Raw genomic sequence first — 55995 nt, forward strand, 5'->3', positions numbered from 1 at the left:
ACGGATATCACCCGCATCGTCCTTGGCCCAGACCACGAATACATCGGCGATCGGGCTGTTGGTGATCCACATCTTGCTGCCAGTCAGGCGGTAGCCGCCGTCGACCTTCCGGGCACGGGTGATCATCGAACCCGGGTCGGAACCATGGTTGGGCTCGGTCAAGCCGAAGCAACCGATCCACTCGCCGCTGGCCAGCTTGGGCAGGTACTTCTGCTTTTGTGCCTCGGTACCGAACTCGTTGATTGGCACCATCACCAGCGACGACTGCACACTCATCATCGAACGATAACCCGAGTCGATGCGCTCCACCTCGCGAGCAATCAGGCCATAGCACACGTAGTTCAAGCCACTGCCACCGTATTGCTCGGGAATGGTGGCGCCCAGCAACCCGACCTCACCCATTTCACGGAAGATCGCCGGGTCGGTCTGTTCATGACGGAAGGCCTCGAGCACACGCGGGGCCAGCTTGTCCTGGGCGAACTGATAAGCGCTGTCACGCACCATGCGCTCTTCTTCAGTGAGCTGCTGATCGAGCAGCAGTGGGTCGATCCAGTTGAAGCTTGCTTTACCGGCCATGAGCGAAATCCTCGAAATAGGGGGCAGTTTCTTGTGCCTTTGAGCCTAGGCCTGATCGGCCGCCGGGACAAACGAGGATTGCGCACCAATTAGTGATAATTTGTCACTTCGTAAATCGGCAAAACGCCATATTGACAGCCTTACGAGTGAGGTTGACGTACATGCGCCGCAAGATCCCCAGTACCGCCGCTCTGGTTTGCTTCGAGGCGGCGGCGCGCAACGAGAGCTTTACCAAGGCCGCCCAGGAACTCGCCCTGACCCAGGGTGCCGTCTGTCGGCAGATAGGCGGCCTGGAAGCCTTCCTCAATGTGGAACTGTTCCGCCGCTCGCGCCGCGGCGTGAAGCTGACCGAAGCCGGCCTTTCCTACAGCCGCCAGGTGGCTGCCCAACTGGACGCGGTAGAGCGCGACACCTTGTCGGTAATGCGCCAGCAGGGCGCCAACGTGATCGAGCTGGCCGTGGTACCCACCTTCGGCACCCAATGGCTGCTACCGCGGCTCAAGGACTTCCAGCAGCGCCACCCGGAGGTCACGGTAAACCTCACCAACCGCACCCGGCCATTCCTGTTTGCCGACACCACCTTCGATGCCGCTATCTACTTCGGCGATGCCGACTGGTCCGGCACCCAGTCGCACCGGCTGATGGGGGAAAACCCGGTACCGGTGTGCAGCCCGTCGCTGCTGGACGGGCAGGGCTCACTCGACGCTCAGCGTATTGCCCAACTGCCGTTGCTGCAGCAGAGCACGCGCCCCTATGCCTGGCGGCAATGGTTCGGCAGCGTCGGCATGAATGTGGAACGCGACATGACAGGCCCGCGCTATGAACTATTCTCGATGCTCGCCCAGGCGGCCATGCATGAGATGGGCATCGCCCTGATTCCACCGTTCCTGATCCAGCGCGAGTTGGAGGAGGGTAGGTTGGTGGTCGCTAACAGGCATGCCCTGAGTAGTGACAAGGCCTACTATCTGATGATTCCGGAGCGCAAAGTGGAGTCGGCTTCGCTACGCGCCTTCCGTGACTGGCTGGTAAGCCAGGCCCAGGCGTACACGGCCAAGACGTGAGCAGTCATGATAAATTGACTTCGTAGTCAATTATTTTTAACACCTACAGATATATGTATTTGTCGCATATACATAAACTGTTATGCAGTAGCAAAAATCCGCTTTAACCCTGCTTACGGCGCGGCTTCGCGGGTTATTTTGCGACATTCACCAAGCCGTAAGCGAATCAACCGCAAATTTTTTGTTTTTTTCTCCTAATCTGCCAATAGCCTATGTTTGACAGGCTGCAGCCTGGCCGTTGCGACATACGGTCACAGGGTGACTTGTAGTTTTAACTTCGTTTCGCTCCAGAACCGGTTGAAGGCCTCTGGCTTCGTCTGCAAAATGCTTCGCCCGCCCGGGATTCGGCGGGTCGGCGCTCCACAGCCGCCCCAGCGCACCATCCGAAGTGCGCTGGCTTTTAAAAAGACAAAAGGTCACCGCAGGAGAAATAGTCGTGCACATTGGTGTTCCTCTCGAGACGCAGACCGGTGAGACAAGGGTCGCTGCGACCCCGGAAACCATCAAGAAACTGATTGGCCAGGGCCATCAGGTCACCGTCCAACGGGGGGCAGGGCTCAATGCCAGCATTCCGGACAGTGCCTATGAGGCCGTGGGTGCTTCCCTGGGGAGTGCAGCCGATGCCTACGGCGCCCAATTGGTGCTCAAAGTGGTCGCCCCCAACGACCAGGAACTGGCCCTGATCAACAGTGGCAGCCTCCTGGTGGGCATGCTCAACCCCTTCAACAGCGAGCTGATCGGCAAGATGGCCGAGCGCGGCATTACCGCGTTCGCCCTGGAAGCCGCGCCGCGCACCTCGCGGGCGCAGAGCCTGGACGTGCTGTCGTCGCAGGCCAACATCGCCGGTTACAAGGCGGTGTTGCTGGCTGCCCATCACTACCCACGCTTCATGCCCATGCTCATGACCGCCGCCGGTACCGTCAAGGCCGCGCGCGTGCTGATCCTGGGCGCGGGCGTTGCCGGCCTGCAGGCCATTGCCACGGCCAAGCGCCTGGGCGCGGTGATCGAGGCATCCGACGTACGCCCGGCCGTGAAGGAGCAGATCGAGTCGCTGGGCGCCAAGTTCATCGACGTACCCTACGAAACCGATGAAGAGCGCGAATGCGCCGAAGGTGTCGGCGGTTATGCCCGGCCGATGCCGGCAAGCTGGATGCAACGCCAGGCCCAGGCCGTGCACGAGCGCGCCAAGCAGGCGGATATCGTCATTACCACTGCGCTGATCCCGGGGCGCAAGGCGCCGACCCTGCTCAGCGCCGAAACCGTCGCGCAGATGAAGCCCGGCTCGGTGGTCATCGACCTCGCAGCAGCCCAAGGCGGCAACTGCCCACTGACTGTCGCCGACCAGGTGGTACAGGAGAACGGCGTGATCATCGTTGGCCCGACCAACCTGCCGGCCCAAGTGGGCGCCGATGCCTCGGCACTGTATGCACGCAACCTGCTGGACTTCATGAAGCTGCTGTTCGACAAGGACGGCGCGCTGGTCATCAACCTCGAAGACGACATCGTCGCGGCCTGCTTGATGTGCCGTGATGGTCAGGTCGTCCGCAAGAACGGCTAAGGAGCACGACAATGGAAGACATGCTGATTTCCCATGGCATCTACAACCTGATCATCTTCGTGCTGGCCATCTATGTGGGCTACCACGTGGTGTGGAACGTCACCCCGGCACTGCACACTCCGCTGATGGCCGTGACCAACGCCATCTCTGCAATCGTCATCGTCGGCGCCATGCTGGCCGCCGCCCTGACGGTGACCCCGGCCGGCAAGCTGATGGGCACCCTGGCAGTGGCCCTGGCCGCAGTCAACGTGTTCGGTGGCTTCCTGGTCACCCGTCGCATGCTTGAGATGTTCAAGAAGAAAACCAAGAACGAGGCGCAGAAGTAAGCATGAGCATGAATCTGGTAACGCTCCTCTACCTCGTCGCCTCGGTGTGCTTCATCCAGGCGCTCAAGGGCCTGTCGCACCCGACTACCTCGCGGCGCGGCAACCTGTTCGGCATGATCGGCATGTGTATCGCCATCGTCACTACGGTCGGCCTCATTTATAAGCTCGGGGCCGAGCTTGCCACCGCCGGCATCGGCTACGTCCTCGTTGGCTTGCTGGTCGGCGGCACCGCCGGTTCGATCATGGCCAAGCGCGTCGAGATGACCAAAATGCCGGAACTGGTCGCCTTCATGCACAGCATGATCGGCCTGGCAGCGGTGTTCATCGCCATCGCCGCGGTGCTGGAACCGCAATCGATGGGCATCGTTGCCGCCATGAGCGACCCGATCCCCACCGGCAACCGTCTGGAGCTGTTCCTCGGCGCAGCCATTGGTGCCATTACCTTCTCCGGCTCGGTGATCGCCTTCGGCAAGCTGTCGGGCAAGTACAAGTTCCGCCTGTTCCAGGGCGCACCGGTACAGTTCACCGGCCAGCACAAGCTGAACCTGATCCTCGGCCTGACCACCATCGCCCTGGGCCTGCTGTTCACCTTCACTGGCCACTACAGTGCCTTCACCCTGATGCTGGTATTGGCCTTCATCATGGGCGTGCTGATCATTATTCCGATCGGGGGCGCCGACATGCCGGTGGTGGTGTCGATGCTTAACAGCTATTCGGGCTGGGCAGCGGCCGGTATCGGCTTCTCGCTGAACAACTCGATGCTGATCATCGCAGGCTCTCTGGTCGGCTCGTCCGGTGCCATCCTTTCGTACATCATGTGCAAGGCGATGAACCGTTCGTTCTTCAACGTCATCCTCGGTGGCTTCGGTGGTGATACCGATGCTGGCGCGGCGCAAGGCTCCAAAGAGCAGCGCCCGGTGAAGTCTGGCTCGGCCGACGATGCCACCTTCCTGCTCAGCAACGCCGACAGCGTGATCATCGTCCCTGGCTACGGCCTGGCGGTGGCTCGCGCCCAGCACGCGCTCAAGGAACTGACCGAGAAGCTGAGCCACAACGGTGTGACCGTGAAGTACGCGATCCACCCGGTGGCCGGCCGTATGCCAGGGCACATGAACGTGCTGCTGGCGGAGGCCGAAGTGCCGTACGACCAAGTGTTCGAGATGGAAGACATCAACGCCGAGTTCGGCCAGGCCGATGTGGTGCTGGTGCTGGGCGCCAACGACGTGGTCAACCCTGCGGCGAAGAACGACCCCAAGTCGCCGATCGCCGGCATGCCGATCCTCGAAGCGTTCAAGGCCAAGACCATCATCGTCAACAAGCGCTCCATGGCCAGCGGCTATGCCGGCCTGGACAACGAACTGTTCTACCTCGACAAGACCATGATGGTGTTCGGCGACGCCAAGAAAGTCATCGAAGACATGGTCAAGGCGGTGGAGTGACAACGCCCGCTGCAAACCAGTTGATATAAAGGAAGCCCCGGTCAGAATCTGCCGGGGCTTTTCTTTTATTGATCCGGATCAACGGCTCTATTCCAAGGCTTCTCATACGACCATGGTCGTGGGACGGCAAGGGGCGAAGTCTCTAGACTGCGCTGCAGTAGTTTCAGTAGCCCGAGATAACAATCCATGTACCGTGATCGTATCCGCTTGTCCTCCCTGCACAGCAAGGTAATGAGTGCGGCTGATGCCGCTGGTCTGATCGAGGACGGCATGACCGTCGGCATGAGCGGTTTCACCCGCGCCGGCGAAGCCAAGGCCGTACCACATGCACTGGCCGAACGTGCCAAGCAGTCGCCACTGAAAATCAGCCTGATGACCGGCGCCAGCCTGGGCAACGACCTGGACAAGCAACTGACCGAGGCCGGCGTGCTGGCTCGCCGCATGCCGTTCCAGGTCGACAGCACCCTGCGCAAGGCCATCAACGACGGCCAAGTGATGTTCATCGACCAGCACCTGTCGGAAACCGTCGAGCAACTGCGCAACCAGCAGTTGAAGCTGCCGGACATCGCGGTCATCGAAGCCGTGGCCATCACCGAGCAGGGCCACATCGTGCCAACCACCTCGGTGGGCAACTCCGCCAGCTTCGCGATCTTCGCCAAGCAGGTGATTGTCGAGATCAACCTCTCGCACAACACCAACCTCGAAGGCCTGCACGACATCTATATCCCGACCTACCGCCCGACCCGCACGCCAATCCCGCTGGTCAAGGTCGACGACCGTATCGGCAGCACCGCCATCCCGATCGACCCGGCCAAGATCGTCGGCATCGTCATCAGCGACCAGCCGGACTCGCCGTCCACCGTACTGCCTCCGGATGACGAAACCCAGGGCATCGCCGACCACCTGATCAACTTCTTCAAGAAAGAAGTCGAGGCCGGCCGCATGACCAACAAGCTCGGCCCGCTGCAGGCCGGTATCGGCAGCATTGCCAACGCAGTGATGTGCGGCCTGATCGAGTCGCCGTTCGAAGACCTGACCATGTACTCCGAAGTACTGCAGGACTCCACCTTCGACCTGATCGACGCCGGCAAGCTGAGCTTCGCCTCGGGCAGCTCGATCACCTTGTCGACCCGCCGCAACGCCGACGTGTTCGGCAACCTGGAGCGTTACAAGGACAAGCTGGTACTGCGCCCGCAAGAAATCTCCAACCACCCGGAGGTGGTCCGTCGCCTGGGCATCATCGGTATCAACACCGCGCTTGAGTTCGATATCTACGGCAACGTCAATTCCACACACGTGTGCGGTACCAAGATGATGAACGGCATCGGCGGCTCGGGTGACTTCGCCCGTAACGCCCATCTGGCCGTGTTCGTCACCAAGTCGATTGCCAAGGGTGGGGCGATTTCCAGCGTGGTGCCGATGGTCAGCCATGTCGACCATACCGAGCACGATGTGGACATCCTGGTCACCGAGCAAGGCTTGGCCGACCTGCGCGGCCTGGCGCCACGCGAGCGCGCCAGGGCGATCATCGACAACTGTGTGCACCCGGACTACCGCGCAGCACTGAACGACTACTTCGATCGCGCCTGCCAGCGTGGCGGCCATACCCCGCACATCCTGCGTGAAGCCCTGAGTTGGCACGAGAACCTGGAAGAAACCGGGCGCATGCTGGCTAGCTGATACAGATGTGGTACGGAACGGCGGCCCTGCTCCCGCTGTTCCGGCTTCTTCACATGCTCGCTAGCGAATGGGCCATAACAGTCCAACCCGTCTATCAAGATACCTGGTCGCCGTTACTCAGTTAATCTGTACTACTGTACTGGTAATTTCACGCCTTCCTGGCAGACAAATACCTTTATTTTAATGAAAATGCACCAAATAAGGGCAGACCAGTACAGTTACGCCAGTTTCGAGTGCAACAGTAGGGTTACACAGTTAACTGGACCATCGTCTTTCAACTGAACTGTATCTACTGTTATGGACGACAGAGGAGGATCATTGGCATCAGTTAAATCACTACCTAATCCCGCCATAAGCGGAAGGATGAAACATCATGGAACGTACCCTCAGTTCCGGTCTGGTTTTTGAAAGCAACGCCCAACAATCCAACGCTTCGCTGCCGCTGCGCGCTCTGTCCACCTTGCTGCTGTGGCAGCGCCGCATGGCCAGCCGCCGTCAACTGGCTCGCCTGGACGCCCGCCTGCTGGCCGACGCCGGTATCAGCGAGTCGCAGCGTTACGAAGAGCTGAGCAAGCCATTCTGGCGCTAAGCTCCGGCTTGCCGGCTTCGGTCGGCACCGCGAATTCCCGAAACCCGTTGCAGGTGACTGCGACGGGTTTTTTGTTTGCAGGCGGCATGCCAGAGCCTTTTACAAGCGAACCTGTACAGTTTTAAAAATCATAAAACAGACCAGAACAGTTTATTGGTGCGCTGTTCATTAACATCCAGAAACACCGGCGCATGATACGCTTGGCGTAACAGTCTGGTAGAACGCACTGTTGAAAAGTACCGCGACGAGCTGTGCGAGCGTCCGATAAAGCAGAACCACCCGACCCTAGTCCAGGAGTCCACGATCATGTCCCGTAAATACCTGATTGGCGCCGCCCTGATGCTGAGCCTGGCCGGCACCGCAAACGCCACCAGCTTCGTTGTCACCACCGACGCCGTCGTTGGCGCAGTGGCCGCGTCCACCGATGCCACTTCCGATATTTCCTCCTCGTTCCGTGACGACAAGATCGTCCAGGCCGCCCGTGACGACGCCGCCAGCTTCGTTGGCAGCCAGGGCGACATCCGCGGTGCCAAGCTGGAAAGCGCTTTCCTGCACATCCGCTCGCAGATGCCAACCCTGCAGGCCAGCGACGCGCAACTGGCCCAGGCCATTCTGGCGCTCTGACCCCGCCTGAGCCGTTCAGCTGTGCTGGTCACCACCAGCACAGCCGTACTCACCATTGCCGCCCACGTTTCCAGCTGTTGTAGAGCCCATGCGTTATCTGTTGCCGTTGCTGTTCTCCGTTATTGGCATGGCCAGCGCCCATGCCATGGATACCACTACGCAAAGCCTGGTCATCACCGGCTATGTCACCAGCCAGGTCACCAGCGCACCGTTCGACCGCAAACTGGTCCGCCAGGCCCAGGACGATGCCGCTGCCTTCGTCGCCAGCGACGGCCAGATCCGCGGTGCACGGCTGGAGGCAGCACTGGAATCATTACGCCACAATTGCGCACGGCATACCGTCGGCGATCTGGAACTGGCGCAAGCAATTCTCGTCCAATAATTAAATCTGACTCCCTGTATTTTTCGGAGATGCTCCATGCGTAAACCGCTGATTGCCGCTACCCTCGGCATGCTGCTGCTGGCCGACCTGGCCCAGGCACAGACCCTGGTGGCCACCAGCAATATCATCGTGCGCGCCTTTGGCCGTTCGATCGATTTCACCTCTGACACCACCACTTCGATCCGCGATTCAAAAGTGGTGCGCGAAGCCCATGACGACGCCGCCAGCTTTGTCGCCAGCAACGGTGACATCCGCGGCGCCCAGCTTGAGGCTGCCTTCAACACCCTGCGCGAGCGCGTGCCGCAAGCGCGTGACGCCAGCGACCAGGTACTGGCTGAAGCCATCCTCGCGCTGTGAACCGCGTGCGCGCCTGGCTGCTCGGCTGCGCCCTGACGCTGCTCGGCACGCCCGCCCTGGCCGACCTGCAGCTTGAGCTGCAGGCGTCCGGCCTCGATTCACAGCAGGCCCTGGCCACTCAGGCTCTGCTCGACGAAGCCATGGGCAAGCTGCCCCCCAGCTTCAAGCAAAAGCTGAACCGCCGAGTGCGGGTCAACTGGAGCGACAATATGCCGGCCGACGCCTATGGCCAGGCATCGCTGGTCTCTACCCTCGAACTCAATCGTCGCCTGCTGCCCAGCCTCACCGATGGCAGTGCAGCCACCGAACGCACCAACCGCCCGCATGGCACGGTGCGAGAAGAACTGCTGGCCACCGTGCTGCACGAACTCACCCATATCTATGACCGTGCCCGGCTGTGGCCCAGCGCCGAGAACGCGCTGATCGCCCGTTGCAAGCGCCAGCAAGGTACGTTGGGCAAGGTCGGCCTGCCCGAAGCATGCCGTGGCCAGGCCGAGCGCCGCTTCACCCTCAGCGACGACCCGCGCCTGCTCGACCTGGCCGGCTGGCAGCAGTACGTGGGCCGACGCGGCGAGCGCGAGCAGCACAACGGCCAGTTCGTTCGCAGCCCCGACAGCTATGAACTGAGCAGCCCCAAGGAGTACATCGCGGTCAACATGGAGTACTTCCTCCTCGACCCGAGCTACGGCTGCCGCCGCCCGGCGCTGAACCAGTACCTGCGCGAACACTTCGGCTGGGCACCACAGCAGGACAGCTGCGCCAAGGGCCTGCCGTTCATCAATGCCGGCAGCGACTTCGGCCGCCAGCCGCTGGGCGAAATCGACCCCGAGCGGGTCTATGAGGTGGACTACCTGCTGGCCGAAGCCAACCAGAACCTGGTCAGCCGCTGGGGCCACAGCATGCTGCGCCTCGTGATCTGCAAGCCGGGCCGCCCACGCGGGCCGGACTGCCGCCTGGACCTCGACCAGAGCCTGGTGCTGTCGTACCGCGCCTTCGTCAACGATGTACAGCTTTCCAGCTGGGACGGCCTGGTCGGTGCCTACCCCTCGCGTCTGTTCGTGCTGCCGCTGGGCCAGGTGATCGACGAGTACACCAAGACCGAACTGCGCAGCCTGGCCTCGGTGCCCTTGCGGCTCGACCGCGACGAGATCGAGAACCTAGTGCGTCAGGCCGCCGAAATGCACTGGAGCTACGATGGTAACTACTGGTTCCTGTCCAACAATTGCGCAGTAGAGTCGTTGAAGCTGCTGCGCAGCGGCACCGCCAACCCGCGCCTGAACGACCTCGACAGCATCATGCCCAATGGCTTGCTGGCTGTGCTCAAGGGCAGGGGGCTTGCCGACACCAGCGTGCTCGACGACCCCCGCGAAGCGTTGCGCCTGGGTTATCGCTTCGACTCCTACCGTGACCGTTACCAGGCCATGTTCGAGGTGTTGAAGAAGCAGTTGCCAATAAAGCAGGACAAGGTCGAGGACTGGCTGGCCCTGGACGCCGAGCAACGGCGGGCCTGGTTCGCCCAGGCCGACCTGCGTACCAGCGCCGCCTTGCTGCTGCTTGAACAGGCCAGCTTGCGCCGGCAACTGCTGCTGGCCCAGGACGAGGTCAAGCAGCGTTACCTGAACGCCGCCGCGCTGAAGGATGGCAGCGTCAGCAAGGCCGATGCGACCCTCAGGCAGATGCTTGCCAACAGTGGCTTCCTCAGCCGCCCGGCAGAGTTGCTCGACAGCAAGGGCTACGGGCTGCCGCAGCCGCAGGAGCGCAAGCATCTGGAGCAGGTCAGCAGCGAGCGGCAAGCGCAGTTGCTGCGCTTGAGCACGAGCCTGGACAAAGAGGTGAGGGCGCTGCTGGAGCCGTCGCGGGCCAAGGAAATTGTGGCGGTGGAAGCCAATGTGAAGCAGGTGGGCGAACATCTGCGGGCGCTGCACAAGGCCGCCGGTGGCCTGCAATTGTAACGTCCACTGTGCCGGTCTCTTCGCGGGCATGCCCGCTCCCACAGGATCTGTACAACACCTGAGATCTGCGCCGTCACTGTGGGGAGCGGGTTTACCCGCGAAAGGGCCGGCACAGACAGCACAAAGCCTACAGGTTCTCCTCGGCCTCCGAAGGCAAATCCTCATCCAGATGCAACCAAGGCAACCGGCTACCCACCCAGATATGCCGGTTGGCCCTGACCCGTTCCGGGTGGTCCAGCGTCGCCACCGTCACATCCACCGTCTCCGGGCTATGTGTAGTCACCAACGCCACATGCGCCCCGCAATGCCCACAAAAGTACCGGCTGCAACTGGCCGGCGCCACATAGCAGTTCGGCTCGCCCGCCAGCCACCGGAACCCCGAGCGGGGCAGGGTGAGCCAGGTCACCACCAGCCCGCCACTGACCCGCCGGCAGATCGAACAATGGCAATGGGCAATGTCCGTCAGGTCGCCCTCCAACCGATAACGCAAGGCGCCACAATGGCAGCCACCCTCGGTCACATCCTGCATCACCTACCTCTCGTCACCTTTGCTTCGGCGAAAGCTGGCTGAAAGCTTGCCCTCATAGGATAGCCCCCACTACCGGCACAAGACCGGTCAGCCAGGGCACCCGGTAACCACCGCGCCCGGCCCAATCAACAACAACAATGGTGATTCTGATGTATTCCTGTGCCCGACTTTCCGTAGCCCCTCTCCGCATGCTCCCTGCACAGCGCCAAGCGCGCTGATCCGCCCGAATCGACGTTCCTTTCGCCGCGCCACGCCTGGAGTATTGCCATGCTGACCTTCCTCGGCTTTGCCATGGTCATCACCTTCATGTACCTGATCATGACCAAGCGCCTGTCGGCCTTGATCGCGCTGATCCTGGTACCGATCCTGTTCGCCCTGTTCGGCGGTTTTTCCGCCAAGATCGGCCCGATGATGCTCGAGGGCATCAGCAAGCTCGCACCTACCGGCGTGATGCTGATGTTCGCCATCCTCTATTTCGCCCTGATGATCGATTCCGGCCTGTTCGACCCGGCCGTGCGCAAGATCCTCAAGCTGGTCAAGGGCGATCCGCTGAAAGTGTCCGTCGGCACCGCGGTACTGGCCCTGGTGGTCTCGCTCGACGGTGACGGCGCCACCACCTACATGATCTGCTGCGCCGCCATGCTGCCAATGTACAGTCGCCTGGGCATGAGCCCGCGGATCATGGCCGGCCTGATCATTCTCGCCGGCGGGGTAATGAACATGACCCCCTGGGGTGGCCCGACCGCCCGCGCCGCCAGCGCCCTGCACGTGGACCCGTCGGACATCTTCGTGCCGATGATCCCCGCCATGCTGTTCGGTGTGCTGGCGATCCTGGCCATCGCCTACATGTACGGCAAGCGCGAACGTGCCCGCCTGGGCGAGTTGCACCTGCCCACCGACGACATCGACCACAGCCAAATTACCGTTTCGCAGTACCCGGACGCGCGCCGGCCAAAATTGCTGTACTTCAACGGTGCCCTGACCGCTGCCCTGATGGTCGCGCTGATTGCCGGCGTGTTGCCGCTGCCCGTGCTGTTCATGATCGCCTTCAGCATCGCCATGATCGTCAACTACCCGTGCCTGCAGCAGCAGAAAGACCGCATCGCCGCCCACGCCGGCAGCGTGCTGGCGGTCACCGGGCTGATCTTTGCCGCCGGCATCTTCACCGGCATCCTGTCGGGCACCGGCATGGTCGACGCCATGTCCAAGAGCCTGCTGTCGGTCATCCCCGAGGCGTTGGGCCCATACCTCGCGGTGATAACCGCGATCGTGAGCATGCCGTTCACCTTCTTCATGTCCAACGACGCATTCTACTATGGCGTGCTACCGGTGCTGGCCGAAGCTGCCAGCCACTACGGCATCAGCCCGGTGGAAATGGCCCGTGCGTCGATCGTCGGGCAGCCGGTACACCTGCTAAGCCCCCTGGTACCCTCCACCTACCTGCTGGTGGCCCTGGCCGGGATCGAGTTCGGCGATCATCAGCGCTTTACCTTGAAGTGGGCAGTGCTGGTGTGCCTGTGCATAATGCTCGCCGCGCTGCTGATGGGGATTTTCCCGCTGTTCAGTAGTCTTTAATAAACACGTATTTCCCTAACGCGACGCGCCCGGATCCGGGCGCGTCGCCTTTACCGTTCGAAGGAAGACACATGGAATGGCTGACCAGCCCGGAAATCTGGGTTGCCTTTTTTACCCTTACCGCGCTTGAGATCGTCCTCGGTATCGACAACATCATCATGATCTCGATTCTGGTCAGCCGCATGCCCAAGCACATGCAGCCGCGCACCCGGATCTTCGGCCTGGCCCTGGCAATGGTCACTCGTATCATGCTGCTGCTGTCGATCACCTGGGTCATGCGCCTTACCGCCGACCTGTTCGTGGTCCTGGGCCAGGGCATCTCCGGGCGGGACCTGATCCTGTTCTTTGGTGGCCTGTTCCTGCTGTGGAAAAGCTCGCAAGAGATCTATCACGGCCTGGAAGGCGAGGACGAAAACCCGGAAGAACCGAAAGGCGCGGGTGGCAAGTTCTTCTACACCATCATCCAGATCGCCATCATCGACATCGTGTTCTCGCTGGACTCGGTGATCACTGCGGTGGGCATGGTGTCCCACGTACCGGTGATGATCGCCGCGATCATCGTCGCCGTGCTGGTGATGATGCTGTGCGCTGGCACCATCAGCGATTTCATCGACAAACATCCGTCGTTGAAAATGCTCGCACTATCGTTCCTGATCGTGGTCGGTACCGTGCTGATCGCCGAATCTTTCGACGTACATGTGCCTAAAGGCTATGTCTACTTCGCCATGGCGTTCTCGCTGGCGGTGGAAGCCATCAACATCCGCATGCGAACTGCCTTGGCCCGCAAGAACGGCAAAGAGCACGAGCCAGTGAAACTGCGCAAGGACATTCCGGGTCAATAAGATCAGGAAGTGCAGGACAAAGGGCCCTTCGGGCCCTTTTTTCATTTCCGCCATATTTCAAACAAATGACAGCCATGCGAAGCTGGCGACAGCTCCGCAGAACAACTAAAGCTTTGAGTGAGCACTGAAAATTCTTCAAATGCTCACGCTTCGTCTCTTGGCCCTCTGGGCCAATGCAACAGGGGGCCGTCGCCATGCTGACCCTGCTCAACCTGCTCTCGGCCGTTACGCTTCTGGTCTGGGGCACCCACATCGTTCGTACCGGCATACTCCGGGTATTCGGCTCGAGCCTGCGGCGCATCATCAGCCAGAACATGAGCAAACGCCCGCTCGCGTTCGTCGCAGGCATTCTGGTCACAGCCCTGGTGCAAAGCAGCAACGCCACAGCCATGTTGGTCACCTCGTTCGTCGGCCAAGGCCTGATGGCCATGACCCCGGCCTTGGCAATCATGCTCGGCGCCGACGTGGGTACCGCGCTGATGGCCCGGGTGCTGACCCTGGACCTGTCCTGGCTGTCGCCGCTGCTGATCTTCCTGGGTGTGATCTTCTTCCTCTCGCGCAAGCAGACGCGGGCGGGCCAGCTGGGCAGGGTAGGGATCGGGCTTGGCCTGATCATCCTGGCACTTGAGCTGATCGTGCAGGCAGCTACACCGATTACCCACGCCCAGGGCGTGAAGGTGCTGTTCGCTTCGCTCACCGGCGACATCATGCTCGACGCCCTGGTCGGCGCACTGTTCGCCATGATTTCCTATTCCAGCCTGGCCGCCGTGCTGCTCACCGCGACACTGGCCGGCGCCGAAGTGATCAGCCTGCCAGTGGCCATCGGCCTGGTGGTGGGCGCCAACATCGGCAGCGGATTGCTGGCCTTCATCAGCACCAGCATGCAGAACGCCGCTGGACGCCGTGTGGCCCTGGGCAGCCTGCTGTACAAGCTGATCGGCTTGCTGCTGATCATCCCAGTGCTGCACCCGCTGGTGGGTTGGATGGACTCACTGAGCTTCAGCCCACAGGAGCTGGTCATCGGCTTCCACCTGCTCTACAACACGCTGCGTTGCCTGATCATGCTGCCCACGGTCAAACCCATGGGCAGGCTGTGCAACAGCCTGCTGCCCGAACGGGAAAACGGCAACGGCCAGATTCGCCCGCGCCATCTCGACACCTCGGCGCTGGAAACACCCAGCCTGGCCCTGGCCAACGCCTCCCGCGAAACCCTGCGCCTGGGCGATATCGTCGACAGCCTGCTCGAAGCCATGCTCGGTGCCCTGCGCGGTACCCAGGCCGCCTTGCCGCAGCAGGTCCGCGCCCTGGGCGAGGACGCCGAAGCCTTGTACAGCGCGATCAAGCTGTACCTGGCGCAGATTTCACGTGAAGGCCTCAGCGAACAGGACAACCGCCGCTGGGCAGAAATCATCGAACTGGCGATCAACCTCAAGCTGGCCTGCGACCTGATCGAGCGTATGCTGCGCAAGGTCCAGCAGCAGAAAACCAGCCAGCGCCGGGAGTTCTCCCAGGTGGGCCTTGAAGAACTCACCGGCTTGCAGGAACAGCTGCTGGCCAACCTGCGCCTGGGTTTGTCGGTGTTTCTCAGTGCCGACCCGGAAAGCGCCCGTCTGCTGCTGCGGGAAAAACGCCGATTTCGCGCACAGGAACGGCGCCTTGCCCACGCCCATGTCAGCCGCCTGCAGCGCAAGGTAGTGCAAAGTATCGAGACCAGTTCGCTACACTTGGAGCTGATCGCCGACATGAAACGGTTGAACTCTTTGTTCTGTAGCAGTGCCTATGTGGTACTGGGCGGCTCGGACACGGGCGGGCTGATGCTCGACAGCGTGCCGGACGAAGCCCGCCTGCCGTGATTTCGCCTACCTGAGGACCCAAGCTCGCCCATGCGTTGCCTGATGTTCGTATGCCTGCTGATCTGCAGCCTGCCCTCATTCGCCCTCGACCGCTCGCGAGTTGAAGGTTACCTGTTGCCCAACGGCCTGCAGGTCATCCTGAAAAACGGCTATGAACGTGACCATGTAGCGATTCGTCTGGTGGTCGGCGTCGGCCTGGATGACTTCAATTGCGAGCAGAAAGAGCTGCCGCACCTGCTCGAGCACCTGCTGTTCAGCGGCATCGACGCAACCGGCGAGGGTGGCCTGGAAGAGCGCCTGCAATCGCTGGGAGGCGAGTGGAATGCCTACACCAGCAGCGCCGACACCACCTTCGTCATCGAAGCCCCGGCGCGCAACCAGCGCAAAGTCCTCGACCTGCTACTGGCGGTGATCCACGAAACCCGCATAGATGCCAAGGCCCTGGCCACCGCCAAGCGCATCATCGAGCGTGAAGATGGCGGCCATTATGGCCACCTGCAGCGCTGGCTCGACCGCCAGGACATCGGCCACCCCGCCAGCGACCAGTTGGCCACCGAGCTAGGCCTGAAATGCCCGGAGCGCTCCAACCTCGACGACATGACCCTGGAGCAGGTGAACACCTTGCGTGACCGCTGGTACGCGGCCAACAACATGACCCTGATCGTGGTCGGCGGCCTCGACCGCCTGCTGCCGGCCTACCTGGAGCGCACCTTTGGCGAATTGCCCGCCACCGAGCCGGAGGAGCGCCGCACCCTGGAAAGCATCGGCCAGCAAGCTGAACAGCGCCGCGACCTGACCCGCGGCTGGCTGGGCGACAGCGTCAAGCTGCACTGGCTGTTCGTCGAGCCGGTGCTAGACAACGACCATCAGGCCACCCTCGACCTGCTGTCGCACTATCTGGATTGGGCGCTGTATGACCAGCTGCGCTTGCGCAACGGGTTGTCCTACGGCCCTTCGGCACAACGCGAGAGCTTCGGCGACACTGGCCTGCTGAGCCTCAATGCCGACCTGGAGCGCGAGGACGTCGACCAGGCGGTCGAGGTGATGCAGAAATTGTTCGATCACCTGCGCAAGGAAGGCCTCGACCCGGACACCTTCGAGCGCATCAAGTACGCCAGCGTCGCCAAGGAAAGCTGGAGCACCCAGGGCAACAGTGCCTTGGCCGACTACTATTGGGGCGCGCTGAACGACTATAGCGACGGACGCTTCGCCAACCCGGTGCGCAAGCTGCGGCAGGTCAGCCTGGCGCAGGCCAACGAGGCGCTGAAGGAACTGCTCAAGGAAGATGGCTATGTGCGTATCGAAAAGCCGTTGCTTGGCTATGATGAACTCTATGGGCTGGTTGCCTTGCTGTTGGGGCTGATCCTGGCAGCGGGGCTGTTGCGCTGGCGTCGGCATGGTCCGGAAAAACCGAGCGGTGCTACACGCGAGCAGTGAAACGACGGTATCCTTTTGCCAGTACCGGCCCATTCGCGGGTATCGCAACGCGGTCCCTGTGGGAGCGGGTTCACCCGCGAAGAAGCCGGCACAGCCACCATATCCTTTCTGTTGTAGCCCCCAATGCCCCAAATCCCCCACATCGTCCAGCGCATCATCGAACTGCTCAAACGCTACCCCGGCATCATCGCGCTCGGCGGTTTCCTCTCCGGCATCGGCAGTTTCATACTAGTCGACCGCCAGGCTGGCCTTGCCAGCTGGGTAGCTGTGCTCATGCTGGTCAGCTGGCTCTGGCTGATGCTGGAAAACACCCTCACCGGCCTGTTCGCGCGCACCTTCAACCGCGAAATACCGCAGCCATTGCTGCGCTATGCGACACAGATGATCCACCAGGAATCGCTGTTCTTCGTACTGCCGTTCTTCTTCATCACCACCACCTGGAACAGCGGCCAGTTGGTGTTCACCGGCCTGCTTGGTGCCGCCGGGCTGATTTCGATCATCGATCCGCTGTACTACAAGTGGCTGGCACCGAGGCGCTGGCTGTTCCTGGCGCTGCATACCCTGACCCTGTTCGCCGCCCTGCTGACCGCGCTGCCGATCATCCTGCACCTGACCACCGCGCAAAGCTTCAAGCTGGCCCTCATCGCAGCCATGGCCCTGTCGTTTCCCAGCCTTGCCAGCAGCTTCCCGATCAACAACTGGCGCCGTGCCGTGGCCCTGGTGCTGGTCACCCTGTCGGTCGGCGGCGGGGGCTGGCTTCTGCGCTCCTGGGTGCCACCAGCAACCTTGTGGATGACCGAAGTGGCGGTCAGTACCGAAGTGCTGAACCGCCAGCCGGGCGATTCGCTGCACGAAATTGCCGCCAGCCGCATCCGTAGCAGCGGCCTGTACGCCTACACCGCGATCAACGCGCCACGCGGCCTGAACGAGCGGATCTATCACGTGTGGCAAAAGGACGGCCAGGAAGTTGATCGCATTGCCCTGGACATCCATGGCGGGCGCAAGGAAGGCTACCGGGCCTGGACCCACAAGCAGAACTTCCCGCCGAACCCGGTGGGCAAGTGGCAGGTGAGGGTACTGACAGAGGATGGGCAGGTCATCGGTGTGCTGCGCTTCAAGGTGGTCGATGACGCGCCCGCAGGGTGAGTGTAAGGGGCCCCTTTGCGGCCCATCGCCGGCAAGCCAGCTCCCACCGGGCCAGCGATAACCCGCTCCATGTGGGAGCTGGCTTGTCGTGGCGACGAACCGCGGCGATGGGCTGCAAAGCAGCCCCCAAGGTCCGTGAAGACAGCACATAATCACCAAACAGCCCATGCCCGCTGCGCTATGATCAGGCCCTAAGCCTTAGCGCCGAGTCAGTAGCATGGAGCCGATGACCACCCCCAGCGCCACCCTGGACACCAGTAGCCAACCGGCCTGCCTGCGCATTACCGGTGACTGGACCCTGGCGCACTACGCCAGCCTCAAGCGTGAGAGCGAGCGCCTGCGGGCGCAATATGCTGCCGATACCGTCGCCGACCTTAGCCAACTGGGACGCCTGGATACCGCCGGTGCCTCGCTGCTGGCCGAACTGCTCGGCTCCGAACGTCTGTCCCGCTGCACCCATGGCCTGCCCGAAGCCAGCCGCGCCCTGCTCAAGAATGTCTACTGCTCGGTGCAGGACTACTGCATTCCGGTCAAGGAACCCGAGCGTAACGTGCTGCTGTTGCTTCTAGAGCGCATCGGCTGCGCCGTTGGCAACTTGTGGCAAGACACCCTGCAGGTGCTCGGCTTCGTTGGCCTGATCCTCGAAACCCTGCTACGCCGTGCCCTGCAACCCCATCGCTGGCGCTTTACCCCGGTTGTGGCGCACATCGAACAGACCGGTCTGGACGCCGCGCCCATCGTCGCCCTGCTGACCTTCCTGGTGGGCGCGGTGGTGGCCTTCCTCGGCGCCACGGTGCTGGCCGATTTCGGCGCAACCATCTTCACCGTCGACCTGGTGGCATTCTCGTTCCTGCGAGAGTTCGCCGTGCTGCTGACCGCCATCCTCATGGCCGGCCGCACCGCCAGCGCGTTCACCGCGCAGATCGGCTCGATGAAGGCCAACGAGGAAATCGACGCCATCCGCACCCTGGGCCTGAACCCTATGGAGATGCTGGTGGTGCCGCGCGTACTGGCGCTGTTGATTTCGCTGCCCTTGCTGACCTTCATCGCGATGATCTGCGGCATCGTCGGCGGCGCGGTGGTGTGCGCGCTGTCACTGGACATCTCGCCAGCCATGTTCCTGTCGCTGCTGCAAAGCGACATCGGCGTGCAGCACTTCCTGGTCGGCCTGGCAAAGGCACCGTTCTTCGCCTTCCTGATCGCCGCGATCGGCTGCCTGGAAGGCTTCAAGGTCAGCGGCAGCGCCGAATCGGTGGGCGCACACACCACCTCGGCGGTCGTGCAGTCGATATTCGTGGTCATCGTGCTGGATGCGGTGGCTGCGCTGTTCTTCATGGAGATGGGCTGGTGAATGGCCAGGAACGTGTGATCGAGGCCCGGGGCATCTGTAACCGCTTCGGCCGTCAGAGCGTGCACGAAAACCTCGACCTCGACCTGTATCGCGGCGAGATCCTCGCCGTGGTCGGCGGCTCGGGCAGCGGCAAGTCGGTGCTGCTACGCAGCATCATTGGCCTGCGGCGGCCCGACGAAGGGCAGATCAAGGTGTTCGGCCAGGACTTGGCCGGCCTGCGCGAAGAGCAGCGCTCACTGGTCGAACAGCGCTTCGGCGTACTGTTCCAGAAAGGCGCGCTGTTCTCTTCACTGACCGTCACCGAAAACGTGGCATTGCCACTGATCGAGCACGCAGGGCTGTCCCGCGCCGATGCCGAGCACCTGGCCGGAGTTAAGCTGGCCTTGGCCGGGCTGCCGATCTCGGCCGCCGACAAGTACCCGGCTTCGCTTTCGGGGGGCATGATCAAGCGCGCGGCGCTGGCTCGTGCCCTGGCACTGGACCCGGACATCCTGTTTCTCGACGAACCCACCGCCGGCCTGGACCCGATCGGCGCCGCCGCCTTCGACCAGTTGATCCTGACCCTGCGTGACGCCCTGGGCCTGTCGGTATTCCTCATCACCCACGACCTCGACACCTTGTACACCATTACCGACCGCATCGCCGTGCTGTCGCAGAAGAAGGTCCTGGTGGCCGGCCCGCTGGCCGAGGTCGAGCAGACCGACGACGCCTGGATTCAAGAATACTTTCATGGCCCACGCGGGCGCGCAGCCGAGCAGGCCGCCACCCGTGCCGGGCAGGAGCGCTGAGCAATGGAAACCCGAGCCCATCACGTTCTTATCGGCCTGGTCACCGTCCTGGTGGTGGCCGGCGCCATGCTGTTCGGCATGTGGCTGGCCAAATCGAGTGTCGACGACGCCTTCAAGGACTACGAAGTGGTGTTCAACGAAGCCGTCTCCGGCCTATCCCGCGGCAGCCCGGTGCAGTACAACGGCATCAAGGTAGGCGATGTGTCCACCCTGCGCCTGGACCCGAAAGACCCGCGCCGGGTACTGGCACGGGTGCGCCTGAGCGCCGACACCCCGGTGAAGGAAGACACCCAGGCCAAGCTGACCCTGGCCGGCGTGACCGGCAACTCGTTCATCCAGCTCAGCGGGGGCACCCCGCAAAGCCCCGAGTTGAAAGGCAAGGACGGCAAGCTGCCGGTGATCATCGCATCGCCCTCGCCAATCTCGCGCCTGCTCAATGACAGCAGCGACCTGGTGACCAACATCAACCTCCTGCTGCATAACGCCAACCAGATGTTTTCCGAGGACAACATCGGCCACCTCAGCAACACCCTGTCCAACCTCGACAAGACCACCGGCGCCTTCGCTGGCCAGCACGGCAGCATCACCCAGGCCATCGAGCAGCTGGTGCAGGTGGGCAAGCAGGCCAGCGCCACCCTGGCCGAAACCCAGGCACTGATGCGCAATGCCAACGGCCTGCTGGGCAGCGAAGGCAAGCAGGCAATCGGCAGCGCCGAGCAGGCCATGCAGTCACTGGCCGAGAGCACCGCCACCATCAACCGCCTGCTCGAGGACAACCGCGAAGCCATCGGCGACGGTGCCCAGGGCCTGAACCAGCTGACCCCGGCGATTCGCGAGCTACGCGAAACCCTAAACGCACTCAAAGGCATTTCCCGGCAACTGGAGGCCGACCCTAGCGGCTACCTGCTCGGCCGCGACAACAACAAGGAGTTCCAACCATGAAACCGTCGCTGCGCCTGCTGGCCCTGGCGGCCGCACTGAGCCTGGCCAGTGCCTGCTCGATCCTGCCGCAGAGCGAGCCCGTCGACCTGTACCGTCTTCCGGTGAACCAGCCCGGCCGGACGGCGCCGGCGCTGGACTGGTCATTGCGCCTGAACAAGCCGCTGGCCAGCGAAGTGCTGGCCGGGCCACGGATTGCAGTGATTCCCCAGGGCGATGTGGTCAGCAGCTACAAGGGCGCGCGCTGGAGCGACGCAGTGCCGGTGCTGCTGCGCAACCGCCTGCTCGACGGTTTCCAGCGTGACGGCCAGGTACAACGCCTTAGCGCCGACGACAGCAACCTGCAAGCCGACTACGAGTTGGCTGGCGAGCTGCAGGCGTTCCAGACCGAATACCGCGCGGGCGGGGCGGTGGAGGTGGTGATCCGCTATGACGCACGCCTGGTCCAAGGCCGCAACCAGCGCATTCTGGCCAGCAAACGCTTCGAAATCCGCCAGCCGCTGGCCGACAAGCAGGTGTCAGCGGTGGTTGCCGGCTTCGGGAAAGCCTGCGACCAGCTGACCGGGCAGGTGGTGAGTTGGACCATTGCGCAAGCAGCCAGCGTTCCCGCTCACTGAACCCCTGCCTGCTTTTTGTGGGAGCGGCCTTGTGTCGCGAAAGGGCCGCGAAGCGGCCCCGGCATTCTTGCATGAGCGCCGAAATCCTGGGGCCGCTGTGCGGCCCTTTCGCGACGCAAGGCCGCTCCCACAAGGGTCCGCGTCAGGCGAAGAACCAGTAGCAGACGAATATCGCCGCGATCACACCGGAAAACTCCGCCAGCAAGGCGCAGCCGACGGCATGGCGCACGCGCTGGATACCCACCGCACCAAAGTAAACCGCCAGCACGTAGAAGGTGGTTTCGGTACTCCCCTGAATCGTCGCCGCCACCAGCGCCGGGAAGCTGTCCACACCGTGGGTCTGCATGGTCTCGATCAGCATCGCCCGCGCCGCACTGCCGGAGAACGGTTTGACCAGCGCCGTGGGCAAGCCCTCGACGAAGCGGGTGTCCAGGCCCAGCCCAGTCACCGCATGACGAATACCGTCCAAGGCCAGCTCCAGGGCGCCTGAGGCCCGCAATACACCCACCGCCACCAGCATCGCCACCAGGTAAGGCAACAGGCCCTTGGCCACATCGAAACCTTCCTTGGCGCCTTCGACAAAGGCTTCATACACCTTGACCCGCTTCAAGGCGCCGATCACCAGGAACAGGGTGATCACGCCAAACAACGTGAGGTTGCCCAGGATCGACGAAAGGCTGGCCAGCGCGGCCGCCGAAAGGGTGCCGAGAAAGGCCATGAAGCCGCCCAGCAGCAAGGCACCGGGAATCAGGTAGGCAAGCACTACCGGGTCCCACAGGCGCAGGCGCTGCATCACTGCCACCGACAGCAGGCCGACCAAGGTGGAGACGCTGGTGGCCAGCAGGATTGGCAGGAACACTATGGTCGGGTCCGCCGCACCTTGCTGGGCCCGATACATGAAGATGGTCACAGGCAGCAGGGTCAACGACGATGCGTTGAGCACCAGGAACAGGATCTGCGCGTTGCTCGCCGTGGTACTGCTGGGGTTCAACTCCTGCAGCGCGCGCATGGCCTTCAGGCCGATCGGCGTGGCGGCGTTGTCCAGCCCAAGGCCGTTGGCGGCGAAGTTCATGGTGATCAGGCCCAGGGCCGGGTGGCCGGGCGGAACTTCCGGCATCAGCCGGGCAAACAGCGGGCCGAGCACCTTGGCCAGCCACTCGACGATGCCAGCCTTCTCGGCGATCTTGAGAAAGCCCAGCCACAGGGTCAGCGTGCCGAACAACAGCACCATCACCTCGACCGACAACTTGGCCATGGCGAATATGCTCTCGACCATCGCCGCGAAGATGCTGGCGTTGCCGCCTATTAGCCATTGGACCAGGGCGGACACTGCCGCCACCAGGAAAAAGCCAAGCCAAAGGCCGTTGAGCATCCGTGTGTTCCCCCTGAAAAATGCCCGAATGATAGCGTATCGGGGCGCATGGCTGGAGACCGCAGACCTGACACAGGGATCGCGCAGGCCTCGAGAAAAGGGTCCGCGAGCAGCCTGGAATCTCACAGGCAACAAAAAGCCCCGACAGGTCGGGGCTTCTTGTTCAGCTCATCAGGCTCAGCGCTTGGCAGCTTCGCCAACCATGGCCGCTTCCTGCTTGCCGGCCATCAGCGAGGCGTAGTACTTCTCGCCCTTGGCGGCGTCGTACATGCCTTCCCAGCGCGCGATGACCAGGGCTGCCAGGGCGTTGCCCACAACGTTCAAGGCGGTACGAGCCATGTCCATGATGCGGTCGACACCGGCGATGAAGGCCAGGCCTTCCAGCGGGATACCCACGCTACCCAGGGTGGCCAGCAGCACCACGAAGGAAACACCCGGTACGCCAGCGATACCCTTGGAGGTGACCATCAGGGTCAGCACCAGCAGCAGCTGCTGGCTCCACGACAGGTCGATACCGTACAGCTGGGCAATGAAGATGGCCGCGATGCTCTGGTACAGGGTCGAGCCGTCGAGGTTGAACGAGTAGCCGGTCGGTACCACGAACGAGCAGATCGACTTCGGAGCACCGTACTTCTCCATCTTCTCGATCACGCGCGGCAGCACGGTTTCCGAGCTGGAGGTGGAGTAGGCGAGAATCAGCTCATCTTTCATGATGCGCATGATCTTGATCACCGAGAAGCCGAACAGGCGGGCAACCAGGCCCAGCACCATGAAGGCGAAGAAGGCGATGGCGAAGTACACCAGTACCACCAGCTTGGCCAGCGGCAGCAGCGAGCTGAACCCGAAGTTGGCCACGGTCACGGCGATCAGGGCGAACACGCCGATAGGGGCGTAGTTCATGATCATGTGGGTGACCTTGAACATAGTCTCGGAAACCGCCTGGAAAGTACGCACCAGCGGGTCGCGCAGCTCTGCCTGCAGGCTCGACAGGCCCAGGCCGAACATCACCGAGAAGAAGATGATCGGCAGCATTTCGCCACGCATCAGCGCTGCGAAGATGTTCGACGGGATCAGGTTCAGCAGGGTTTCGATGAACGCATGCTCATGCTGCACCTCGGCCGCGGTAGCCTGGTACTTGGAGATGTCCACTGTACCCAGGGTGCTCATGTCGATGCCGGCGCCCGGGTGGAACAGGTTGGCCAACACCAGGCCGACGACGATGGCGATGGTGGTCACCACTTCGAAGTAGATGATGGTCTTCAGGCCGATGCTGCCCAGTTTCTTCGCGTCGCCAACCCCGGCGATACCCACGATCAGCGACGAAATCACGATCGGGACGACGATCATCTTGATCAGGCGAATGAAGATGTCACCAGCGGGCTGGAGGACGTTGCTGATCCACCATGCCTTTTCTGCACTGAAATGATTCAGTAGAGCGCCGATTGCAACACCCAGGACCAGACCGATGACGATCTGCCAGGCGAGGCTCAGTTTTGCCTTCTTCATGTCTTTACCCTTTGTTCTAGTGGTCATGGGCACCCAACGGAAACGCGCGTAACAGAGCCGTTGGCTAGGTCACGGGCAGCAGCTGCTTCCGTCCGGCGACTTCATGTAAGGACACCGCAGGCGAGCGACAGGGGCGCTCGGCCGGCGAAAAAGGCGGCAACTATTGCGATGGCAAAGGGGGAAATCTAATGCCGGAAACGCATAGCCCATGCCGTTTATGCATAACATTTCTGACCAAAACGGAAGGTTTGCAAGTGCTTGATTTATAACGTTCGGAATCCCGAACAAGACCAAACCGCCATATTTAGGCAGATTTGGCAGGGTATAAATGGCATTGAAGATGGCTTGTTCGACAATCCGAATGGCTGAAATGCCGCTTGAACAAGCGCTGGGGGGATCGAAAAAAATTTGATGTACGGTCGAGACAAAATGTGTCCCGAAGAAGAAATCGCGCAGGAAGAGAGGTTTCCTACATGGCTCCTCGGAAGTCAGGTCTGGTCAGGTGCCTTGATGCCCCCCCCGACCTGAAACTTCCGATTCCGCCTTTCCTGACCCGGCCCATTGCTGGAGGCACTCCCTGTACCCCTAGGCCACTCCGATCCTGCAACAATCAGAACAGCCCGACCCCTTGGTCATGTGCAGCCCCTCCTCGGGGCGGCGCATCATAGAAGGCTGAAATATAGAAAGGTTCAGCTTCTATTACGTGACAGTGCATGACCTTTCATCCGTACCGGGTACAAACGCTCAGTACCAGTTCGGGTCACGCTTGAGCTGCTCCTGCAGCATCGCTTTCATGCCGTCGTCCGGCTCACCCAGCCAGCGGTACTGTGCGTGGCGGGTGGGCGACTTGTCGTTCGGCAGACCTTCGGGCACCTCCACGAGCATCCCGTAGGCATCATCCTTGTCCCAGCTGAACGCCACGATCAGGCGCTTGTAGGTGCAGTTGTCCTTGCCTTCGCACAACGGGCCGACCAGGTACTTGTCGCCGTCTTCGGTAACGGCAGACATCTGCTGCTGGGAACTGCCGGTCAGATTGACCACCCAGTCAGGCAGGCGTTCCTCGCCTTTGATCGTGTCCTGCCAGGTTTCCCTGTACTCCGGGTCCGAGCCGAGCAACTGGTCGACCCGGACCTGGCCGTCATTGGCCGCCATCGCCGCCGCACTGCCACCCAGTAACAGGGCGGCAGCCAGGGCTGTCCAACGCTTCCTGCCCATCTTCAACCTCGTCCACGTCCAAAGAAGAAGGAGGCTACGAACAGCACCAGGAAGACAATGAACAGAATCTTCGCGATACCCGTGGCAGCGCCCGCGATACCACCGAAGCCCAGTACGGCGGCGACAATGGCGATGATGAGGAAAGTGATAGCCCAACTCAGCATGGTGGTTCTCCTTTCTTTTTCGGAATCGGTTCAGCCGGCGGTCAGAACACCCAGCGGTCCTGGGGTACGACATTTTCCAAGGTGGCCGGTGACGCAGTGGCCTGGCCGGTTGGCAGTGGGTCGGCGGCCTTGACCAGGGTGTTGGCACGGGTTGCCTGAATCTGCGTCAACAGGGCGGTCTGCGCCGCCACTTGCTCGGCCAGGCGTGCGGTCTGCCAGCTGTAATAGAAGAGGCCAGCGGCCAAAGTCAGTACCAGCGCCAGGCTGAGTGACAACACCTGGCGCAGGGGCAGTGCGGCGCTCTGCAAGCGGTTGACGGATTGGCAGTTCATGCCGGCTCCTCCTGCTGTAATTCTTGTTCAAACCTGAATAAGTAATTGCAGCCTGCATGCCAGCCTTTTGATTCAAATAAAATCCTTTGAAATCAAGCGTTTAAACAGGAAGACAATAATCGACAGGGACGTATCCTGCACGATGCCGTCCGTAGGGTCGTGCGAATTGCACGATCAACCTTCGACCTTGGTCGCTACCTTGAGCAGGTCCGCGTCCACCCCACGCACGCCGATGATCTGCCTAGCGATTTCCACGGCGATGGTTTTCTGCTCGCTGCTGACCACTTCGCCTGAAAGCCGAACCAGCCCCTCTTCACTGGCCACTTTCAGGTTCAGGCCATCGAGGTTGCGGCTGAAGCGGTAGCTGTTCTGGATCTTGTCGATGATCCAGCTGTCACTCGGCTGCGGCCCGGTCGGCAGCCCAATCGGAGCTTCCCGGGCCTTGGCCATGGCGGCGGTATCGAGGCTGACCAGGTTGTTGACCAGGTGCACGCCCTCCGTGGTGCGCGCCACCACGCCGGCCAGCTCCTTGGCCTCGGCACTGTCGACCTTGCCGCGCAGGGTCACCACACCTTCGCTGCTCTGTACATCTATAGGTGCCTTTTCGGTTATGCGGCTCCATAGCAGCCGAGCACGGATCACGGCGGCCAGGGTGGCATCCTCCAGGCGCTGGGCGTAGGCACGCAATGCCAGCGGGCGCTCCACCAGCTGGGCATTGACCCGCAGTTGGTTGTCAACTTGCTCGATGCCACGGGTAGCCAGAGCCACATGCTCTGCCAGCTGGCGCTCGACGTCGTTCTCCACCTCACCGGAAAGGCGCGCCTGCTTGCCATCCACCTCGACCTGAATACGGAACGGGTCGAGCATGCGGTTCAGCGACAGGGCAGTTTGCAAGGCCCCCTCCAGGCGGGCGTCTTGAACCGGATCGGCGAATACCGGCGTGAACACCGGTAGCAGTGTGGCTGCCAACATGGCGGCTCGGATGGAAAAGGGCATGGCAGTGCCTCCTTTTGTAGGCAAAAACTGAAAATCCTCGCAACCAATGTGCCACCGTGCGCCTCTAAGAAAATCATCTGGATAGCGCGGCCTCCACGCGCTGATTGGCCAGTGGCTAGCATGCAAAGGACAGGTTCCTTCACAATGGACCATGCAACTTGCCCGATTTTTCCCACACTAAATGAAGATCTTTCCTAAAGGAGCGCAGCACATGGAGTCAGCCCAGGACAACCAAGGCCGCATTCTGCTGGTGGATGACGAGTCCGCGATCCTGCGCACCTTCCGCTACTGCCTGGAGGACGAGGGCTACAATGTGGCAACGGCCAACAGCGCCGCCCAGGCCGAGGCCTTGCTGCAGCGCCAAGTATTCGACCTGTGCTTCCTCGATTTGCGCCTGGGCGAGGACAACGGCCTCGATGTGCTGGCGCAGATGCGTATCCAGGCCCCCTGGATGCGGGTGGTGATCGTAACCGCGCACTCAGCGATCGATACGGCGGTAGACGCGATCCAGGCCGGCGCCGCCGATTACCTGGTCAAGCCGTGCAGCCCCGACCAACTGCGCCTGGCTACCGCCAAACAGTTGGAAGTGCGCCAGCTTTCCGCGCGACTGGAGGCCCTGGAAGGTGAAGTGCGCAAACCCAAGGACGGCCTCGACTCGCACAGCCCGGCCATGATGGCGGTACTGGAAACCGCCCGCCAGGTCGCTACCACCGACGCCAACATCCTCATCCTTGGCGAGTCGGGCACAGGTAAAGGTGAACTGGCCCGGGCCATTCACGGCTGGAGCAAGCGCGCGCGCAAATCCTGCGTAACCATCAACTGCCCGTCACTGAACGCCGAGCTGATGGAAAGCGAGTTGTTCGGCCACACCCGCGGCGCCTTCACCGGCGCCAGCGAAAGCACCCTGGGGCGAGTCAACCAGGCAGATGGGGGCACGCTGTTCCTCGACGAGATCGGCGATTTCCCGCTGACCTTGCAGCCCAAACTGCTGCGCTTCATCCAGGACAAGGAATACGAGCGCGTCGGCGACCCGGTAACCCGTCGCGCCGATGTGCGTATACTCGCCGCTACCAACCTCAACCTCGAAGAGATGGTGCGTGAGAGCCGTTTCCGCGAAGACCTGCTGTATCGCCTGAACGTCATCACTTTGCACCTGCCGCCGCTGCGCGAGCGCAGTGAAGACATCCTGACCTTGGCCGACCGCTTTCTCGCCCGCTTCGTCAAGGAATACTCTCGGCCTGCGCGCGGCTTCAGTGACGAAGCCCGCACAGCCCTGCTCAACTACCGCTGGCCCGGCAACATTCGCGAACTGCGTAACGTGGTGGAGCGGGCCAGTATCATCTGCCCGCAGGAACGCGTGGAAATCAGCCACCTGGGCATGGGCGAGCAGCCTGCTGGTAACGCCCCTCGCATAGGCGCTGCACTGAGCCTTGATGAGCTGGAGCGCGCCCACATTGGTGCGGTGCTGGCCGCCAGTGACACCCTTGACCAGGCCGCCAAGACCCTGGGGATCGATGCATCCACCCTGTACCGCAAGCGCAAGCAGTACAACCTATGAAATGGCCGCCCATGAAGCTGCGCACGCGGCTTTTCCTCAGCATTTCGGCGCTGGTCACCGTGGCCCTGCTCGGGCTGCTGCTGGGCCTGGTCAGCGTGCTGCAGATGGCCACGGTGCAGCAGCGACTGGTGCGCGATACCACCCACACCTTGGAAATAGGGCTGAAGTTGCGCCAGAACCTTGGCGAACAGTTGACCCTGATCCTCGATGACGAGACCGCCCCGGAAAACCTGCGGCTGCTGCAAGACAACTTCCAGACCCTGCTCAACCAAGGGCTGGACCAAGGTGGCGAGCGCACCGGCTTCAGCAAGGCCAGCAGCAACTACCAGGCCTTCCTCCAGGCCTACCGCGACAGCCCGGCGCCCTCCCGCAGCATGGGCGTTGACCAACCACTCGGGGCCGCGTTCAACCAGGTCCGCACCGATCTGATCGATTCCCACAAGCAGGCCTTGGAGCACATCACCCGCAGCGAGGAGCACACCCGCGACCACGCCCTGCTGGTCAGCGGCGTACTCGGCCTGATGGGTTTGGTGGTACTGGTACTGGGCTTCATCACCGCGCACAACATCGCCCGGCGCTTCGGCCAGCCGATCGAAGCATTGGCCAAAGCTGCCGACCAACTCGGCAAGGGCGATTTCGACGTCACCCTGCCGGTCACACAGGCCACCGAACTGAACCAGCTCACCCGCCGCTTCGGCCTGATGGCCGATGCCTTGCGCAAGCACCAGGCCACCAACGTCGATGAACTGCTGGCTGGCCAGCAACGCTTGCAGGCCGTGCTGGACAGCATCGACGATGGCCTGCTGATAATCGATCGCCAGGGCCGCCTGGAACACCTCAACCCGGTGGCACAGCGCCAGCTGGGCTGGACCGACAGCCGCGCCGGCAGCAGCCTGGCCGAAGCCCTGCAGCGCCCGGAACTGGAACAGCAGCTACGCCAGGTACTGCGCGGCGGCAACCTCGACCGCCAGCCAGACGACCTGAACATGGACGTCGATGACGAAACGCGCCTGCTCGCCTACAGCCTGACCCCGGTCAGCCACCCGCAAGGGCCGATACTTGGCGCAGTGATGGTGTTGCATGATGTAACCGAGCAGCGCGCCTTCGAACGCGTGCGCAGCGAGTTCGTGCTGCGCGCTTCCCACGAGCTGCGCACTCCGGTGACTGGCATGCACATGGCCTTCGGTCTGTTGCGCGAGCGGCTCAAGTTCCCGCCAGAGGCGCGCGAGCATGACCTGCTGGAGACCATTGGCGAGGAAATGCAGCGCCTGACCCAGTTGATCAACGACCTGCTCAACTTCAGCCGCTACCAGAGCGGGATGCAGAAGCTCGAGCTGGCTCCCTGCGCCATAGACGAACTGCTGGAACGTGCACAACATCGCTTTGCCGAGCCGGCGGCGAACAAGCAGATCGAGTTGATCACGGAGCTGGAGCCGCCGCTACCGCGTATCCAGGCCGATGTCGCCCAACTCGACCGGGTGCTGGACAACCTGTTGCACAATGCCATCCGCCATACCGCCAGCGGCGGTCGTATCCGCTTGCATGCACGACGGCATGCGGAGCGGGTGATCATCAGTGTCGAGGACAACGGCGAAGGCATTGCCTATGGGCAACAGGGGCGCATCTTCGAGCCCTTCGTGCAGGTAGGGCGCAAGAAAGGCGGCGCGGGGCTGGGCTTGGCGCTGTGCAAAGAGATCGTGCAGCTGCATGGCGGGCGCATGGGCGTGTTTTCCCGACCGGGGCAGGGGACCCAGTTCTACATGGCACTACCGGTCTGAATGTACCCTGCCCCCGGCCCCATCTTCGGTGCCGGATCAGTCAATGCTCAACCCGCCGCGGCAGCCGACCTCGAGTCACCAGTTCGGCAAACTGCCGGGCATTCAGTGGCCGGGCAAAAAGCCAGCCCTGGCCATAATTGACCCCTTCGCTGTTCAGCAGCACCGCTTGGTCTTCACACTCGATTCCTTCGGCAATCACCCGCAGGTGCAGGTCGTGGGCCATGCGAATGATATGCGGGGCAACACCGCTACTGGCGGCGTCGTGCCCCAACGCATCGATAAACGCCTTGTCGATCTTCAGGCAGTCCACTGGCAGGGTTTGCAAGTACGCCAGGCTGCAATAGCCAGTCCCAAAATCGTCGATCAGCACTTGATGCCCCACTGCGCGCAGCGCCTGGAGGTTGTCGCGAGCCACAACCACGTCGATCAGGCCGCGCTCGGTCACCTCGAAGGCGATCTGGCTGGCCGACACACGGTGCAAGGCCAGCAAGCGTGCCGCCACCCGGCCGATGCGCGGCACCATCACATCACAGGCCGCCAGATTCACCGAAATGTACAAGTTGGGATGCGAGCGCAGCAGTTGCCCTAGCTGTTCCAGCACACGCTGCAGGACAAAGTCCGTGATCTGGCGAATCTGCCCGGTGTTTTCCGCCAAAGGGATGAACAGGTCCGGGCTGGTCAGGGTACCGTCCGGGCGGCGCCAGCGCACCAGAGCCTCGGCCCCGACACAGCGTCGGCTGTCGAGCTCGAAGATCGGCTGGTAGAGCACCTGCAGTTCGCCGCGACGCAAGGCATTCTGCAATTCCGAGCTCATCGACCGCCGCTGCAGGATCAGTTGCAGTACCAGCCAGCCGATGCAACAGGCCGCCAGTACACTGCCGGGGAACAGAAGCCAGAGCATGCCGTTCATCCTCAACGGCAGGCTCGCCCGCGGGGCGATCAGCACCAACTGGTAGTCCGGTGACTTGGTCGGCATTCGATAGATCAGGCGATCGCTGAGTTCAAGCAGCGACTTGTGGCTGGTTGACCAGGCCGAAGGAGGCGGCCATACCTGCGGTGGGCCCAGCACGGGGATGGCCCGGGCACCGTTGTCCAACACCACCACCAGGCTGCCGCCCGGGGGCAGGTCGACCACATCGGTCAGGTGCCCACGAGAGGTGGATACCACGAACTTGCCCCTCCCAAGCATCAGCGCGGCCAGGTTCTCGTTCGGCTCGGTCGTGGTATTCAGCCAGTAGCTGTAGGTCGGCCCTTGGATGTCGGGGGCGCGCAAGGGTTCGAACGCCCGCTCGTCACCGCGGTTTGAGCAGGCCACATCTCCATCCACGTACGCCGCTTCATAAATGAAGCGGGAACTCAGGCCTACCTGCTGCAATGCCGTCAGCATCGCCGGGCTGCAGCCGCGCAAGGGTTGCGCCTGCAGCAGGTCGACCCCTTCGCGCAACTGGCCGAACACCTGCTCGAGGCGCTCCAGAAAGCGTTCGCCCTGGGCGTTCATCTGTGCACTCTCGCTTTGCTTCATCTGTTGCAGGGCAATGCCGATGCTTGCAGAAAGCAACAGTGCCGCGCTGGCCAGTGCTGCCAACGTGGCCAGCATCCAGGGACGGTAAAAAATTTGGCGCAGCAAGGCGATGAGGGCTGACATCGAGGGCATCCAGTTGATTACTAGGTTATAGCAACTGAATCAGGAATCACCTTTGCCGTTTGGCGCTTCGCTACAAGCGCCGAAGGCCGCTTCTAAACAAGAGCCCGTCTCACCTTGGCAGATCAACGCATCCGGTTGAGCACCTGCAGCATCGCCGCCGTCTGCGCATCCGGCATGCCATCGAAGCGCTGCGGGCGGAAACGCATCTGGAACGCGGCGATCACATGGCGGGTGGCAACATCCAGTACCCCAGTCTGCTCGATCGCATAGCCAAACCGCGCCAGCTCCTGCTGGTACCAGCCCACGCTCGGCGGGTTGACGCTGAAATAGGCTTGCTGCCGTGCCACGGCAGTTGCATCCGGCCAGACCCCCAGCCCGGCGTCGGCCAGGCGTTTCCACGGAAATAGCGGCCCAGGGTCAAGCTTGCGCAGCGGCGCGATATCGCTGTGGCCAATGATGTGCCGTGGCTCGATGTTGTTACGCTTGACGATGTCCTTGAGCAGCGCGATCAGCGACTGGACCTGCGCTTCGCTGTAAGGGTGCCAGACCCGCCCATTCGGCGTGTCGGTGAAGCCCGGGTTGACGATTTCGATACCGATGGACGAGGAGTTCAGCCAGGTCCGCCCCTGCCACTGGCTATCACCGGCATGCCAGGCGCGGCGGCTTTCATCCACCAGCTGGTACACCGTCGCCGGGCCGTCACCAATCAGATAGTGGCTGCTGACTTCCCCATGGGTCAGCAACGCCAGGGAACGCTCCAGCGAAGCATTGGTGTAGTGCAGGACAACAAACTGGATGCGGTTGTCCTGGTTGATCGAAGGGTGGCTACGGTCGATGCGCAGGCCGGTCGAGCAACCGGCGACAGACAACAGCAGGAAGGAAATCAGGGTTTTTTTAAGCGTGGAAAGCACGTCAGTGGCCTCAGCGTATGAGCGCTACAGTATAACGTGCTCCCCAAGGGCCGTGCTTGCCGCGAGTCAGCAGCTACCGGCTATGCCAGCTCGATACGGTTGCGTCCCGATTCCTTGGCCCGGTAAAGCGCCGCATCGGCGCGCTTGAGCACCTGATCGCCGCGCTCGCCGGGACGGAATGCACCCAGGCCGATGGACGTGGTGATCACCACCCGTTCGCCCTTGAAGTGGAACGGGCACGCCTCGACCGTGGCCCTCAGCACCTCGGCTATCTGGGCAGCGGCAGCCGGCGAGGTCTGCGGCAGCAGCAGGACAAACTCCTCGCCGCCAAACCGGGCGATGAAGTCATGGCCGCGCAGGCGCTTTCGCAACTGGTCGGCGACGATCTTCAAGACCTTGTCCCCAGCCAGGTGCCCATAGCTGTCGTTGATACGCTTGAAATGGTCCAGGTCGAGGATCGCCATCGCCAGATGGCCGCCGTGTGCCTGCCATTCGAGCATTTCGCGCTCGACCCGCTCGCTCCAGGCTGCACGGTTGGGCAGGCCGGTTAGGGGATCAAGCAAGGCCTTCTGGCGCTGCTCTTCCAAGTGCTCACGGTAGCCGAGCGCCTCTTGCTCCATGTTCGCCACCCGCTCCGACAGCCCTTGCAGGCGTCCAGCCAGCTCCTGTTCGCGGCGATCACGCTCATGCTTGTGCTCATCCATGGTCACCAACAGACCTTCCAGGCGGTTTTCCAGAATATGCTTGAGGCTGTCGACGTCGGCGGCACCTTGCACACTGCTCTGCAACCCATCGACGTGCTCACGCAGCTGGCTATCCAGCTCGCGAGCGGCCGAGCTGTTGTCGGCATGGCCGGCGCTAGCCTCGTGCAGGTGGCTCTGGAAACCTTCCAGGCGTTCGTTGAGCTGCTGCAGGTAGGTTTCGAATTCGTGCTGGCCGCTGTCGGTGATCGCCAGCATGAGCACAGCCAGGTCATCCAGCACCGGTATCAGCTCATACCAGTTCAAGCCCCGGGCGACGCGTTCACGCATCTCTAGCGCCTGGGCCTTGTGTCGCTCCGGCAGGCTGAGGTCATCGAGCAAGCCGATCAGAGTGTGCTCGATGTGCTCGGCAACCTGGCTGTAGGGCGGCTCCACCGCGTAGGGCAGGGCGTAGGGACCATCTTCGCCAAAGGTTTCTTCGAGTGTTTGCGCCGGTCCTGCTTCAACCGGCGGCTCGCTGGCGATAGCTACCGGTGCCGGTACATCGTCCGGGAGCGGTAGCGGCAGCGGCAGCGGCAGCGGCAGCGGGGCTGGTGACAGTTCGGCCGTTTCGATAAGCGCCGGGCCTGGTGCCTCCAGCTCGGGCTCCGATATTACGAGTGCTTCGACAACAGAAGCTGAGGAGGCTGGCAACGGCTGTAGCGCGTCCATGTCGTCGGGCTGCGGGGCATCGACACCGGCAGGTGCCGCCAAAGGCTGCGCCTCGACAACCGGCAGCGCCAGAGGCACAAGCGCTGGCTCGCCTTGTACGCCATCCTCGCGGCCGCCGAACAAGCGCTGCAAGAAGCCGGGGCGGGCCTCCGCCGCCGATTTGCCCAAGGCTGACAGCGCGCGGCCCTGCAAGCCGCTCAACTCGCCCAGCAACGGTGGCAGGTCGCGTGAGTGGGCCACTCCGCCATCGAGCTTCTTCGCCAGCTTTTTCAACGGACGCGACACATCGTTCGGCAATGGCAGGCCTTGCAGCTGGTCGACCAGCGCTGTCAGCGCATCGCTGACCTGGTTCATGCGGGCTTCCCGACGCTGTTCGGAGTCCAGTACCGCCTTCTCAAGACGAGGAATCAACCCGGCAAGGCCGGCGTCCATGTTGTCGCTGCGGATGACCTCGCGCATTTCCTTCATGCACTGGTCTACCACCTTGTCGCTGCCTTCGGCAGCCAGGGTGCTGCGTACCAAACCACGACGCAGCAGGTCGAGACGGGCGTCCCAACGGCGCTCGAGCTTTTCCTGCTGCTCGATGCTTTTCAGGTATTTTTCTTTCCAGCGCTCAGCGTCTTCAGTCATGCCCGGGTCCGCAAACGGTGATGGCAATTAGCTCAGGACCGGCAGCGTATCCACAGTCAATGCATCAGGCAATCGAATCTCGACAGCAACGGGAAGGTGGTCGGAAATTGGCTGCGCCAGCACCTCGACACGCTCCAGCGTGAGGCTTGGGCTGAGCAGGATGTGGTCCAGGCAACGCTGTGGACGCCAGCTGGGGAAGGTGGCCTCGACTTGCGGGGCAATCAGGCCCAGGTCGCGCAACGGCGAGTGCTCCAGCAGGTCGGTGGCATGGGTATTCATGTCGCCCATCAGCACCTGATGGCGGTAGCCGCCAATCAGCTCGCGGATGTAACCCAGTTGCAGGGCGCGGGTCTTGGCGCCGAGGGCCAGGTGCATCATCACCACGATCAGCGCATCTTCGCCCTCACCAAAGCGCACCAGAATCGCACCCCGCCCAGCCGGGCCGGGCAATGGGTGATCCTCGAGCAGTTGTGGCTTCAAGCGGCTGAGCACGCCATTGCTGTGCTGGGCAAAACGCCCAAGGTTGCGGTTGAGTTGCTGGTACCAGTAGGGGAAGGCGCCCAGGTGGGCAAGGTGCTCGACCTGGTTGACATAGCCCGAGCGCAGGCTGCCGCCATCGGCCTCCTGCAAGGCCACCAGGTCGAAGTCGCCCAACAGTTGGCCAATCTTCTGCAGGTTGCCGGCACGCCCGTTGTGCGGCAGCAGGTGCTGCCAGCTTCGAGTCACGTAATGCCGGTAGCGCTCGGTGCTGATGCCCACCTGGATGTTGAAACTGAGCAGCCGCAGACGACCATCCTCGGGCAGGCCAGGGGCATGCAAGTGATGCTCGTTGACCTGCGGCTGGTGCAGGCCAATGCCACGCGCGGTTCTGAAGCGGCGCATGGGTTACGCCGCTTACTTAGCGGCGCGCTCCTTGGCGATCAGCTGGTCGGCAACGTTCAGTACGCCTTCCGGCCCGCCGGCGGTACCCAGGTCGAAGCGGTACTTGCCGTTGACCACCATGCTCGGTACGCCGGTGATCTCGTACTTCTTCGCCAGTTCCTTGGCCTGGTTGACCTGGCCCTTGATGGCGAACGAATTGAATGTGGCGAGGAACTTGTCCTTGTCCACGCCCTGGGTGGCAAGGAAGTCGGCCATGTCCTGCGGGTCGGTCAGGCGCTTGCGCTGGTTCTGGATGGCATCGAACACCGCGGCGTGTACCTTCTGCTCGACGCCCATGGCTTCGAGGGTCAGGAACATCTGGCCATGGGCGTCCCACGCGCCACCGAACATGGCTGGTACACGCTTGAAGTTGACGTCCTTGGGCAGTTTATCGACCCACGGGTTGATGGTCGGCTCGAAGTGATAGCAGTGGGGGCAGCCGTACCAGAACAGCTCGACCACTTCGATCTTGCCAGGTACGGAAACCGCAACAGGGTTGCTCAGCTCGAGGTATTCCTTGCCAGCGACAGGCTCGGCGGCCTGGACGGCAGTCATACCGAATACGCTGGCAGCGACCAGCGCGGCGCTGAGAATCAGTTTACGCATGCTTTACTCCTGGGCAGTCATTGGTCGCCACGACGCGACCTGCACTGAGACAGGCCGGGAACGGGCCGAGTTCTGTAGTGTAACGGCTGCGGACGGAAAAAAGGGCGGTCCGGCCGCCCTTTCATCATTGGCCTACAACATTAACTGAAAGTTAATGCGCCGCCTGTAATGGCCTCAGTGCAGGCCCTGGATGTAACTGGCCAGCGCCTCTATGTCGTGGTTGCTCAGCTTGCCGGCGATTGTGCGCATGGTCATGGCATCGCCATCGTTGGTGCGGTTGCCTTCGCGGAAGTCGGTGAGCTGCTTGGTCACGTACTGCGCGTGCTGCCCGCCCAGGTGCGGGAAGCCGGCCAAGGCGATACCCGCGCCGTTAGGCGAGTGGCAGCCGGTGCAGGCAGGCATGCCTTTTTCCAGATCTCCACCGTTGAACAGCGCCCGGCCACGCTCGACCAGCTTGGGATCGGCCGCGCCCACGCTGCCTTTCTGGCTGGAGAAGTAGGCGGCGATATCGGCCAGGTCCTGGTCGCTGAACGCGGCCAGCATGCCGGTCATCTCCAGCACGGTACGCTTGCCCGACTTGATATCGTGCAATTGTTTTTCAAGGTAGCGCTGGCCTTGGCCGGCCAGTTTCGGGAAGTTCGGTGCCAGGCTGTTGCCGTCGGGGTTGTGGCAGGCGCCACAGACGGCCGTCTTGGCCTGGCCGGCGGCGGCATCGCCTTTGACGGGTTGCGCAGCAGTGGCCGCACCTGCGACACCCAGGGTCAACAGCAGACTCACGACTAGTTTGTTCATCAGCTAATCCAACACGGCTAAGGGTGAAATGTTATGTATCGGGACTGCCACTCATCCAAAGGATGACCAAACGGTAGTCCTCGGCACTGCAGTCCATGCACAATCCACGCGGCGGCATAGCCTTGAAACCCTGGGTCACGTGCTTCACCAGTACATCCATGCCTTGCGCCAGCCTTGGCTCCCATGCTGCCCGGTCACCCTGCCTGGGTGCCTGTGGCAACTGCCCGGTGTGACAGGCCGCACACGTGCGGTTGTACAACACCTCGGGATCCTGTGTAGCCTGTGCGCTGAAAAACGGCAGGAACATACCGACAGCAAGCAGCCATTTCGCCATGCGGAACGACCTTCAGGGTTGGGGGCCGCGCTGCGTTCTGTTGCGCGAGCTATTGTTCGACACCCCATGCCCGTTCTCCTTCGCCGGGAGAATGAGCACACAAAAACTGGGGCATTATATACTTCCGCCATCCAAACGGAAACGACACCGCTTGCCAGGCTCGGGCCTATAGAGTCAGGCAACACCCACATCGGATATCCCATGCAAGTCAAGAACCCCATCCTCGGCCTCTGCCAGAAAGCCAAATTCGCCCTCAGCGCTGCCAAGGTCGAACAATGCCCGGACGACCAGGGTTACGAGGTGGCTTTCGCCGGCCGCTCCAACGCCGGCAAATCCAGCGCCCTCAACACCCTGACCCATGCCAGCCTGGCACGCACCTCGAAAACCCCCGGGCGCACCCAGCTGTTGAATTTCTTCAGTCTGGACGATGAACGGCGTTTGGTCGACCTGCCAGGCTACGGTTATGCAAAAGTCCCGATTCCGCTCAAGCAGCACTGGCAGAAACACCTGGAAGCCTACCTGGGCAGCCGGGAGTGCCTGCGTGGCGTGATCCTGATGATGGACGTGCGCCACCCGATGACCGACTTCGACAAGATGATGCTCGACTGGGCCAAGGCCAGCAGCATGCCGATGCACATCCTGCTGACCAAGGCCGACAAGCTGACCCACGGCGCGGGCAAGAACACCCTGCTCAAGGTGCAGTCGGAAATCCGCAAGGGTTGGGGCGATGGCGTGACCATCCAGCTGTTCTCGGCGCCCAAGCGCCTGGGCTTGGAAGAGGCATACCGGGTGCTGGCGGACTGGATGGAGCTGGAAGACAAGCCAGTCATTTGAATGTTTGCTCGTAACCTGTGGGAGCGGGTTTACCCGCGAATGCGGCGGTGCATCCGACATCGCATTCGCGGGTAAACCCGCTCCCACAGGGCTCTCTATTAGCCCTAAGTCAAATTCCGGGCAAAAAAAACCCCGGACTTCGTATGGGGAGGGGGAAGTTCGGGGTCCAAGTCCGGACCGCTAGGGCGGGGTCCAGATATCTGCCAACACTTAACACAACATAGGAGCATCGAAAGGCTTCACCAGCCATTCAGTTACTCTGAGTTCCGTTTCACCGGTTTAGTTCCAGAGCCCTGAAAACTATTTGCGATAGTTTCATGAAACTTCAGCACCGCTGGCACTGAGCAGTGCCGGATCCGCATCGCTACAACACGGATCCTACACAGCTTTCCCCACCCGATCAGTGAGCTTCGTCCCAATTCGCACCAATTCCTGCCTCGACCAGCAGCGGCACATCCAGTTTCGCGGCCTTGCTCATGTGCTGGCGAATTTCATCTTTCACCAGCTCCACCAGGTCCTCGCGCACTTCCAGCACCAGTTCGTCGTGCACCTGCAGGATCACCCGGGCATCCAGCCCGCTCTCGCTCAGCCAGTTATCCACATTGACCATGGCCCGCTTGATGATGTCGGCCGCAGTGCCCTGCATCGGGGCGTTGATCGCCGTGCGCTCGGCGCCTTTGCGCAGGGCCGGGTTCTTGGCATTGATATCCGGCAGGTACAGGCGGCGGCCGAACAGGGTTTCTACAAAGCCTTGCTCCGCCGCCTGGGCGCGGGTGCGCTCCATGTACGCCAACACGCCCGGATAGCGGGCGAAGTAGCGGTCGATGTAATCCTGCGACTGCTTGCGGTCGACGCCGATCTGCTTGGCCAGGCCAAAGGCGCTCATGCCGTAGATCAGGCCGAAGTTGATGGCCTTGGCACTGCGGCGCTGATCGGTGGTGACGTCTTCCAAGGCTACGCCGAATACTTCCGCCGCCGTGGCGCGGTGCACGTCCAGGTTGTTGCGGAAGGCATGCAGCAAGCCTTCGTCCTTGGCCAGGTGGGCCATGATGCGCAACTCGATCTGCGAGTAGTCCGCCGCCAGCAGCTTGTAACCCGGGCTGGCAACGAAAGCCTGGCGGATGCGCCGGCCTTCGGCAGTACGGATCGGGATGTTCTGCAGGTTCGGGTCGCTGGACGACAGTCGACCGGTGGCCGCCACCGCCTGCTGGTATGAGGTGTGGATACGCCCGGTGCGCGGGTTGATCTGCCCCGGCAGCTTGTCGGTGTAGGTGCTCTTGAGCTTGCTCAGGCTGCGGTACTGCATCAGTACCTCCGGCAGCGGGTAGCCTTGCTCGGCCAGTTCGTCGAGCACCGCTTCTGCCGTGGATGGCTGGCCCTTGGTGGTCTTGCTTAGCACCGGCATGCCCAGCTTGTCGTATAGGATCGCGCCCAGTTGCTTGGGCGAGCCGAGGTTGAACTCCTCACCGGCCAGCTCATAGGCGCGCTGCTCGAGCTCGGCCATCTTTAGCCCCAGCTCACCGCTCTGCACCTGCAGCAACGCGGCATCGACCAGCGCCCCCTGGCGCTCGATCTTGGCCAGCACCGGCACCAGCGGCATCTCGATGTCCATCAGCACCGGCTGCACGCTCGGCGTCTGCGCCAGGCGCGCCTGCAGCGCCTGGTGCAGGCGCAGGGTGATGTCGGCGTCTTCGGCAGCGTAGGGGCCGGCCTTGTCAAGGTGGATCTGGTTGAAGGTCAGCTGCTTGGCGCCCTTGCCGGCGATATCCTCGAAGGCAATGGTGGTATGGTCGAGGTACTTCTGCGCCAGGCTGTCCATGTCGTGACGGGTGGCGGTGGAGTTCAGCACGTACGACTCGAGCATGGTGTCGTAGGCAACGCCGCGCATTTCGATGGCGGGCGAGCCATTGGCAAGGATGTTGATATCGTACTTGGCGTTCTGCCCGACCTTGGCCTTGCCCGGGTCTTCCAGCAGTGGCTTCAGCGCCAGCAGCACGGCAGTGCGGTCCAACTGGGCCGGCGCGCCTTCATAGTCGTGAGCCAGCGGCACATAGGCCGCTTCGTGCGGTTCAACGGCGAACGACAGGCCGACCAGCTGGGCCTGCTGAGCGTCCAGGCCGGTGGTCTCGGTGTCGAAAGCGAACAATGGCGCCTGGCGCAGCTTCTCCAGCCAGAAGTCGAAACGGGCCTGATCGAGAATGGTTTCGTACCTGGGCTCGACCTTGGCCACCTGCTCCGCGACCGGCGCGATTTCGTCACCGGCCTTGGCAGCGTCACGCTGCACCTCGGCGATCCAGCTCTTGAATTCCATCTCGGTGTACAGCGCCAGCAACGCGTCGCGATCAGGTTCGCCGCACACCAGGGCATCTACTTCGATATCCAGCGGCACATCGACCTTGATGGTAGCCAGCTCATAGGATAGGAACGCCGCGTCGCGGTGCTCTTCCAGCTTGGCCGGCAGGGTCTTGGCACCGCGAATGGCCAGCGTCGGGACCTTGTCCAGATTGGCATACAGGTCGCTGAGACCGCCGCCGATACCGGTCAGCAGGCCCACCGCGGTTTTTTCGCCCACGCCCGGCACTCCGGGGATGTTGTCGACCTTGTCGCCCATCAGCGCCAGGAAGTCGATGATATGTTCCGGCCCGACGCCAAATTTCTCGTGCACGCCAGCCACGTCCAGCACGCTTCCGGTCATGGTGTTGACCAAGGTAATGTGCCCGTCCACCAGCTGCGCCATATCCTTGTCACCGGTCGAGATGATCACCGGGCGGTCCAACGCGGCGCTGCTGCGCGCCAGGGTGCCGATCACGTCGTCGGCCTCGACCCCCTCGACGCACAGCAGCGGGTAGCCCAGCGCCTTGACGCTGGCGTGCAGCGGCTCGATCTGTACCCGCAGGTCGTCAGGCATGCTCGGGCGGTTTGCCTTGTATTCAGCGAACATGGCATCGCGGAAGGTGCCACCCTTGGCGTCGAACACCACCGCGAACAGGCTGTCGGGGTATTGCTTGCGCAGGCTCTTGAGCATGTTCAGCACCCCCTTCACCGCGCCGGTCGGCATGCCTTTGGAGGTAGTCAACGGCGGCAGCGCGTGGAAGGCGCGGTACAGGTAGGAGGAACCGTCCACCAGGACGAGGGGCGCTTGGCTCATGAGCAGAATCAACCTTTTCGACGGGTCCGGCGCTAGAATAGCCAGAATCATTGACGACAAAGGGACAAGGTTATCATGCGTACACTCAATCGCCTGTTACTGCTCGGTCTGTTGGCCACCATGCCTGTCGTCACCCTGGCGGCGGACGACGCCCCCTCGGCCGATCCCGAGGTGACCATTCGCACGGAAGGCGACAAAACCATCCAGGAGTACCGGCAGAACGGGTTCCTGTATGCGATCAAGATCACGCCGAAAAACGGCAAGCCTTATTTCCTGGTACGCGCCGATGGCTCTGATGGCAATTTCATTCGTTCCGACCAGCCGGACATGCTGATTCCGTCCTGGAAGATCTTCGAGTGGTAATCTGACGCGCACCGTTCACATCAACCCGGCACTTCCCGGCGGAAGTGCCCGTATGGGCAAATTTTCATCATGTCAGTCTTCACCCCCGTGACCCGGCCTGAGCTGGAAACCTTTCTGGCGCCGTACGCGCTGGGTCGTCTGCTCGATTTCCAGGGCATCGCCGCCGGCACCGAGAACAGCAATTTCTTCGTCAGCCTCGAACAGGGGGAGTTCGTCCTGACGCTGATCGAGCGCGGGCCCAGCGAGGACATGCCGTTCTTCATCGAGCTGCTGGACACTTTGCACGCAGCCGACATGCCGGTGCCCTATGCAATACGCGACCGCGACGGCAATGGCCTGCGCGAGCTGTGCGGCAAGCCGGCGCTGCTGCAGCCACGGCTGTCGGGCAAGCACATCAAGGCACCGAACGCCCAGCACTGCGCCCAGGTCGGCGAGCTGCTGGCGCACATTCACCTGGCTACCCGCGAGCACATCATCGAGCGCCGCACCGACCGCGGCCTGGACTGGATGCTGGCTTCGGGTGCCGAGTTGCTGCCGCGCCTTACCGCCGAGCAAGCCGCGCTGCTGCAACCGGCTCTGGATGAAATCAGTGCGCACAAGGCACAGATCCTGGCCCTGCCACGGGCAAACCTGCATGCCGACCTGTTCCGCGACAACGTGATGTTCGAAGGCACCCACCTGACCGGTGTGATCGACTTCTACAACGCTTGTTCCGGGCCGATGCTGTATGACATTGCCATCACCGTGAACGACTGGTGCCTGGATGAACACGGCGCGATCGATGTGCCACGCGCCCAGGCGTTGCTGGCGGCCTATGCGGCGCTGCGGCCGTTCACCGCGGCCGAAGCTGAGCTGTGGCCGGAGATGTTGCGGGTAGGCTGCGTGCGCTTCTGGCTGTCGCGCCTGATTGCAGCGGAATCGTTTGCCGGAATGGATGTGATGATCCACGACCCGAGCGAGTTCGAAGTGCGTTTGGCGCAGCGCCAGCAGGTGGCTTTGCACCTGCCGTTCGCCCTCTAGAGCGTGTCTGCTTCTTCGCGGGTAAACCCGCTCCCACACAGGCGTGAGGCTGGCGCTATCCCTGTGGGAGCGGGTTTACCCGCGAAGAGGCCGGTACAGGCTTACAACTGTTCCAGGCACCCAACCAGGTCGCCACCCAGCTTCTCCAGCAAGCGCTCATAGCCCTTGCCATCCACCGGGTCGGTACCGCCCAAGGCATCCAGCTCGGCCAGGCGCACCGGCAGCCCGGCGGTCAAGGTCTCGGCTAGCCGGGGCCGCAGCGGCGGTTCGCTGAACACACAGGTCTTGCCCACTTCCTGCAGACGCTTGCGCATGGCTGCCACGTGCTGCGCACCCGGCTGCACCTCGGACGCTACGCTGAACACCCCGGTGTGCTTCAGGCCATACTCGGCCTCGAAATAGTCGAATGCTTCGTGGAACACGAAGTACGGCTTGCCGGCAATCCCGGCCACCCGCGCCTTGATCCGCTTATCCAATGCGTCCAGGCGTTCGTCGAAGGCCTTGAGGTTGCTCTGGTAGCGCACCGTATTGGCTGGATCGATCTGCGCCAGGTCATCCGCCATCTTCGCTGCAATTACACGCGCATTGACTGACGATAGCCACAGGTGAGCATCCAGGCTGCCCGGGCGGTGGTCGTGGTCATGGTCATCGTGGTCTTCTTCCTCATGGGAATGGCTGTCCTCGCCAAAATGCCGAAGCTTCATGCCCGGTAGCGCCTGCACGGCCACAGTGGGCTTGCTGCGATTGCCCAGTACCCGCGGCAGGAAGCCCTCCATGTCCGGGCCGATCCAGTACAGCAGGTCGGCATCGCCTACCCGCCGTACGTCGGACGGGCGCAGCGCGTAGTGGTGTGGCGAAGCCCCCGGAGGCAGCAATACCTCAGAGGTGCCAACACCGTCCTGCACGGCAGCGGCAATCTGCTGCAGGGGTTTGATACTGGTCAGCACGCGCACGTCGGCCTGGGCGGAAAATGCGATGAAAGCGACAAAAAGGACTAGGAATCGGGACACGGTGAATACTCGAGTCGTCAGAAACAGGTAACATAATAACGTCTCCATCCAGAACCGTCGCTGCCCATGTCCATCACGCCGCTGGCCAACCGTCCTCACGATCATTCCCATTGCGTACACAGCGCATTGGCTGAAGCCGACGCCTTGTGCACCCGCCAGGGCCTGCGCCTGACCGCGCTGCGCCGTCGAGTGCTGGAACTGGTGTGGCAAAGCCACAAGCCGCTGGGCGCCTACGATATCCTCGCCGTGCTCAGTGAGCAGGACGGCCGCCGAGCCGCGCCCCCCACGGTGTACCGTGCGCTGGACTTCCTGCTGGAAAACGGCCTGGTCCACCGCATCGCCTCGCTCAACGCATTCATCGGCTGCAGCCACCCGGAACACCTGCACCAGGGCCAGTTCCTGATCTGCCGGGCCTGCCATGTGGCAATCGAACTGGAACAGGACAGCATCAGCGAAGCCATCATCAGCAGCGCCAAGGGCGTGGGCTTCGCGGTCGAGACCCAGACGGTGGAAGTGGTCGGCCTTTGCAGCAATTGCCGGAGCGCGGCATGAGCGATGCACTGATCCGCCTGGAGCAGGTCGGTGTCACCTTCGGTGGCGAGGCGGTGCTCGACAGCATCGACCTGTCAGTCTCACCTGGCCAGATCGTCACGCTGATCGGCCCCAACGGCGCGGGCAAGACCACCCTGGTGCGCGCCGTGCTCGGCCTGCTCAAGCCGCACCGCGGCAAGGTATGGCGCAAGCCGAAACTGCGCATTGGCTACATGCCGCAAAAGATCCAGGTCGATGCCACGCTGCCGCTGTCGGTACTGCGCTTCTTGCGCCTGGTGCCCGGTGTAGACCGCGCGGCAGCCTTGTCGGCGTTGCAGGAAGTGGGTGCGGAGCAGGTGATCGACAGCCCAATCCAGACCATTTCCGGCGGCGAGATGCAGCGCGTGCTGCTGGCCCGCGCCCTGCTGCGCGAACCCCAGCTGCTGGTGCTCGACGAGCCGGTGCAGGGCGTAGACGTGGTCGGCCAGACCGAGCTGTACAACCTCATTACCCGCCTGCGCGACCGCCACGGCTGCGGCGTGCTGATGGTTTCCCACGACTTGCACCTGGTGATGAGCGCCACCGACCAGGTGGTGTGCCTGAACCGCCACGTGTGCTGCTCGGGCCACCCCGAGCAGGTAAGCGGCGACCCGGCATTCGTCGAGCTGTTCGGCCAGACCGCCGCACCCAGCCTGGCCATCTACCACCACCATCACGACCACAGCCACGACCTGCACGGCTCGGTGGTCACCCCTGGCACCCATGTTCACGGAGCGCACTGCAAGCATGGCTGATTTTCTTCTCTACGCCCTGCTTGCCGGTTTGTCCCTGGCACTGGTGGCCGGCCCACTGGGCTCCTTCGTGGTATGGCGGCGCATGGCCTATTTTGGCGATACCCTGTCCCACGCCGCCCTGCTCGGCGTGGCCCTGGGCTTTGCCATGGACGTCAGCCCGGCGCTGGCGGTAACCGTGGGCTGCCTGTTGCTGGCGATCTTGCTGGTGACCTTGCAGCAACGCCAGCCGCTGGCCTCCGACACCCTGCTCGGCATACTCGCCCCCAGCACATTGTCGCTGGGCCTGGTGGTGCTGAGCTTCATGCATGATGTACGCATCGACCTGATGGCCTACCTGTTCGGCGACCTGCTGGCCATCAGCACCACCGACCTGGCCTGGATCCTCGGCGGCAGCGTGCTGGTGTTGCTGCTGCTCGCTGCGCTGTGGCGGCCGTTGCTGGCAGTCACCGTGCACGAAGAGCTGGCCATGGTCGAAGGCCTGCCGGTGGCCGGGCTGCGCATGGCGCTGATGCTGCTGATCGCGGTGGTGATTGCCGTGGCCATGAAGATCGTCGGCGTGCTGCTGATCACCTCGCTGCTGATCATTCCTGCCGCTGCGGCGCAACGTCACGCCCGCTCTCCCGAGCAGATGGCCCTGGGCGCCAGCCTGCTGGGCGTGACCGCGGTATGCGGCGGCCTGGCCATGTCCTGGTTCAAGGACACCCCCGCAGGCCCATCGATCGTGGTATGCGCGGCGGTGCTATTCTTGCTGAGCCTGGCCCTGCCAAAACGCTGAAAAACAGGGCGCGTGAAGGCGCGCCCTGCAACCTTTTCGCACGTAAAGGGTCTGTAAGACTTGTTTTCGAGCGTGCGCACCTGGGTGTAGACTTGCTCGCTTTTTGCGCAAATAGAGAGTCGCAGGAATGAAGCCGTTCGCCTCCCGTTATCTGCTTGTTGCCGCGTTTTCCCTGTTCCTGGCTGCGTGTTCCAGCGCGCCGGTCGAACAGGCCACCGCACCTGCCCAAGCCGATGCCTGGCAGCAGTTGCAACAGAACATCGCCAGCAACGAGCTGGCCACCGCCGAAGACCAGCTGGCAGCCCTGCAGGCCCAGGCGCCGGACGACGCGCGCCTGGAGCAATACCAGCGCCAGCTTGCCGAAGCCTACCTGCAACGCAGCCAGATCTTCCTGCAGAAGGGTGATGTGAACGCTGCCGCCACCGCCCTGGCCCGTGCCCGCGCGCTGATGCCGCAGGCCCCGGCAGTGACTGGTGGCGATACCGTGACCCAGGCGCGCAAAGCCGAGCTGGAGAAGGCTGAAGCGGCGTTGAAAGCGGCCGAGGCCAAGCCCAAGGCGCGCATCATCGATCCGGCTGCACCGAGCACCGTCGTGGCCTTGAAGACTACCGACAGCCGCGCCATGCGTCGCCAGCTGGATGACATTGCCGCCGATGTGGTGAGCTATCAATGCGACGTGGTGTTCCAGGTGCCGCGTACCGAAGATGCGCCTTGGCTGAAGACCTTGCTGGAGAAACGCGTGCGCAAGATCGACAGCGGGTTCGAGCTGAAGCAGAAGCACGAGATTCAGCGGGCGTTGCCGGCGCAGGTGGTTCTGGTTCCGCATCAGCGTTAAGAATCTGGGGGCGCTGCGCGCCCCTTTCGTGACACAAGGCCGCTCCTACAAGGGAATGCGATCTCCTGTAGGAGCGGCCTTGTGTCGCGATGGGGTGCAAAGCAGCCCCTTAGGCAGGCACAGCCTCCGCAGCCGCCTCCCGCTCCCACACCCGATGCCCCTCTACCGCTTTGACGAAGGCATCCACGGTCTTTTGCTCGTCCCCCAGCAGCAACCCCTTGTCTTCTTTCAGCCCCAAGCTGCCCAAAAGCTCTTTGGTCACCACCATCGCCTTCAGGTGTTTGTAGCCCTCCAGCAGGAAGTGCTTGGCCAAACCACTGCCTGCCAGCGCATCGGTCGAGGCCTTGCCCGCTGGCACAACAATCCCGTCAAACATGATCGAGGGCATCCCTTCCATGGAGGCATCCACCGGCAGTTGCTTACCGTCCGCGGCCATCACCGGTGCCGAGGTCGGCCCAAGCAGCATCGGCCGGGCACTGTGCGCCTCCAGAGCCTTGACCAGCTTGTCCACGCTGGCAGCGTCTACGCCATCTGCCACCAGCACGGCAATCTTGCGCCCCTTGATGCCAACCGAGCCCGGGTGGTTCATCTGGCTCAGGGCAGGCGACTGCGCAAGCTGGCTTCCCTTCACTTGCACAGTGCCTGCGCTCGGTGCAGGCAAACCGAGGTTGGCAGCAACCGCAGCCGCCAGCTTCAGGTCGATATTGGCGAGAATCTCATTCACTTCCCGAGCACGGATCGTCTCCCGCTCCACCTTGCCCAGCTCAAAGCTGTAAGCCTTGATGATGTGCTGCTGCTCGGTCGGGCTCATGCTCTGGAAGAACAACCGCGCCTGCGAGAAATGGTCGCTGAACGAATCGCTGCGCTGGCGGATCTTGTGCGCATCGATACGCTCCTGGTAGCTCTCGAAGCCGCCATCCTGCGCCGCTGGTGGCGTTTCCTTCGGCCAGCCACCGTCGATGGAATTGGGCTCGTAGGATGCGCGACCCTTGTGCACCAGATGCTGATGCAAGGCGTCACGCTGGTTGTTGTGGTTAGGAGCGACGGGGCGGTTGATCGGGATCTGGTGGAAGTTGGGCCCGCCGAGGCGGCTAAGCTGCGTGTCGGTGTAGGAGAACAGCCGTCCCTGCAACAAAGGGTCGTTGGTAAAGTCGATGCCAGGCACGATATGAGCCGGGCAGAACGCCACCTGCTCCACTTCGGCAAAGAAGTTGTCCGGGTTGCGATTCAGGACCATCTTGCCCAAAGGTGTAACCGGCACCAGTTCTTCCGGGATTATCTTGGTCGGGTCCAGCAGGTCGAAATCGAATTTGTGCTCGTCGGCTTCCGGCACGATCTGCACACCCAGTTCCCATTCAGGGTAATCACCCGTCTCGATAGCCTCCCACAGGTCGCGACGCTGGAAATCAGCATCCTTGCCTGCCAGCTTCTGCGCTTCGTCCCATAGCAAGGAGTGCACACCCTGGCGCGGTTTCCAGTGGAATTTGACGAAACTGGCTACGCCCTGGGCGTTGATAAGGCGGAACGTATGCACCCCGAACCCTTCCATCATCCGCAAGCTGCGCGGGATAGCGCGGTCCGACATAGCCCACATGACCATATGGGCCGACTCCGGTACCAGCGAGACGAAATCCCAAAAGGTGTCATGGGCCGAAGCGCCGGTCGGGATCTCGTTGTGCGGCTCCGGCTTTACGGCGTGGACGAAATCCGGGAATTTGATCGCATCCTGGATGAAGAACACCGGCATGTTGTTGCCCACCAGGTCGAAGTTGCCCTCGTCGGTGTAGAACTTCACAGCAAAGCCCCTCACGTCACGCACGGTGTCGGCTGAGCCGCGCGGGCCTTGTACCGTGGAAAATCGCACGAAGACGGGCGTGACTTTCTCCGGGTCCTGCAGGAAGCCGGCTTTGGTCAGCTCGGCGTGGTTGCCATAGCTCTGGAAATAGCCATGCGCCCCTGTTCCTCGCGCATGCACGATGCGCTCAGGAATGCGCTCGTGGTCAAAGTGCGTGATCTTCTCTCGCATGATGAAATCTTCGAGCAACGAGGGGCCTCGATCACCCGCCTTGAGCGTGTTCTGGTTGTCAGCGATGCGCACCCCCTGGTTGGTACGCAACGCACTGCCTGTGGCATCGCTTCGGTCAGCCTCCAGGCTCTGCAACTTGGCGTTGGTATTGGCCCGGTCCGGGGTCTGGGTGCCAGCGGCCTCGCTGTGCTTTGGCGCGTCCGTGTTCTTGCTGGGCATGATCGGCTCTCCTCGTCAGTCTTAAGGCATACCCGTTTCGGGCTGTGTGCAAGTAGTGACCGGAAGGCTTTGCCGAGCGTTCAATCAGGATTACCGGTTGTCGCGATATGCCCGAAGGATTGGTGCATTACGAAATAAATGCTAAGAACAGCTATGGGAAAAGGCTAAAATGCGCGACCCCAGCTAACCGCTGACCCAAATTCCATGCGCCCCACAAGGTTCGCTACGTGATCGAGTTCCAACAGGTACACAAGACCTACCGCGTCGCCGGTAGGGAAATCCCCGCACTGAATCCGACCAGCCTGACCATCGAAGATGGCCAGGTGTTCGGCCTGATCGGCCATTCCGGCGCCGGCAAGAGCACCATGCTGCGCCTGATCAACCGCCTGGAAGAGCCTTCCGGCGGCAAGATCATCGTCGACGGCGAAGACGTTACCGCGTTCAACGCGAGCCAGCTGCGCGGTTTCCGTCAGCAGGTCGGGATGATTTTCCAGCACTTCAACCTGCTGGCCTCCAAGACTGTCGCCGACAACGTCGCCTTGCCACTGACCCTGGCCGGCGAGCTGTCGCGCAGCGAAATTGACAAGCGCGTGACCGAGCTGCTGGCCCGCGTCGGCCTTTCCGACCACGCCAGAAAGTACCCGGCGCAGCTGTCCGGTGGCCAGAAGCAGCGCGTCGGCATCGCCCGCGCCCTGTCCACCAACCCGAAGATCCTGCTGTGCGACGAGGCCACCAGCGCCCTCGACCCGCAAACCACCGCCTCGGTCCTGCAATTGCTGGCCGAAATCAACCGTGAGCTGAAGCTGACCATTGTGCTGATCACGCACGAAATGGACGTGATCCGCCGGGTCTGCGACCGCGTGGCAGTGATGGACGCCGGCCAGATCGTCGAGCAGGGCTCGGTGGCCGAGGTGTTCCTGCACCCGCAGCACCCCACCACCAAGCGCTTCGTCCAGGAAGACGAGCAGGTTGACGAAGGCGAGCAGCGTGACGACTTCGCCCACGTGCCGGGCCGTATCGTGCGCCTGACCTTCCAGGGCGACGCCACCTACGCGCCGCTGCTGGGCACCGTGGCCCGCGAAACCGGCGTGGACTACAGCATCCTCGCCGGGCGTATCGACCGCATCAAGGATGTCCCCTATGGCCAGCTCACCCTCGCCCTGATCGGCGGTGACATGGAAGCGGCGTTCGCCCGCTTCAAGGCAGCTGACGTACATATGGAGGTACTGCGTTGATGGACGCCCTGAATTTCTTTGCCAACGTCGACTGGGCCGAAATCTGGCTGGCCAGCGTCGACACCATGATCATGCTGTTCGGCTCGCTGTTCTTCACCGTGCTGCTCGGCCTGCCGCTGGGCGTGCTGCTGTTCCTCTGCGGGCCAAAGCAGATGTTCGAGCAGAAGGGTGTGTATGCGCTGCTGTCGCTGATCGTCAACATCCTGCGCTCGCTGCCGTTCATCATCCTGCTGATCGTTATGATCCCGATCACAGTGCTGATCACAGGCACTTCCCTGGGCGTCGCCGGCGCCATTCCGCCGCTGGTGGTGGGTGCCACGCCGTTCTTCGCGCGCCTTGTGGAAACCGCCCTGCGTGAAGTGGACCGCGGCATCATCGAAGCCACCCAGTCGATGGGCGCCACTACCCGCCAGATCATCACCAGCGCACTGCTGCCGGAGGCTCGCCCGGGCATCTTCGCCGCCATTACCGTGACCGCCATCACCCTGGTTTCGTACACCGCCATGGCTGGTGTGGTCGGTGCCGGCGGCCTGGGCGACCTGGCCATCCGCTTCGGCTACCAGCGTTTCCAGACCGACGTGATGGTCGTCACAGTGGTGCTGTTGCTGGTACTGGTTCAAGTCCTGCAGAGCGTGGGCGACAAACTGGTCGTGCATTTTTCCCGTAAGTAACCCCAATGGGGTCGGCCCGGCCGACCCGTTCGGGGGCCGTCGCGGCCCTCACAAGGAGTGATCAATGAAGAAGCTGCTTGCTGTTGTCGCCGCTGTCGCGGCCTTCTCGGCACACGCCGAGTCCCTGACCGTTGCCGCTACCCCGGTTCCGCACGCCGAGATCCTCAACTTCGTCAAACCTGTTCTGGCGAAAGAGGGCGTGGAGCTGAAGGTCAAGGAATTCACCGACTACATCCAGCCGAACGTGCAGGTGGCGGAAAAGCGCCTGGACGCCAACTTCTTCCAGCACCAGCCGTACCTGGATGAGTTCAACAAGGCCAAGGGTACCAACTTGGTGAGCGTTGCCGGCGTGCACATCGAGCCGCTGGGCGTGTACTCGACCAAGATCAAGAAGCTGGACGAGCTGTCCTCCGGCGCCACCGTGGTCATCCCCAACGACGCCACCAACGGCGGCCGCGCGCTGCTGCTGCTTGACAAGGCCGGTGTGATCAAGCTGAAGGACAACAAGAACATCCTGTCCACCGTGAAGGATGTTGCCGAGAACCCGAAAAGCCTGAAGTTCCGTGAGCTGGAAGCGGCCACCATCCCGCGCGTGCTGACCCAGGTCGATGCTGCCCTGATCAACACCAACTACGCGCTGGAAGCCAAGCTGAACCCGGAAAAAGACGCCCTGGTCATCGAAGGCAGCGACTCGCCTTACGTGAACATCCTGGTTGCCCGCCCGGACAACAAGGACTCGGACGCCATGAAAAAGCTGGCTGCTGCGCTGCACTCGCCTGAGGTGAAGCAGTTCATCAACGAGAAGTACAAAGGCGCTGTGGTTCCGGCGTTCTAAGCCGTCACATCGCGCTGGACTCTTCGCGGGTAAACCCGCTCCCACAGGGATAGCGCAAGGCTCACGGCCTACGCTGTACCTGTGGGAGCGGGTTTACCCGCGAAGCTTTTGGGGCTAACTCAATCCCGCTTCACGAGCCCGGGCAACTGCGCCACCAGCTTCTGGTTGTTGAACGGCGCCCGAATGAACCCGCGCTGACGCCCATCCGGCCCCACAACCGCCAGGTTGCCGCTGTGATCCACGGTATACCCCGGCTTGCTGGTATCGGCCGGAATGAACGGAATGCTCAAGGCATTGGCCAGCTTCTGGGTATCCTCGATCGACCCCGCCACCCCGACGAAATCCTTGTCGAAATAACCCAGGTACTGCTTCAGCTGGTTCGGCGTGTCGCGGTTCGGGTCAACGCTCACCAGCACCACCTGCAGCCGGTCGACGGCCTCCTTGGGCAGCTCGCTCTTCACCTGGCGCAGCTGGGCCAGGGTGGTCGGGCAGATGTCCGGGCAGTAGGTGTAGCCGAAGAACAGCAACGACCATTTGCCCTTCAGGTCATCCAGTTGCACCGGCTGGCCGTCCTGGTTGGTCATGGTCACGTCGGCCACGGTACGGCTCTGCGGCAGCAGGATGATGCCGGCATCGATCAGCTCGGTGGGGTTGGGCTGGTCGCGGCCATTGAGCACCTTGTTGACGGTCAGGCCCAGGATCAACGCGACCAGGGCAACGAGGATGAAGACGGTTTTCTGGGTTCGGGTCATAGGTTCAGCAACAGGTAGTGGTCGAGGAGCAACGCGATGAACAGCGCGAACAGGTAGCCGATAGAGTACTTGAAGGTGCCGATCGCTGCGTGCGGCCGGCTGCCACGGTACAACACCCATGCCCATTGCAGGAAGCGCAGGCCCAGTACAAGGGCACAGGCCAGGTACAGCGGGCCGCTCATGTGGATGGCGTACGGCAGCAGGCTCACCGCCAGCAATACCAGGGTGTACAGCAGGATATGCAGCTTGGTGTAGCGCTCGCCGTGGGTCACCGGCAGCATCGGGATATCGGCCTTGGCGTATTCCTCCTTGCGGTGGATCGCCAGAGCCCAGAAGTGGGGTGGTGTCCAGGCGAAGATGATCAGCACCAGCAGCAGGGGCTCGGCGCTGACATGCCCACTGACCGCCACCCAGCCCAGCAACGGCGGGGCGGCGCCAGCCAAGCCGCCGATGACGATATTCTGTGGCGTAGCGCGCTTGAGAAAACCGGTGTAGAGCACCGCATAGCCGAGCAGGGAAGCCAGTGTCAGCCAGGCGGTGAGGGCGTTGGTGAACACCAGCAGCAGGGCCATGCCAAGTAGCGCCAGCGCCAGGGCGAACAGCAGCGCCGGCAGCGGCTCGACCCGGCCCTGGGCAAGCGGCCGTTTGTGGGTACGCGCCATCAGCGCGTCGATGCGTCGGTCCACCACATGATTGACCACCGCCGCGCCGCCTGCACAAAAGCCGATGCCCAAGTTGCCGAACAGCAGCACGCTCCAGCTGACACCCGCACGGGTGGCAAGGAACATGCCCGCCAGCGAGGTGATCAGCATCAGCACCACCACCTTGGGCTTGGTCAGCTCCAGGTAGTCACGCCAACTGGCCCTCTGTGCGCTCAGAAGCGTCGCCACGAATCATTCCTCATGTGGTGGGAGATGCCCACGCCAGCCACGGGCCGCAGGCGCCAGCCATGGCCGACACCCACGCGAACCTTGTCGACCACGCGGATGCGGTAGTTCACCAGCACCATGCTCAACAGCAACAGCGCCCCACCAGCGTTGTGCGCCACGGCCACGGCCAGCGGCAGGTGCAGCAGCACATTGCTGATGCCCAGGCCGACTTGCATCACCAGCGCCAGCAGCACCAGCCGCGCCAGGCCAGGGAGGCCGCAGCGGTGCAGCTTCCAGCTGAGCATCAGCAGCACGCAGGTCACCAGCAGTGCACCCAGGCGGTGGCTGATGTGGATGGCCGTGCGCGCATCACTGTCCAGTTGCCCACCCAGGTAATTGGGCCCGACGTGCTGGGTCAGATGGAACCCGTTGCTGAAGTCCGCCGCCGGCCACCACTGGCCGTGGCAGGTGGGCAGGTCGATGCAGGCGACGGCCGCGTAGTTGGCACTGACCCAGCCGCCCAGGGCGATCTGGCCGATCACCACCAGCAAGGCCAGCGCGGCGATCCGGCGCAGGCTCAATGGCAGCTTTGGCAAAGGCGCAAAGGCCCGGGACAGACGCAGGGACAACAGGAACAACAAACTCAGGGTAGTGAAGCCGCCGAGTAGATGCGCGGTGACCACCTGTGGCCACAGCTTGAGGGTGACCGTCCACATGCCGAAGGCTGCCTGGGCCAGCACCACGCCCAGCAGCAGCAAGGGCAGGCGGTAAGGCTGGCCATCGCGGGCATGCCGGCGCAGCGCCTGCAAGGCGAGCAGGGCGATCACCATCGCCAGGGTGCCGGCGAAGTAGCGGTGGACCATCTCGGCCCAGCCCTTGGCGGCTTCCACCGGATGTTCGGGGAAATGCAGCTCGGCATGAGCCAGCTGCGCTTCGCTCTTGGGCACGCTGATGAAGCCGTAGCAACCCGGCCAGTCTGGGCAGCCGAGGCCGGCGTGGGTCAGGCGGGTATAGGCACCGAGCAGGACGACCAGCAGTGCCAGCAAGGTGGCGAACACAGCAAGGCGGAATCCGGGTCTGGCCATGGCAGGCTCCTAGCCGATGTTGGACAGCTTGAGCAGGTGGCGCAGGTCGTCCAGCACATGCTTGCCGTTGACCTTGGCGTCGTAGCGCAGCACCAGGTTGCCGTGTGGGTCGACGATCCACAGCTGCGGGCCGGTCTCGCCGACCTTTTGCAGGTAGCGTTGCGCATCCAGCGGGTAACGCTGCAACTGTGGGTATTCGCGGCCGAGCAACGCCTGGTAATCGGCACTTGCCGGCTGGGCGGCCGCCAGGGCATGGCTGGCACGGCTGGCATCACGGCCCAGGCCGACCTGGATCTGCCGGGCCAGGTACACCAGCCGCTGGCAATCCTCGGCACAGGCTGTGGGTGTGCTCACCAGCAGCTGCCAGCGCTCGTCCTGGCCCGCCACGCCGAGATCGGAAAGGCTCTCACCGTTGCCGATCATCACGCCGTGGTAGCTGCGGCCGTCCGGCACCCAGAACTTGAGCTTGTACATGCTGGTGGCCAGAACCATCGGCCCGAGCACCACCAGCAGAATCAGCAGCAGCTGCAAACGCCCGCGGGCTCTGGGTTTGCTGCGTTCAGGCACTTCCAGTGGAGTGGCGGTGGCCATGGCGTTTCTCCTTGTTGTGGTGCCAGCCGAAGTAGAGGTAGAGCAGTACCAAAGTGGTTGCCAGGGCAAACCATTGCACGGCGTAACCCAGGTGTTTTTCCGAGCCCATGGCAACGACTGGCCAGTCCAGGCGATAGGTCGCCGGGCCGGGTTCCAGGCGCAGCTCATGGGCGAAGCCATCGCGATCGAGCTGTTGCCATAGCTGCGCGGCATCCACGGCAGTCAGCAGGTGCGGCCACTGGCCGCCTGCAGGGTCGGGGTGCAGCTGGAACGTGCTACCAGGCGCGACATACACCGAAGCGTCCAGCGCCAACGCCTGGGCAGGGGTATCGAAATGCACCGGCACGCGGCGGTCCGGCCAGGGCAGCCAGCCGCGGTTGACCAGCAGCCACACGCCGCTGGCCTGATCATGGAAGGGTTGCAGCAGTTCGACACCGGCCTGGCCGTCACGCATGCGGTTGTCCAGAAGCAAGCTGTGCTCGGCGTCGAAGCGGCCATAGAGATGCACGCGGCGGAAGGCATTGTCCTGGTTCGCTGTCAGCTGGGCCATGGCCACTGGCGCTTCGACCCGCCGCTCGGCATAGGCGGCCAGCAGCACGCGCTTTTCCT

53 protein-coding genes and 1 pseudogene (2 of these 54 running past the window's edge) are annotated in these 55995 nt (G+C 62.6%); 31 read left to right on the forward strand and 23 right to left on the reverse strand.

The genetic code is table 11. The features are described from left to right. A protein-coding gene (locus QN085_RS25045) for an acyl-CoA dehydrogenase (protein ID WP_003252907.1) crosses the window boundary here: on the reverse strand, window positions 1-576 show its 5' end (the start). Its footprint begins 606 nt before the window's first position; the window shows 576 of its 1182 coding nt (coding positions 1-576); it begins with the start codon at window positions 574-576; the stop codon falls past the left edge of the window. A gap of 161 nt (window positions 577-737) precedes the next feature. Here QN085_RS25045 and QN085_RS25050 point away from each other — a divergent pair, with 161 nt between their 5' ends. The 10 genes from QN085_RS25050 (at window position 738) to QN085_RS25095 (ending at window position 10544) form a co-directional block, all read left to right on the forward strand. Continuing rightward, window positions 738-1637 carry a LysR family transcriptional regulator gene (locus QN085_RS25050; protein ID WP_023662930.1) on the forward strand — a complete coding sequence of 300 codons (900 nt, stop codon included), beginning with the start codon at window positions 738-740 and terminating at the stop codon, window positions 1635-1637. Between the two features lie 436 nt (window positions 1638-2073). After that, window positions 2074-3195 carry a Re/Si-specific NAD(P)(+) transhydrogenase subunit alpha gene (locus tag QN085_RS25055; RefSeq protein ID WP_015268506.1) on the forward strand — a complete coding sequence of 374 codons (1122 nt, stop codon included), beginning with the start codon at window positions 2074-2076 and terminating at the stop codon, window positions 3193-3195. Window positions 3196-3206: 11 nt separating this feature from the next. Continuing rightward, on the forward strand, window positions 3207-3521 hold the full coding sequence (locus tag QN085_RS25060; RefSeq protein ID WP_003256966.1) for an NAD(P) transhydrogenase subunit alpha part 2: 315 nt from the start codon (window positions 3207-3209) through the stop codon (window positions 3519-3521). 2 nt (window positions 3522-3523) lie between these two features. Continuing rightward, entirely contained in the window at window positions 3524-4960 is a 1437-nt protein-coding gene (locus tag QN085_RS25065; protein WP_023662929.1) for an NAD(P)(+) transhydrogenase (Re/Si-specific) subunit beta, read from the forward strand. 186 nt (window positions 4961-5146) lie between these two features. Further along, on the forward strand, window positions 5147-6640 hold the full coding sequence (gene scpC / locus QN085_RS25070) for a succinyl-CoA:acetate CoA-transferase ScpC (RefSeq protein ID WP_024087961.1): 1494 nt from the start codon (window positions 5147-5149) through the stop codon (window positions 6638-6640). A gap of 373 nt (window positions 6641-7013) precedes the next feature. Further along, window positions 7014-7229, forward strand: coding sequence for a DUF1127 domain-containing protein (locus QN085_RS25075; RefSeq protein WP_003256968.1), 216 nt, complete (start codon window positions 7014-7016; stop codon window positions 7227-7229). Between the two features lie 306 nt (window positions 7230-7535). Further along, window positions 7536-7853, forward strand: a complete 318-nt coding sequence (locus QN085_RS25080; RefSeq protein ID WP_015268503.1) for a DUF2388 domain-containing protein — start codon at window positions 7536-7538, stop codon at window positions 7851-7853. Window positions 7854-7941: 88 nt separating this feature from the next. Further along, entirely contained in the window at window positions 7942-8235 is a 294-nt protein-coding gene (locus tag QN085_RS25085; RefSeq protein WP_015268502.1) for a DUF2388 domain-containing protein, read from the forward strand. Window positions 8236-8271: 36 nt separating this feature from the next. Next, window positions 8272-8592 carry a DUF2388 domain-containing protein gene (locus tag QN085_RS25090; RefSeq protein ID WP_003256970.1) on the forward strand — a complete coding sequence of 107 codons (321 nt, stop codon included), beginning with the start codon at window positions 8272-8274 and terminating at the stop codon, window positions 8590-8592. Then, window positions 8589-10544: a DUF7844 domain-containing protein gene (locus QN085_RS25095; RefSeq protein WP_024087960.1), complete on the forward strand. Its 1956-nt coding sequence runs from the start codon at window positions 8589-8591 to the stop codon at window positions 10542-10544. Before QN085_RS25090 ends, QN085_RS25095 begins: the two co-directional genes overlap by 4 nt. A gap of 127 nt (window positions 10545-10671) precedes the next feature. Here the strand turns inward: QN085_RS25095 and QN085_RS25100 are convergent, their stop codons facing one another. Next, entirely contained in the window at window positions 10672-11073 is a 402-nt protein-coding gene (locus QN085_RS25100) for a GFA family protein (RefSeq protein ID WP_003256972.1), read from the reverse strand. Between the two features lie 267 nt (window positions 11074-11340). Between QN085_RS25100 and QN085_RS25105 the strand changes: the two genes are divergently transcribed. From QN085_RS25105 to QN085_RS25145, 9 genes are all read left to right on the forward strand, one after another. Next, on the forward strand, window positions 11341-12648 hold the full coding sequence (locus QN085_RS25105; RefSeq protein ID WP_024087959.1) for a CitMHS family transporter: 1308 nt from the start codon (window positions 11341-11343) through the stop codon (window positions 12646-12648). Between the two features lie 71 nt (window positions 12649-12719). Continuing rightward, window positions 12720-13490, forward strand: a complete 771-nt coding sequence (locus tag QN085_RS25110; protein ID WP_003256974.1) for a TerC family protein — start codon at window positions 12720-12722, stop codon at window positions 13488-13490. A 194-nt stretch (window positions 13491-13684) separates the two neighbouring features. Then, on the forward strand, window positions 13685-15343 hold the full coding sequence (locus QN085_RS25115; RefSeq protein ID WP_023661571.1) for a Na/Pi cotransporter family protein: 1659 nt from the start codon (window positions 13685-13687) through the stop codon (window positions 15341-15343). Between the two features lie 30 nt (window positions 15344-15373). Further along, window positions 15374-16780: a M16 family metallopeptidase gene (locus QN085_RS25120; protein ID WP_023661570.1), complete on the forward strand. Its 1407-nt coding sequence runs from the start codon at window positions 15374-15376 to the stop codon at window positions 16778-16780. Window positions 16781-16903: 123 nt separating this feature from the next. After that, window positions 16904-17926 carry a DUF5924 family protein gene (locus QN085_RS25125; protein ID WP_015268494.1) on the forward strand — a complete coding sequence of 341 codons (1023 nt, stop codon included), beginning with the start codon at window positions 16904-16906 and terminating at the stop codon, window positions 17924-17926. A 217-nt stretch (window positions 17927-18143) separates the two neighbouring features. Continuing rightward, the gene (locus QN085_RS25130; protein ID WP_023661569.1) at window positions 18144-19277 is read left to right on the forward strand and encodes an ABC transporter permease; all 1134 of its coding nucleotides are present in this window, start codon (window positions 18144-18146) and stop codon (window positions 19275-19277) included. Then, window positions 19274-20065 (forward strand): ABC transporter ATP-binding protein, encoded by a 792-nt coding sequence (locus QN085_RS25135; RefSeq protein ID WP_023661568.1) that lies wholly within the window; start codon window positions 19274-19276, stop codon window positions 20063-20065. The genes QN085_RS25130 and QN085_RS25135 overlap by 4 nt, the downstream gene beginning before the upstream one ends. A 3-nt stretch (window positions 20066-20068) precedes the next feature. Then, window positions 20069-21007 (forward strand): MlaD family protein, encoded by a 939-nt coding sequence (locus QN085_RS25140; protein WP_003256978.1) that lies wholly within the window; start codon window positions 20069-20071, stop codon window positions 21005-21007. Next, window positions 21004-21621, forward strand: a complete 618-nt coding sequence (locus QN085_RS25145; RefSeq protein WP_023661567.1) for an ABC-type transport auxiliary lipoprotein family protein — start codon at window positions 21004-21006, stop codon at window positions 21619-21621. Before QN085_RS25140 ends, QN085_RS25145 begins: the two co-directional genes overlap by 4 nt. Window positions 21622-21763: 142 nt before the next feature. Here QN085_RS25145 and QN085_RS25150 read toward each other — a convergent pair whose 3' ends face one another. From QN085_RS25150 to QN085_RS25175, 6 genes are all read right to left on the reverse strand, one after another. After that, a complete protein-coding gene (locus tag QN085_RS25150) occupies window positions 21764-22993 on the reverse strand; it encodes a spore maturation protein (RefSeq protein ID WP_023661566.1) in 1230 nt (409 codons plus the stop codon). A gap of 177 nt (window positions 22994-23170) precedes the next feature. Next, window positions 23171-24499: a glutamate/aspartate:proton symporter GltP gene (gene gltP, locus QN085_RS25155; RefSeq protein WP_003256981.1), complete on the reverse strand. Its 1329-nt coding sequence runs from the start codon at window positions 24497-24499 to the stop codon at window positions 23171-23173. A 744-nt stretch (window positions 24500-25243) separates the two neighbouring features. Further along, window positions 25244-25714 (reverse strand): inhibitor of vertebrate lysozyme family protein, encoded by a 471-nt coding sequence (locus tag QN085_RS25160; RefSeq protein ID WP_003256983.1) that lies wholly within the window; start codon window positions 25712-25714, stop codon window positions 25244-25246. A gap of 2 nt (window positions 25715-25716) precedes the next feature. Further along, window positions 25717-25878: a DUF1328 domain-containing protein gene (locus tag QN085_RS25165; RefSeq protein WP_003252966.1), complete on the reverse strand. Its 162-nt coding sequence runs from the start codon at window positions 25876-25878 to the stop codon at window positions 25717-25719. Window positions 25879-25919: 41 nt separating this feature from the next. Beyond that, window positions 25920-26210 carry a hypothetical protein gene (locus QN085_RS25170; protein ID WP_013970327.1) on the reverse strand — a complete coding sequence of 97 codons (291 nt, stop codon included), beginning with the start codon at window positions 26208-26210 and terminating at the stop codon, window positions 25920-25922. Window positions 26211-26384: 174 nt separating this feature from the next. After that, window positions 26385-27206 carry a BON domain-containing protein gene (locus QN085_RS25175; protein ID WP_023661565.1) on the reverse strand — a complete coding sequence of 274 codons (822 nt, stop codon included), beginning with the start codon at window positions 27204-27206 and terminating at the stop codon, window positions 26385-26387. 211 nt (window positions 27207-27417) lie between these two features. Here QN085_RS25175 and algB point away from each other — a divergent pair, with 211 nt between their 5' ends. After that, a complete protein-coding gene (gene algB / locus QN085_RS25180; RefSeq protein WP_015268485.1) occupies window positions 27418-28764 on the forward strand; it encodes a sigma-54-dependent response regulator transcription factor AlgB in 1347 nt (448 codons plus the stop codon). After that, a complete protein-coding gene (locus tag QN085_RS25185; protein WP_023661564.1) occupies window positions 28761-30542 on the forward strand; it encodes a KinB sensor domain-containing domain in 1782 nt (593 codons plus the stop codon). Before algB ends, QN085_RS25185 begins: the two co-directional genes overlap by 4 nt. Before the next feature lie 40 nt (window positions 30543-30582). On the opposite strand, the gene QN085_RS25190 is transcribed toward QN085_RS25185, so the two are convergent. From QN085_RS25190 to QN085_RS25220, 7 genes and pseudogenes are all read right to left on the reverse strand, one after another. Further along, entirely contained in the window at window positions 30583-32187 is a 1605-nt protein-coding gene (locus QN085_RS25190; RefSeq protein ID WP_015268483.1) for an EAL domain-containing protein, read from the reverse strand. Window positions 32188-32309: 122 nt separating this feature from the next. Next, a complete protein-coding gene (locus tag QN085_RS25195; RefSeq protein ID WP_013970322.1) occupies window positions 32310-33098 on the reverse strand; it encodes an N-acetylmuramoyl-L-alanine amidase in 789 nt (262 codons plus the stop codon). An 80-nt stretch (window positions 33099-33178) separates the two neighbouring features. Continuing rightward, the gene (locus QN085_RS25200) at window positions 33179-35140 is read right to left on the reverse strand and encodes a GGDEF domain-containing protein (protein ID WP_023661563.1); all 1962 of its coding nucleotides are present in this window, start codon (window positions 35138-35140) and stop codon (window positions 33179-33181) included. A 27-nt stretch (window positions 35141-35167) separates the two neighbouring features. Continuing rightward, window positions 35168-36000: pseudogene (locus tag QN085_RS25205) on the reverse strand (endonuclease/exonuclease/phosphatase family protein). 34 nt (window positions 36001-36034) lie between these two features. After that, on the reverse strand, window positions 36035-36667 hold the full coding sequence (gene dsbA / locus QN085_RS25210) for a thiol:disulfide interchange protein DsbA (RefSeq protein WP_023661562.1): 633 nt from the start codon (window positions 36665-36667) through the stop codon (window positions 36035-36037). A gap of 174 nt (window positions 36668-36841) precedes the next feature. Then, window positions 36842-37459, reverse strand: a complete 618-nt coding sequence (locus QN085_RS25215) for a c-type cytochrome (RefSeq protein WP_003256951.1) — start codon at window positions 37457-37459, stop codon at window positions 36842-36844. A 31-nt stretch (window positions 37460-37490) separates the two neighbouring features. Beyond that, window positions 37491-37793: a c-type cytochrome gene (locus QN085_RS25220; RefSeq protein ID WP_015268479.1), complete on the reverse strand. Its 303-nt coding sequence runs from the start codon at window positions 37791-37793 to the stop codon at window positions 37491-37493. Window positions 37794-37994: 201 nt separating this feature from the next. Here QN085_RS25220 and yihA point away from each other — a divergent pair, with 201 nt between their 5' ends. After that, the gene (yihA, locus tag QN085_RS25225; protein ID WP_013970318.1) at window positions 37995-38627 is read left to right on the forward strand and encodes a ribosome biogenesis GTP-binding protein YihA/YsxC; all 633 of its coding nucleotides are present in this window, start codon (window positions 37995-37997) and stop codon (window positions 38625-38627) included. 400 nt (window positions 38628-39027) lie between these two features. On the opposite strand, the gene polA is transcribed toward yihA, so the two are convergent. Further along, a complete protein-coding gene (polA, locus tag QN085_RS25230) occupies window positions 39028-41775 on the reverse strand; it encodes a DNA polymerase I (RefSeq protein ID WP_024087955.1) in 2748 nt (915 codons plus the stop codon). Between the two features lie 75 nt (window positions 41776-41850). Between polA and QN085_RS25235 the strand changes: the two genes are divergently transcribed. Both QN085_RS25235 and QN085_RS25240 read left to right on the forward strand, forming a co-directional pair. Further along, complete coding sequence (locus QN085_RS25235; RefSeq protein ID WP_013970316.1) at window positions 41851-42138, forward strand: DUF2782 domain-containing protein; 288 nt, start codon at window positions 41851-41853, stop codon at window positions 42136-42138. Between the two features lie 69 nt (window positions 42139-42207). Beyond that, window positions 42208-43158: a homoserine kinase gene (locus QN085_RS25240; protein WP_024087954.1), complete on the forward strand. Its 951-nt coding sequence runs from the start codon at window positions 42208-42210 to the stop codon at window positions 43156-43158. Window positions 43159-43259: 101 nt separating this feature from the next. Here the strand turns inward: QN085_RS25240 and QN085_RS25245 are convergent, their stop codons facing one another. Then, window positions 43260-44216, reverse strand: a complete 957-nt coding sequence (locus tag QN085_RS25245) for a zinc ABC transporter substrate-binding protein (RefSeq protein WP_052484820.1) — start codon at window positions 44214-44216, stop codon at window positions 43260-43262. 18 nt (window positions 44217-44234) lie between these two features. Here QN085_RS25245 and zur point away from each other — a divergent pair, with 18 nt between their 5' ends. The 4 genes from zur (at window position 44235) to QN085_RS25265 (ending at window position 47103) form a co-directional block, all read left to right on the forward strand. Continuing rightward, complete coding sequence (zur, locus tag QN085_RS25250) at window positions 44235-44720, forward strand: zinc uptake transcriptional repressor Zur (protein WP_013970312.1); 486 nt, start codon at window positions 44235-44237, stop codon at window positions 44718-44720. Further along, window positions 44717-45493 (forward strand): zinc ABC transporter ATP-binding protein ZnuC, encoded by a 777-nt coding sequence (znuC, locus tag QN085_RS25255; protein WP_013970311.1) that lies wholly within the window; start codon window positions 44717-44719, stop codon window positions 45491-45493. Before zur ends, znuC begins: the two co-directional genes overlap by 4 nt. Beyond that, a complete protein-coding gene (gene znuB, locus QN085_RS25260; protein WP_023660933.1) occupies window positions 45486-46268 on the forward strand; it encodes a zinc ABC transporter permease subunit ZnuB in 783 nt (260 codons plus the stop codon). Before znuC ends, znuB begins: the two co-directional genes overlap by 8 nt. A 127-nt stretch (window positions 46269-46395) precedes the next feature. Beyond that, window positions 46396-47103: a PA5502 family lipoprotein gene (locus QN085_RS25265; RefSeq protein ID WP_013970309.1), complete on the forward strand. Its 708-nt coding sequence runs from the start codon at window positions 46396-46398 to the stop codon at window positions 47101-47103. A 109-nt stretch (window positions 47104-47212) separates the two neighbouring features. On the opposite strand, the gene katE is transcribed toward QN085_RS25265, so the two are convergent. Further along, a complete protein-coding gene (gene katE / locus QN085_RS25270) occupies window positions 47213-49348 on the reverse strand; it encodes a catalase HPII (RefSeq protein WP_013970308.1) in 2136 nt (711 codons plus the stop codon). Between the two features lie 227 nt (window positions 49349-49575). Here katE and QN085_RS25275 point away from each other — a divergent pair, with 227 nt between their 5' ends. The 3 genes from QN085_RS25275 (at window position 49576) to QN085_RS25285 (ending at window position 52089) form a co-directional block, all read left to right on the forward strand. Further along, entirely contained in the window at window positions 49576-50583 is a 1008-nt protein-coding gene (locus QN085_RS25275; protein ID WP_003256960.1) for a methionine ABC transporter ATP-binding protein, read from the forward strand. Then, window positions 50583-51254: a methionine ABC transporter permease gene (locus tag QN085_RS25280; protein WP_013970307.1), complete on the forward strand. Its 672-nt coding sequence runs from the start codon at window positions 50583-50585 to the stop codon at window positions 51252-51254. The genes QN085_RS25275 and QN085_RS25280 overlap by 1 nt, the downstream gene beginning before the upstream one ends. 64 nt (window positions 51255-51318) lie before the next feature. Further along, window positions 51319-52089, forward strand: a complete 771-nt coding sequence (locus QN085_RS25285) for a MetQ/NlpA family ABC transporter substrate-binding protein (protein WP_013970306.1) — start codon at window positions 51319-51321, stop codon at window positions 52087-52089. 119 nt (window positions 52090-52208) lie between these two features. Here QN085_RS25285 and QN085_RS25290 read toward each other — a convergent pair whose 3' ends face one another. The 5 genes in view from QN085_RS25290 to QN085_RS25310 are tightly spaced (at most 9 nt apart) and all read right to left on the reverse strand, a layout consistent with a single transcriptional unit that may run on beyond the window. Continuing rightward, window positions 52209-52841: an SCO family protein gene (locus QN085_RS25290; protein WP_013970305.1), complete on the reverse strand. Its 633-nt coding sequence runs from the start codon at window positions 52839-52841 to the stop codon at window positions 52209-52211. Continuing rightward, window positions 52838-53731: a heme o synthase gene (gene cyoE, locus QN085_RS25295; RefSeq protein WP_013970304.1), complete on the reverse strand. Its 894-nt coding sequence runs from the start codon at window positions 53729-53731 to the stop codon at window positions 52838-52840. The genes QN085_RS25290 and cyoE overlap by 4 nt, the downstream gene beginning before the upstream one ends. Beyond that, the gene (locus QN085_RS25300; RefSeq protein ID WP_023660932.1) at window positions 53716-54795 is read right to left on the reverse strand and encodes a COX15/CtaA family protein; all 1080 of its coding nucleotides are present in this window, start codon (window positions 54793-54795) and stop codon (window positions 53716-53718) included. The genes cyoE and QN085_RS25300 overlap by 16 nt, the downstream gene beginning before the upstream one ends. A 9-nt stretch (window positions 54796-54804) precedes the next feature. Next, entirely contained in the window at window positions 54805-55386 is a 582-nt protein-coding gene (locus QN085_RS25305; RefSeq protein WP_023660931.1) for a PA_0111/PP_0108 family redox-active disulfide protein, read from the reverse strand. Further along, on the reverse strand, window positions 55355-55995 hold the 3' portion of the coding sequence (locus tag QN085_RS25310) for an SURF1 family protein (RefSeq protein WP_024087951.1). The gene runs 97 nt beyond the window's last position; the window shows 641 of its 738 coding nt (coding positions 98-738); its start codon lies beyond the right edge, outside the window; the stop codon is at window positions 55355-55357. Before QN085_RS25310 ends, QN085_RS25305 begins: the two co-directional genes overlap by 32 nt.

The organism is Pseudomonas sp. M2(2023), from assembly GCF_030263955.1.
GTDB lineage: Bacteria > Pseudomonadota > Gammaproteobacteria > Pseudomonadales > Pseudomonadaceae > Aquipseudomonas > Aquipseudomonas asiatica.

Bases quoted from the DNA above. Each gene is read 5' to 3' on its own strand.
- QN085_RS25050 (WP_023662930.1), top strand. From the start codon at position 738: ATGCGCCGCAAGATCCCCAGTACCGCCGCTCTGGTTTGCTTCGAGGCG.
- QN085_RS25060 (WP_003256966.1), top strand. From the start codon at position 3,207: ATGGAAGACATGCTGATTTCCCATGGCATCTACAACCTGATCATCTTC.
- QN085_RS25065 (WP_023662929.1), top strand. From the start codon at position 3,524: ATGAGCATGAATCTGGTAACGCTCCTCTACCTCGTCGCCTCGGTGTGC.
- scpC (WP_024087961.1), top strand. From the start codon at position 5,147: ATGTACCGTGATCGTATCCGCTTGTCCTCCCTGCACAGCAAGGTAATG.
- QN085_RS25075 (WP_003256968.1), top strand. From the start codon at position 7,014: ATGGAACGTACCCTCAGTTCCGGTCTGGTTTTTGAAAGCAACGCCCAA.
- QN085_RS25080 (WP_015268503.1), top strand. From the start codon at position 7,536: ATGTCCCGTAAATACCTGATTGGCGCCGCCCTGATGCTGAGCCTGGCC.
- QN085_RS25085 (WP_015268502.1), top strand. From the start codon at position 7,942: ATGCGTTATCTGTTGCCGTTGCTGTTCTCCGTTATTGGCATGGCCAGC.
- QN085_RS25090 (WP_003256970.1), top strand. From the start codon at position 8,272: ATGCGTAAACCGCTGATTGCCGCTACCCTCGGCATGCTGCTGCTGGCC.
- QN085_RS25100 (WP_003256972.1), bottom strand. From the start codon at position 11,073: ATGCAGGATGTGACCGAGGGTGGCTGCCATTGTGGCGCCTTGCGTTAT.
- QN085_RS25105 (WP_024087959.1), top strand. From the start codon at position 11,341: ATGCTGACCTTCCTCGGCTTTGCCATGGTCATCACCTTCATGTACCTG.
- QN085_RS25110 (WP_003256974.1), top strand. From the start codon at position 12,720: ATGGAATGGCTGACCAGCCCGGAAATCTGGGTTGCCTTTTTTACCCTT.
- QN085_RS25115 (WP_023661571.1), top strand. From the start codon at position 13,685: ATGCTGACCCTGCTCAACCTGCTCTCGGCCGTTACGCTTCTGGTCTGG.
- QN085_RS25120 (WP_023661570.1), top strand. From the start codon at position 15,374: ATGCGTTGCCTGATGTTCGTATGCCTGCTGATCTGCAGCCTGCCCTCA.
- QN085_RS25125 (WP_015268494.1), top strand. From the start codon at position 16,904: ATGCCCCAAATCCCCCACATCGTCCAGCGCATCATCGAACTGCTCAAA.
- QN085_RS25130 (WP_023661569.1), top strand. From the start codon at position 18,144: ATGGAGCCGATGACCACCCCCAGCGCCACCCTGGACACCAGTAGCCAA.
- QN085_RS25140 (WP_003256978.1), top strand. From the start codon at position 20,069: ATGGAAACCCGAGCCCATCACGTTCTTATCGGCCTGGTCACCGTCCTG.
- QN085_RS25145 (WP_023661567.1), top strand. From the start codon at position 21,004: ATGAAACCGTCGCTGCGCCTGCTGGCCCTGGCGGCCGCACTGAGCCTG.
- QN085_RS25150 (WP_023661566.1), bottom strand. From the start codon at position 22,993: ATGCTCAACGGCCTTTGGCTTGGCTTTTTCCTGGTGGCGGCAGTGTCC.
- gltP (WP_003256981.1), bottom strand. From the start codon at position 24,499: ATGAAGAAGGCAAAACTGAGCCTCGCCTGGCAGATCGTCATCGGTCTG.
- QN085_RS25160 (WP_003256983.1), bottom strand. From the start codon at position 25,714: ATGGGCAGGAAGCGTTGGACAGCCCTGGCTGCCGCCCTGTTACTGGGT.
- QN085_RS25165 (WP_003252966.1), bottom strand. From the start codon at position 25,878: ATGCTGAGTTGGGCTATCACTTTCCTCATCATCGCCATTGTCGCCGCC.
- QN085_RS25170 (WP_013970327.1), bottom strand. From the start codon at position 26,210: ATGAACTGCCAATCCGTCAACCGCTTGCAGAGCGCCGCACTGCCCCTG.
- QN085_RS25175 (WP_023661565.1), bottom strand. From the start codon at position 27,206: ATGCCCTTTTCCATCCGAGCCGCCATGTTGGCAGCCACACTGCTACCG.
- algB (WP_015268485.1), top strand. From the start codon at position 27,418: ATGGAGTCAGCCCAGGACAACCAAGGCCGCATTCTGCTGGTGGATGAC.
- QN085_RS25185 (WP_023661564.1), top strand. From the start codon at position 28,761: ATGAAATGGCCGCCCATGAAGCTGCGCACGCGGCTTTTCCTCAGCATT.
- QN085_RS25190 (WP_015268483.1), bottom strand. From the start codon at position 32,187: ATGTCAGCCCTCATCGCCTTGCTGCGCCAAATTTTTTACCGTCCCTGG.
- QN085_RS25200 (WP_023661563.1), bottom strand. From the start codon at position 35,140: ATGACTGAAGACGCTGAGCGCTGGAAAGAAAAATACCTGAAAAGCATC.
- dsbA (WP_023661562.1), bottom strand. From the start codon at position 36,667: ATGCGTAAACTGATTCTCAGCGCCGCGCTGGTCGCTGCCAGCGTATTC.
- QN085_RS25215 (WP_003256951.1), bottom strand. From the start codon at position 37,459: ATGAACAAACTAGTCGTGAGTCTGCTGTTGACCCTGGGTGTCGCAGGT.
- QN085_RS25220 (WP_015268479.1), bottom strand. From the start codon at position 37,793: ATGGCGAAATGGCTGCTTGCTGTCGGTATGTTCCTGCCGTTTTTCAGC.
- yihA (WP_013970318.1), top strand. From the start codon at position 37,995: ATGCAAGTCAAGAACCCCATCCTCGGCCTCTGCCAGAAAGCCAAATTC.
- polA (WP_024087955.1), bottom strand. From the start codon at position 41,775: ATGAGCCAAGCGCCCCTCGTCCTGGTGGACGGTTCCTCCTACCTGTAC.
- QN085_RS25235 (WP_013970316.1), top strand. From the start codon at position 41,851: ATGCGTACACTCAATCGCCTGTTACTGCTCGGTCTGTTGGCCACCATG.
- QN085_RS25240 (WP_024087954.1), top strand. From the start codon at position 42,208: ATGTCAGTCTTCACCCCCGTGACCCGGCCTGAGCTGGAAACCTTTCTG.
- QN085_RS25245 (WP_052484820.1), bottom strand. From the start codon at position 44,216: ATGGAGACGTTATTATGTTACCTGTTTCTGACGACTCGAGTATTCACC.
- zur (WP_013970312.1), top strand. From the start codon at position 44,235: ATGTCCATCACGCCGCTGGCCAACCGTCCTCACGATCATTCCCATTGC.
- znuC (WP_013970311.1), top strand. From the start codon at position 44,717: ATGAGCGATGCACTGATCCGCCTGGAGCAGGTCGGTGTCACCTTCGGT.
- znuB (WP_023660933.1), top strand. From the start codon at position 45,486: ATGGCTGATTTTCTTCTCTACGCCCTGCTTGCCGGTTTGTCCCTGGCA.
- QN085_RS25265 (WP_013970309.1), top strand. From the start codon at position 46,396: ATGAAGCCGTTCGCCTCCCGTTATCTGCTTGTTGCCGCGTTTTCCCTG.
- katE (WP_013970308.1), bottom strand. From the start codon at position 49,348: ATGCCCAGCAAGAACACGGACGCGCCAAAGCACAGCGAGGCCGCTGGC.
- QN085_RS25280 (WP_013970307.1), top strand. From the start codon at position 50,583: ATGGACGCCCTGAATTTCTTTGCCAACGTCGACTGGGCCGAAATCTGG.
- QN085_RS25285 (WP_013970306.1), top strand. From the start codon at position 51,319: ATGAAGAAGCTGCTTGCTGTTGTCGCCGCTGTCGCGGCCTTCTCGGCA.
- QN085_RS25290 (WP_013970305.1), bottom strand. From the start codon at position 52,841: ATGACCCGAACCCAGAAAACCGTCTTCATCCTCGTTGCCCTGGTCGCG.
- QN085_RS25300 (WP_023660932.1), bottom strand. From the start codon at position 54,795: ATGGCCAGACCCGGATTCCGCCTTGCTGTGTTCGCCACCTTGCTGGCA.
- QN085_RS25305 (WP_023660931.1), bottom strand. From the start codon at position 55,386: ATGGCCACCGCCACTCCACTGGAAGTGCCTGAACGCAGCAAACCCAGA.